We start from the raw sequence: 57,671 nt of genomic DNA, 5'->3' as shown, positions 1-57,671 counted from the left end.
ACAGCTACTGGTACGAATGTACCTCGCGCCACTTCACCCTGGCGCTCACGCCGCTGACCGTTGCTGATAAATTTAAAGAGGTGATGGCGCAAAAGCCCGGCACCTGGGTCTTTACCTCGGCCACGCTGTCGGTCAATGACGATCTGCACCACTTTACCGAGCGCCTCGGCATTGAGCAGGCGGAATCCCTGCTTCTGCCGAGCCCGTTCGACTATGAGAGACAGGCGCTGCTGTGCGTGCCGCGCAATCTGCCGCTGCCTAACCAGCCGGGCGCGGCGCGACATCTGGCGGCCATGCTGAAGCCGATGATCGAGGCCAACAACGGGCGCTGCTTTATGCTCTGCACCTCACACGCCATGATGCGCGATCTGGCCGAGCAGTTCCGCGCCACCATGACGCTACCGGTGCTGTTGCAGGGGGAGACCAGTAAAGGCCAGCTGCTCCAGCAGTTTGTCAGCGCCGGTAATGCCCTGCTGGTGGCGACCAGTAGTTTCTGGGAAGGGGTAGACGTGCGCGGCGACACGCTCTCGCTGGTGATTATCGATAAGCTGCCGTTCACATCGCCGGACGATCCGCTTCTGAAAGCGCGCATGGAGGACTGCCGTCTGCGCGGGGGCGATCCGTTCGACGACGTCCAGCTGCCGGACGCGGTCATCACGCTTAAACAGGGGGTAGGGCGACTGATCCGCGACGTCACCGATCGCGGGGTGCTGGTGATCTGCGACAACCGCCTGGTGATGCGTCCCTACGGCGCGACCTTCCTCGCCAGCCTGCCGCCCGCGCCGCGCACGCGGGATATTAAACGCGCGGTCCGCTTCCTGGCGAACCCGACGGCGGAGTAATTCTTCCCGGAGTGTGTTAAGATGCGCGCCATTTTGTGACTGACCATTGCGAGAGCGCGACGACTGATGCGAATTCTGGCTATTGATACCGCGACAGAGGCCTGTTCCGTTGCCCTGTGGAACGACGGTACGATTTTTGCTCATTTCGAAGAGTGCCCACGGGAACACACCCAACGTATTCTGCCCCTGGTAAAAACCATTTTAACCGAGGGCAACACCGCCCTGACTGACCTCGACGCGCTGGCCTACGGCCGTGGTCCGGGCAGCTTTACGGGCGTACGTATCGGGATTGGCATTGCGCAGGGGCTGGCGCTGGGCGCTGACCTGCCGATGATCGGCGTCTCCACGCTTGCGACCATGGCCCAGGGAGCATGGCGCATGACCGGCGCCACCCGCGTGCTGGCTGCGATTGATGCCCGCATGGGGGAAGTCTACTGGGCGGAGTACACCCGTGACGAAAACGGCGTCTGGCACGGCGAAGAGACGGAAGCGGTGCTTAAACCTGAAGCCGTCACCGGGCGCCTGAAACAGCTCTCCGGTGAGTGGGCGACGGTCGGAACCGGCTGGGCGGCGTGGCCGGAGATGGCGAAGGACACCGGCCTTACGCTGGTGGACGGTAACATGCTCCTGCCCGCCGCCGAAGATATGCTGCCGATTGCCTGTCAGCTGTTTGCCGCAGGAAAAACCGTGGCGGTTGAACACGCTGAACCGGTTTATTTACGAAACACCGTCGCGTGGAAGAAACTTCCTGGCCGCGAGTGAATCTCAGTAACAGGAACTGAGAAAAAGGAGTCGCATCATGGCGGTTCAGACTAAAGTTGTACGCTTTTTTATGGCAGGCGCGGTTGCCATAGCACTGAGCGGGTGCGTCACCGTTCCTGATGCGATCAAGGGCACCAGCCCGACGCCACAGCAGGATCTGGTACGCGTGATGAATGCCCCGGAGCTGTATGTCGGGCAGGAAGCGCGGTTTGGCGGCAAGGTGGTTGAAGTGCTAAACCAGCAGGGGAAAACCCGGCTGGAGATTGCCACCGTTCCACTGGACGACGGTGCGCGGCCTGTTCTGGGTGAAGCCTCGCGCGGGCGGATCTACGCTGACGTCAGCGGCTTCCTCGATCCGGTAGATTTCCGCGGGCAGCTGGTGACCGTCGTCGGGCCGATTACCGGTTCGGTGGCGGGGAAAATCGGCAATACGCCATACAAATTTATGACCATGCAGGTGAACGGCTACAAACGCTGGCGTATCGCCCAGCAGGTGGTGATGCCGCCACAGCCAATCGATCCGTGGATGTGGGGACCGCATCCGTATCGTTACGGCTACGGTGGCTGGGGGTGGTACAATCCAGGCCCTGCACAGGTTCAAACAATAGTAACTGAGTAAGTTACTGTTATTGCTAGGAAAGAGACAGCGGCTCAGCCGCTGTCTCTGTTTTTTGACGGATAAAACGAAAAAAAAGAGTGACGCGCTTCGCAACCTGCAATCTGAACAATTAATAAACTGGTACGCTGAGTTAATATAATGTTAACAAACTGTTTATTATCGGGGCTGTGATGACGACGAACACTCATTTCAGAGGTGATGCATTGAAAAAGGTTTGGCTTAACCGTTATCCCGCGGATGTCCCTGCGGAGATCAATCCTGACCGTTATCAATCCCTGATTGAACTATTTGAACACTCGGTACGGCGCTACGCTGACCAGCCCGCGTTTGTGAATATGGGCGAAGTGATGACCTTCCGTAAGCTGGAAGAACGCAGCCGGGCGTTTGCGGCCTATTTACAGGAAGGGTTGGGCTTGCAGAAAGGGGATCGCGTCGCGCTGATGATGCCAAACCTTCTGCAATACCCGGTGGCGCTGTTCGGCATCCTCAGGGCAGGGATGATCGTGGTTAACGTTAACCCGCTCTATACCCCGCGCGAGCTGGAACATCAGTTGAATGACAGCGGCGCGGCGGCGATTGTGATTGTCTCCAACTTTGCCCACACGCTGGAAAAAGTCGTTGAAAAAACTCAGGTTAAGCACGTCATCCTGACGCGCATGGGTGACCAGCTCTCTACCGCGAAAGGTACGCTGGTCAACTTTGTCGTTAAATACGTTAAGCGGCTGGTGCCGAAATACCACCTGCCGGATGCCATCTCCTTCCGCCGCGCCCTGCATGCGGGCTACCGGATGCAATACGTAAAGCCGGAGATCGTGTCCGAGGATCTGGCCTTCCTGCAATACACGGGCGGCACCACCGGCGTGGCGAAAGGGGCGATGCTGACCCACCATAACATGCTGGCGAACCTTGAGCAGGTTAACGCCACCTACGGGCCGCTGCTGCACCCGGGCAAGGAGCTGGTGATCACCGCGCTTCCGCTGTATCACATTTTTGCGCTGACCATGAACTGCCTGCTGTTTATCGAGCTTGGCGGTCAAAACGTATTGATCACCAACCCGCGCGATATCCCGGGGCTGGTCAAAGAGCTGGCGAAATACCCGTTCACCGCCATGACCGGCGTGAACACCCTGTTTAACGCGCTGCTTAACAATAAAGAGTTCCAGCAGCTCGATTTCTCCACGCTGCACCTCTCCGCGGGCGGCGGGATGCCGGTTCAGCAGGCTGTTGCCGAGCGCTGGGTGAAACTCACCGGGCAGTACCTGCTGGAAGGCTATGGCCTGACGGAGTGCGCCCCGCTGGTCAGCGTTAACCCGCATGACATCGACTACCACAGCGGCAGTATCGGTCTGCCGGTCCCGTCGACGGAAGCAAAACTGGTGGATGATGAGGATAACGAAGTGCCTCACGGTGAGCCAGGGGAGCTGTGTGTCAGAGGGCCGCAGGTGATGCTGGGCTACTGGCAACGTCCGGATGCCACGGATGAGATCATCAAAGACGGCTGGCTGCACACGGGCGACATCGCGGTGATGGATGACGAAGGCTTCCTGCGCATCGTCGATCGCAAGAAAGACATGATCCTTGTGTCAGGGTTTAACGTCTATCCGAACGAAATCGAAGACGTGGTGATGCAGCACAGCGGCGTGCTGGAAGTGGCGGCGGTGGGCGTTCCTTCCGGCAGCAGCGGTGAAGCGGTGAAGATATTTGTGGTCAAGAAAGATCCTTCTCTGACCGAGGATGCGCTGATAACGTTCTGTCGCCGTCAGCTGACGGGCTATAAAGTGCCGAAGCTGGTGGAATTCCGGGATGAGCTGCCGAAATCCAACGTCGGGAAGATATTACGACGAGAATTACGTGACGAAGCCCGTGCCAAAGTGGACAATAAGGCCTGAGCTTCACGTTAATCGCCCAGACGCCGGTTAAGCCGGCGTTTTTTATGGGCGCAAACAAAAGAGAGTCCGATTTGAATTACCAGATGATCACTACCAACGACGAGCTGGCTTCGCTGTGCGAGGTGACGCGTGAATTTCCCGCTATCGCCCTGGATACGGAATTTGTCCGCACCCGAACGTACTATCCGCAGCTGGGTCTGATTCAGATGTATGACGGCAAACACGTGTCATTGATTGACCCCCTCGGCATTACCGACTGGGCGCCAATGCGCGAGCTGTTGCTGGATACCGCCGTGACCAAATATCTGCACGCGGGCAGTGAAGATCTGGAAGTCTTTCTCAACACTTTTGGCATCATGCCGCAGCCGCTGATTGATACCCAGATCCTCGCGGCGTTCAGCGGTCGTCCGCTCTCCTGGGGCTTCGCCGCGATGGTGGAAGAGTACACCGGTCTGACGCTGGATAAGAGCGAATCGCGTACCGACTGGCTCGCGCGTCCCCTAACGGCGCGTCAGCTTGAATACGCCGCGGCAGACGTCTTTTACCTTCTTCCAATTGCCGGCCAGCTTATGAAAGAGGCTGAGGCGTCCGGCTGGCTGTCTGCCGCACTGGACGAGTGCCGCATGACGCAGCAGCGTCGTCAGGAAGTGGTTGATCCGAAAGAGGCCTGGCGTGACATCACCAACGCCTGGCAGCTGCGCACCCGCCAGCTGGCCTGTCTGCAACTGCTGGCTGACTGGCGTCTGCGTAAAGCACGTGAGCGCGATCTGGCGGTTAACTTCGTGGTGCGTGAAGAACACCTGTGGGCGGTGGCGCGCTATATGCCGGGTAGCCTTGGCGAACTGGACAGCATTGGCCTTTCCGGGAGTGAGATCCGTTTCCACGGTAAAACGCTGCTCGCGCTGGTAGAGAAAGCTCAGCAGCTGCCGGAGGACGCACTGCCAGAACCACTGCTTAACCTGATGGATATGCCGGGCTACCGCAAGGCATTCAAAGATATCAAAGCGCTGGTGCAGACGGTGGCGGGGGAAAGCAAACTCAGTGCCGAACTGCTGGCTTCACGTCGTCAGATTAACCAGCTGCTGAACTGGCACTGGAAGTTGAAACCGCAAAATGGTTTACCGGAGCTGGTCGCCGGATGGCGGGGGGAACTGATGGCCGAACGCCTGAATACCCTGCTGGAAGGGTATCCGCGCTAAAGAATTGTAGCCCCGGTAAGCGCAGCGCCACCGGGGAAATTGCCGGGTGGCGCGTTGCTTGCCCGGCCTACAAAACCACAACCGGATTAACGCGACTCTTCCGCTTCCGGAAGCGTGACGTTCAGCTCCAGAATCGAAATATCCCCGTCTTTTTGCTCCAGCTGAACGGTGACCATTTCCGGGTCAATCTGCACGTATTTGCAGATCACTTCCAGAATGTCTTTGCGCAGCTGCGGCAGGTAGTGCGGTTCGGCGTCGCTACGACGACGTTCCGCCACAATGATTTGCAGACGTTCTTTTGCGATGTTGGCGGTGCTTTTTTTCCGCGAGAGAAAAAAGTCCAGTAATGCCATAACTTATCCTCCGAACAGGCGTTTGAGGAAACCTTTCTTCTCTTCTTCAATGAAGCGGAAAGGACGTTCTTCTCCCAGCAGACGGTCAACGGTATCCGCATACGCTTTACCCGCGTCTGCCTGTGTATCCAGGATCACGGGCTCGCCCTGGTTAGAGGCGCGCAACACGGACTGATCTTCCGGGATCACGCCAACCAGTTTGATGCGCAGGATCTCCAGCACGTCTTCCATGCTCAGCATGTCACCTTTGTTCACCCGGCCCGGGTTGTAGCGGGTCAGCAGCAGGTGCTCTTTGATTGGCTCCTGGCCATTTTCCGCGCGACGGGATTTCGAGGCCAGAATGCCGAGAATACGGTCGGAATCACGTACTGACGAGACCTCCGGGTTGGTGGTGATGATGGCTTCATCCGCGAAGTAGAGCGCCATCAGCGCGCCGGTTTCGATACCGGCCGGGGAGTCGCAGACCACAAAGTCGAACTCCATCTTTTTCAGATCGTCGAGCACCTTTTCCACGCCTTCGCGGGTCAGGGCGTCTTTATCACGGGTCTGGGACGCCGGAAGAATGTAGAGGTTCTCGGTACGCTTATCTTTAATCAGCGCCTGGTTAAGGGTGGCATCGCCCTGAATGACGTTCACGAAGTCATACACCACGCGACGCTCGCAACCCATGATCAGGTCCAGGTTACGCAGACCGATATCGAAGTCGATTACGACGGTTTTCTTTCCCTTCTGGGCCAAACCAGTAGCGATGGCCGCGCTGGAGGTGGTCTTGCCAACGCCTCCTTTACCCGAAGTCACAACAATAATGCGTGCCATAGAAATTCCTTGTTAAAAGGGATCAATTTAACGGTTGAACGGTCAAAGCGTTATCTGCCAGTTGCAGACGGGCCGCTTTGCCATAAAATTCGGCTGGGATTTTATCGCTCAGCCAATATTCACCTGCGATAGACACCAGTTCTGCCGTCAGGTGAGTACAAAAAATTTGTGCTTCTCGATCGCCGCTGGCGCCCGCAAGCGCACGTCCACGCATCATACCGTAAACGTGAATATTGCCATCTGCAATCAGTTCAGCGCCCGCACTGACGTGGCTTGTAACAATCAGATCACAGTTTGGCGCATAAATGCGCTGACCGGAACGAACCGGCAGATCAATCAATCGCGTTTTTGTGACTGGGGCTACATTTTGCGCCGGAGGCGGGGGAGCGGGAACGGTTGCAGGCGTTGCACGTGGGGCTTTTTCTTTGCCCTCGTTTAACAAGGGCAAACCCGCGCGTTCAATTTCGGCTTTTAACTCTGCGTCTTTGCAGCCGCTAATGCCCACGATGCGCAACCCCGTGGAGGCGACGGCCTGCTGGAGCCGCTTCCAGTTAACCGGCCCCTCAAGGTCGCTTACATTGACGACGACAGGAGCATGCTTAAGAAAAGCGGGAGCCTGCGCGATTTTGTCTTCTAACGCCTGACGAATAACCTCGGGTTTTGCATCATGCAAATGAACCACTGATAAGGTGAAGCTACTGCCTTTAAGCTCGATGGGCGTATTTGACATCCTGGCCTTACTCAATTTGCTATTAACCGCAACACATCGCCGCGATATTCCGAAGAGTATCAGGCATGTTATAGTCAGGAGTATATTGAGGCAAGCAACCACCCGTTAATTCAGAGTAAAAACATGTTTTGTGTGATCTACAGAAGTACCAGCCGCGACCAGACCTACCTTTATGTCGAAAAGAAAGACGATTTTTCCCGCGTGCCTGAAGAATTAATGAAAAGCTTTGGCCGACCGCAGCTGGCGATGCTGCTGCCGCTGGACGGCCATAAGAAGCTGGTGAACGCCGATCTGGAGAAAGTCAAAAAGGCGTTAACCGAGCAGGGCTATTATTTACAGCTTCCGCCGCCACCGGAGAATTTATTAAAACAGCATCTTGAGGTGAGCGGAAAGAAATAAGCCCGGGTCCTTCCGGGAACAACTCATCAACCGATTAGGGGTCGACCATGTATCAACATCATAACTGGCAAGGTGCATTACTGGATTATCCCGTCAGCAAAGTGGTCTGCGTGGGCAGCAACTATGCAAAACATATTCAGGAGATGGGCAGCGCCGTGCCGGAAGAGCCGGTTCTGTTTATTAAGCCAGAAACCGCACTGTGCGATATTCGCCAGCCGCTGGTTCTGCCGCAGGGACTGGGCTCGGTGCATCATGAAGTGGAGCTGGCGGTGCTGATCGGCGCGACGCTGCGCCAGGCGACCGAAGAGCATGTAGAGAAAGCGATTGCGGGTTACGGTGTCGCGCTTGACCTGACGCTGCGTGATGTTCAGGGCAAAATGAAGAAAGCGGGGCAGCCGTGGGAAAAAGCGAAGGGTTTTGATAATTCATGCCCGATTTCCGGTTTCATTCCGGTGAGTGAATTTACCGACGATCCGCAGAACACGCCGCTCAGCCTGAAGGTCAACGGCGAGATCCGCCAGCAGGGAACGACCGCTGACATGATCCATAAGATCGTTCCGCTGATTGCCTACATGAGCCGCTTCTTCACCCTGAAACCTGGCGACGTGATCCTCACCGGCACTCCGGAAGGTGTGGGGCCGCTGCTTAGCGGCGACGAACTGGATGTCAGTTTTAACGGCCTGTCGCTGAAAACCCGCGTGCTGTAAAAGCACCTTGCCGCCTGAAAAGGGCGGCAAAACTTGCATCAACGTGCCAGACTCGTTATAAGGTGCGCTCTATTTTGACGTGTGGACATCCCGATGAACGACATTCCTTTCTGGCAAAGCAAAACTCTCGACGACATGACCGACGCGGAGTGGGAATCGTTGTGTGACGGCTGCGGGCAGTGCTGCCTGCATAAGCTGATGGATGAAGATTCGGACGAGATCTATTTCACCAACGTAGCCTGCAAGCAGTTAAACATCAAAACCTGTCAGTGCCGCAACTATGAGCGCCGTTTCGAATATGAGCCGGACTGCATCAAGTTAACCCGTGAAAATCTACCGACCTTTGAGTGGCTGCCGCATACCTGCGCGTATCGCCTGCTGGCGGAAGGGAAAGATCTGCCCACATGGCATCCGCTGTTGACGGGGTCGAAAGCGGCGATGCACGGCGAACGTATTTCCGTGCGCCACATTGCGGTGAAAGAGTCCGAGGTGCGGGACTGGGAAGACCACATTATGAATCACCCTAATCGGTGATAATAAAAAACCCGCCGAGGCGGGTTTTTTATTGTTCACAATTGTGTCGAGTGGCGCTGCGCTTACCCGACCTGCAAAACTGACGTTGCCGTTCTGCTTTTACCTTCCAAAAAGATCGCGTTTCTTTGGTTTGAACGGCTGGGCAATCAGCACCAGCAGCGCCACCACAAAGTAGGCGACAAAAATGCCCACCAGCCACTGCGGCATCTCGAGCGTCAGGAATTCCCACTGGCGTACAGAGCAGTCACCGGAGGCCACAAACACCTGCGGCAGCCATTTATCCAGCGGCAGCCAGCTCGGGAAGCGGGCGGCAAAATCGCAGGTCATAAACGGCGACGGGTGAAGCTGCATTTGGGTGTGCTCCCAGGCAAGCGCAATGCCTTTCCCGGCGCTGTACAGCCAGATGGCAATTGCCGCATAGCGTAACGGTGATTTGGGTGCAATCGCACCTACCAGACCCGCGCCCATAATGCCGAACAGCGCACAACGCTCATAAATACACAGTACGCAAGGTTTCAGCCCCATCACATGCTGAAACCACAGCGCGACCATTTCCAGCGCAAAGGCGGTCAGGGCCATCAACAACCACGCTCCGCGACCGCGTGAGCACTGGTTCAAAAATCGCAACATAATCATTTCCCTGGAACATGCTTAGACAGCGCAGTGTAAACGAATTTTAATGCGCCGCAAGTATACCTGCTTGCAATAACCATTGCGTACAGGGAACGAGAGTAATTTTGATGCACAGTAAACCAACCAGGGTAAGCACCAGCGTATACGGCAGCGCCATCCAGACCATTCTTCCATAAGAAAGTCGTATGAGTGGCGCCAGTGCCGAGGTCAGAAGGAAGAGGAATGCCGCCTGACCGTTCGGGGTTGCCACGGAGGGGAGGTTGGTTCCGGTGTTGATCGCCACCGCCAGCAGCTCGAACTGTTCACTGCTGACAATCCCTTGCTCCATCGCGGCTTTGGCCTCATTGATGTATACCGTCCCGACAAAGACGTTATCGGATATAGAGGACAACAGACCGTTAAACAAATAGAACAGCGTTAGCTGCGAATCTGGCGTAGCCTGAAGCACAAACGCGATGATCGGCGCGAACAGATGTTGGTCAATAATCACCGCCACGACGGCAAAAAACACCGCCAGCAGGGCGGTAAACGGCAGCGCTTCGGTAAAGGCTTTTCCGATAGCATGTTCGTCCGTAACGCCGCCCAGGCTGGTTGCAAGGATAATTACCGACAGGCCAATCAGCCCCACCTCGGCAAGGTGGAAGGCCAGCGCAGCGATAAGCCACACGCCGATGAAGCCCTGTGCAATCAGGCGCAGCGTCTCCTGGCGCGTGCGTTGTTTGCGGCTCTGCTCGTCAAACTTATGCAGCTCCTGGCGGACCTGATCGGGCAACGTCGCGCCATACCCAAAGAGGTTGAATTTTTCGACCAGCACACAGGTGGCTAACCCGCAGACCAGCACGGGTACGCTGACCGGCGCCATGCGCAGGAAAAATTCGCCAAAATGCCACTCAGCTGCTTTGGCGATAATCAGGTTTTGCGGCTCCCCGACCATGGTCATCACGCCGCCCAGCGCCGTCCCCACGCCCGCATGCATCATCAGGCTGCGCAGAAATGCGCGGAACTGTTCCAGCACATCGCGGTTGTGCGCCTCAACGTGGCTGTCGTCCTGCAAGTTATCGCCAGGACGAGACGAGGCCACCCGGTGGTAAATCCCGTAAAAGCCGACGGCGACGCTGATCACTACCGCCACGACCGTCAGCGCATCCAGGAAGGCAGAGAGGAAGGCTGCGGCAAGGCAAAACGCCAGCGAGAGCAGCGTTTTCGACGGAATGCTCAGCAGCAAACGGGTGAAGATAAACAGCAGAAGCTGCTTCATAAAGTAGATCCCCGCCACCATGAAGATCAGCAGCAGCAGGACTTCAAGATTCGACGCTATCTCGTTTTTAACATGCTCCGCGCTGGTCATTCCAATGACCACAGCTTCCAGCGCCAGCAGCCCGCCGGGCAACAGCGGATAGCACTTCAGCGCCATCGCCAGGGTAAAGATAAACTCGGCGACCAACATCCACCCGGCAACGAAGGGATCCAGCAAAAAGATAACGGGATTAACGACCAGGAATACCAGTAAAGTGAGTTTGTACCAGTCAGGTGACTGACCTAAAAAGTTGCGCCACAGCGCGCGCCCAAATGAAATTTCCACGACAGACGTCCTTTCCCCGTCAAATAAGACAAGACATCAGTATACGCAAAAATGGCGGCAGAGCGGGGGATTAAGCCATTTGTAAATTTCATAAAAATGAAACGGCGATCCCTCTTTTCTGTCTCTGCTGCGCTATCTGCCTCTGCACGCCTCTGGTATGATGAGTGTAATTTGCTAAAGCTGTGTAATGGAAATCTCACTATGGTCATTAAGGCGCAGAGCCCGGCGGGTTTCGCGGAAGAGTACATCATTGAAAGCATCTGGAATAATCGTTTCCCTGCGGGATCAATTCTACCTGCTGAACGCGAACTCTCTGAACTGATTGGCGTCACCCGTACCACGCTGCGAGAAGTGCTCCAGCGTCTGGCGCGCGATGGCTGGTTGACGATACAGCATGGCAAACCCACTAAAGTGAATAACTTCTGGGAAACGTCCGGGCTGAACATTCTTGAAACGCTGGCGCGTCTCGATCACGAAAGTGTACCGCAGCTGATTGATAATCTGCTTTCCGTGCGCACCAACATCGCCACCATTTTCATCCGCACCGCGTTTCGCCAGCACCCTGAAGATGCGCTGAAGGTACTTGCTACCGCCAATGAGGTGGAAGACCACGCGGATGCCTTTGCGACCCTGGATTACAACGTGTTCCGTGGTCTGGCGTTTGCTTCCGGCAATCCGGTTTACGGTCTGATCCTTAATGGGATGAAAGGGTTATATACGCGCATTGGTCGTCACTACTTTGCTAACCCTGAAGCCCGCAGTCTGGCGCTCGGCTTCTATCATAAACTGAGCAAACTCTGCACCGAAGGGCTGCACGATCAGGTCTATGAAACCGTGCGTCGTTACGGCCACGACTCCGGTGAAATCTGGCACCGGATGCAGAAAACGCTGCCGGGTGATTTAGCGATTCAGGGCCGGTAAAAGAAAAAACCTCTCGATTGAGAGGTTTTTTTTCGCCGGGTGGCGGCTTCGCCTGACCCGGCCTACAGGTCCCGTAGGCCCGGTAAGCGTAGCGCCACCGGGCAAAAAATCCCACTACAGCGTATTCAACCGCACCGGACACCGCTCCAGCAGCTCCACGCTGCCATCTTCGTTCTGCTGCTCCAGCAAGACGTCAAATCCCCACAGGCGATGCACATGCTTCAGCACTTCCTTACGCCCCTTATCCAGCGGCGCGCGGTTGTGCGGAATATAGCGCAACGTCAGAGAGCGATCGCCGCGCAGATCCACGTTCCAGACCTGAATGTTCGGCTCAAGATTACTCAGATTGTACTGGGACGACAGGCGCGAGCGGATCTCGCGATAGCCCTCTTCGTTGTGGATCGCGGAGATCTCCAGGAAGTTGTTGCGGTCATCATCCAGTACGGTGAAGAAGCGGAAATCACGCATGATCTTCGGCGACATGAACTGGCTGATAAAGCTCTCATCCTTAAAATCACGCATCGCGAAGTGCAGCGTTTCCAGCCAGTCGGAACCGGCAATATCCGGGAACCAGTATTTGTCCTCTTCGGTGGGCGACTGACAAATACGCTTGATATCCTGGAACATGGCAAAGCCGAGCGCGTACGGGTTAATACCGCTGTACCACGGGCTGTTATATGCCGGCTGGAACACCACGTTGGTGTGGCTGTGCAGGAACTCCATCATAAACCGTTCAGAGACTTTTCCCTCGTCATACAGGTGGTTCAGAATGGTGTAGTGCCAGAAGGTCGCCCAGCCTTCGTTCATGACCTGGGTCTGCTTCTGCGGATAGAAATACTGGCTCACCTTGCGCACGATGCGCAGGATCTCACGCTGCCAGGGCTCCAGCAGTGGGGCGTTTTTCTCCATAAAGTAGAGCAGGTTTTCCTGCGGCTCGGAAGGGTAGCGACGCGCCTCGGCGACGGTTTTCTCCTCTTCACGTTTTGGCAGGGTGCGCCACAGCATATTCACCTGGCTTTGCAGATACTCCTCGCGGCTTTTCTGCCGGGCTTTCTCCTCCTGCAAGGAGATCTTCTGCGGACGCTTATAGCGGTCAACGCCGTAGTTCATCAGCGCGTGGCAGGAGTCCAGCAGTTTCTCCACTTCGTCCACGCCGTAGCGCTCTTCGCAGTCGGTAATGTAGTTACGGGCGAAGATGAGGTAATCAACGATGGAGCTGGCGTCCGTCCAGCTGCGGAACAGATAGTTATTTTTGAAGAACGAGTTATGTCCATAGCAGGCGTGCGCCATCACCAGCGCCTGCATGGTAATGGTGTTCTCCTCCATCAGATAGGCAATACACGGGTTAGAGTTAATGACGATTTCATACGCCAATCCCTGCTGCCCGTGCTTATACAGCCGCTCTGTCTCAATGAATTTTTTACCAAACGACCAGTGCGGATAGTTAATCGGCATCCCGACGCTGGAGTAAGCGTCCATCATCTGTTCCGAGGTGATGACTTCAATCTGATGGGGGTAGGTATCCAGACGATAGAGTTTGGCCACCCGGTCGATCTCCGCCAGGTAGACATCCAGCAACTCGAAGGTCCAGTCGGGTCCATCGCTCAGACGGGTGCTGTCCCTGGACATGGAATCTAGTGTAGCCATTAGCGCGCCCTCGTTGTTGGTCGCTCTCTCTGACTGGAGAGCCTCCTTTCAAGCATAGATCACCCCATTCAAATACGCGGGGCGCAGAAATTTTTTCTTTGCGATTTCACGTTTTCGATACGGCAAAAAAAGCGGTGCTCACAGAATTTTCTACTGGTTAAAAATAACGCGCAGCAGGAGATCCCAAATAAGCGCTATCCCCTGATACAGCGGGATATGTGAGTTGAGTCACCATAAAAAAGTCATATGTTGAATAATATTTTCAACTAGGTTATCAATCTGTAATTAGATGATTGTTCTTTTGCTCATAATGGAGTGGCTATGCGTGTTGTCATACTGGGAAGTGGTGTCGTTGGCGTAACCAGCGCCTGGTATTTAAGTCAGGCGGGACATGAGGTTACCGTTATCGATCGCGAATCCGGTCCGGCGCTGGAAACCAGTGCGGCGAATGCGGGGCAAATCTCCCCGGGCTACGCTGCGCCGTGGGCGGCCCCGGGCGTTCCGCTGAAGGCGATCAAATGGATGTTTCAGCGACATGCGCCGCTGGCGATCAGCCTCGACGGCACGCAGTTCCAGCTTAAGTGGATGTGGCAGATGCTGCGCAACTGCGACACCCGCCACTATATGGAAAACAAAGGGCGCATGGTGCGTCTGGCGGAATACAGCCGCGACTGCCTGAAGGCGCTGCGTGCCTCAACGGGCATTGAATATGAAGGACGCCAGGGCGGCACGCTTCAGCTGTTCCGTACCGCGCAACAGTACGAAAACGCGACCCGCGATATCGCCGTGCTTGAAGATGCGGGCGTACCGTATCAGCTGCTGGAAGCCAGCCAGCTGGCGCAGGTGGAGCCAGCGCTTGCCGAGGTCGCGCACAAGCTGACGGGCGGTCTGCGTTTACCGAACGATGAAACCGGCGACTGCCAGCTTTTCATCCAGCGTCTGGCGCGCATGTGTGAGCAGGCCGGGGTGAAATTCCGCTTCAATACTTCTGTCGACAAACTGCTGTCGGAAGGGGAGAAGATTTACGGCGTGAAGTGTGGGGAAGAGGTAATCAAAGCCGATGCCTACGTGATGGCGTTTGGCTCCTACTCAACCGCGATGCTGAAAGGGATCCTGGATATCCCGGTCTATCCGCTGAAAGGCTACTCCCTGACCATTCCTGTGAAAGAGGACAGCGGTGCGCCGGTCTCGACCATTCTTGATGAAACCTACAAAATCGCCATCACCCGCTTCGATAACCGGATCCGCGTCGGCGGCATGGCGGAAATCGTGGGCTTTAATACTGAGCTGCTTAAACCGCGTCGTGAAACGCTGGAGATGGTCGTGGGCGATCTCTTCCCGCGCGGCGGCTTCATTGAGCAGGCGACGTTCTGGACCGGCCTGCGCCCAATGACCCCGGACGGCACGCCGATTGTGGGCCGTACGCCATACAAAAATCTGTGGACCAACACCGGCCACGGCACGCTTGGCTGGACCATGGCCTGCGGTTCGGGCCAGCTGCTGAGCGACCTGATCTCCGGGCGGACGCCGGCAATTCCGTTTGACGATTTGAGCGCCGCACGCTATCAATCAGGGTTTACCCCATCGCGTCCACAACACCTGCACGGCGCGCATAATTAAGGAGTCGCAATGTCCCGTCCTATTCTGGCCCAGCTGGATTTGCAGGCGCTGAAGGATAACCTGCAAATTGTTCGCCGTGCTGCGTCGGGTTCTCGTGTCTGGTCGGTGGTGAAAGCCAACGCCTACGGTCATGGTATCGACCGTATCTGGAGTGCGCTCGGCGCCACCGATGGTTTTGCCCTGCTGAATCTGGAAGAGGCCATCCTGCTGCGCGAGCGCGGCTGGAAAGGACCGATCCTGCTGCTGGAAGGATTCTTCCATGCGCAGGATCTGCCTCTGCTGGATAAGTACCGCCTGACGACCAGCGTTCATAGTAACTGGCAGATCAAGGCGATTCAGGACGCGAAGCTGCATGCCCCGCTGGATATCTATCTCAAAGTGAACAGCGGGATGAACCGTCTGGGCTTTCAGCCTGAACGGGTGCACACGGTCTGGCAGCAGCTTCGTGCGCTGAAAAACGTCGGTGAGATGACGCTGATGGCGCATTTCGCCGATGCGGAAAAGCCGGACGGAATTGCCGATGCCATAGTCCGCATTGAGCAGGCGGCAGAAGGGCTGGACTGTCCGCGCTCGCTGTCGAACTCAGCGGCAACGCTCTGGCATCCTGAAGCGCACTACAACTGGGTGCGTCCGGGGATCGTTCTGTACGGCGCGTCACCCTCAGGTCAGTGGCAGGATATCGCCAACAGCGGCCTGAAGCCGGTGATGACGTTACGAAGCGAGATTATCGGCGTGCAGACGTTAAAAGCGGGCGATACGGTGGGCTATGGCAGCCGTTATCGGGCAGCGGGCGAACAGCGTATCGGTATCGTGGCGGGGGGCTATGCAGATGGTTATCCGCGCATCGCCCCGAGCGGCACGCCGGTGTGGGTCGATGGCGTGCGCACCGGCACGGTAGGCACCGTCTCAATGGACATGCTGGCCATTGATTTAACGCCGTGTCCCCAGGCGGGGATCGGGTCACCGGTTGAGCTGTGGGGCAACGAAGTTAAAATTGATGATGTGGCCGCTGCGGCGGGCACCGTTGGGTATGAGCTGATGTGCGCGCTGGCACCCAGAGTGCCTGTTGTGACGGTGTAACTTGTGTATGTGCCGGGTGGCGGCTTCGCCTTACCCGGCCTACAAAAGCCCGAAAGTAGGTCGGGTAAGCGTTAGCGCCACCCGGCAAAAAAGCAGCTACTCCGCCTCTTCCTCCATCGGCCTTACGCCGACTTTGCGCACCGCATTATCTTCTTTCTCGGCTACCGTCCAGATCATCCCGGCAAACTCCACCTGGTCACCGACGACCGGCGCAGCCCCTAATAATTGCTGAATAATTTCACCCAGTGTTTGCTGGTTATCGCGATTCTCCAGTCCACCTTCCAGGCCATAAATCAGCGCCACATCCGCAAAGCGGGCGCTGGCTTCGAGGATAAAATCGCCGAAGAAACGCTGATCCAGCGCCACCGGGGGCGACTGGCTGAACAGCTTGCCGAGGGCAGGCAGGTCGCGCTCGCGGCCAATCACGCAGAGAATATCGTTCTCACGCAGCCGCGTGCTGCCGGTCGGGTGAAGCAGGGCGTTATCCCGGAACAGGGCGGCAATGCGCGTTTCAGCGGGCATATGCAGATCGCGCAGGGACGCGCCCACGCACCACTTATCGGCGCTTAGCTGGTAGACAAACTGTTCCCAGGGATTCTCAGGGTGAATATCCAGCCCCACGCGGGAGACCGGCCAGCCAATGGGCGGTACCACCACTTTGGCTTTTTTCGCCGCCCAGCCCAGCGACGTCCCCTGGAACAGCAGCGACACCAGCACCACGAAGAAGGCGACGTTAAAGAACAGGCGGGCGTTGTCCAGCCCGGCCATCATCGGGAACACTGCCAGAATAATCGGCACCGCGCCGCGCAAACCCACCCAACTGATAAATATCCGCTCACGCAGGTTAAATCCGCGGAACGGTAGCAGCCCGGCAAACACCGACAGCGGACGGGCGAAGAAGATCATCCAGGCCGACAAAAGCAGCGCCGGTACGGCGATAGGCAGCAGGTCCGACGGCGTCACCAGCAGGCCCAGCACCAGGAACATGGCAATCTGCGCCAGCCAGGCCAGACCGTCGAAGTTCTGCAAAATGGCGTGACGGTTGCGAATCGGTCGGTTGCCCAACAGGAAACCGCAAAGGTAAACCGCCAGAATACCGCTGCCGTCCAGCGCGGTGGTGACGGCAAATATCAGGATCCCGCCGCTCAGGGCCAGCAGCGGGTAAAGGCCGGAAGGCAGCGTAATACGGTTGATCGTCTGCTGTAACAGGTAACCGCCGCCGAGACCAATGATAATCCCCAGGCCAAACTGCTGGAGGATGTGCCAGGCGAACATCCAGCTCAGGCCGGTTTCGTGCTGCTGGATCATCTCAATCAGAGTGATGGTCAGGAACACCGCCATCGGATCGTTACTGCCGGATTCAATCTCCAGCGTGGAGCCAACACGTTCGTTCAGCCCCTTGCCGCCGAGCAGCGAGAAAACCGCTGCCGCATCGGTCGAGCCGACAATCGCGCCAATCAGCAGGCCTTCCATAATATCGAGGTTAAACAGCCAGGCCGCCATCATACCGGTCAGGCCAGAGGTGATCAGCACCCCGACGGTCGCCAGAGACAGCGCCGGGCCTAAGGCCACGCGGAACGAACTTGCCTGGGTGCGCATACCGCCGTCCAGCAGGATGACCGCCAGCGCGAGGTTACTCACCATATAGGCGAAAGGGTAATTATCGAAGGGGATACCGCCGATTCCGTCGACTCCCGCCAGCATGCCGATAGCTAGGAAAATGACAAGAATAGGTATGCCAAGGCGCGATGAAAATGAACTTAATAAAATGCTGAAGGTTACCAGGATGGAACCCAGAATGAAAAGACTGATTATCGCTGTGGCACCCAATGTCGTCTTACTCCCACCTCAATGTGAACGCTGTTATTAAAACCCTAACATATTAACAACGGTAACTGCGTATTATTGAGGGGGAATAACGGCTTTTTTATGCCTTTAAGACCGGATGACCGCTGATGGTTAACCGACTGCCTGAATTATCGTGTACAAGGTGCGCCCGGGCGCCCAGCGGCAGCGTAACGGTTTGCTGCTCATGGCCGAAATCCAGTCCGGCGATCATCGGGATATCCAGGCGGGAACGAATGAAATCAATCATCGTCTCCAGGGAATAGCCCGCATCGTAATCGTTGGGGGCTGAACCGCTAAAACTGCCCAGCACAATGGCCGACTGCCGATCCAGGATCCCGGCGTGATACAGCTGCAACAGCATGCGTTCGACACGGAACGGGTGTTCATTGATATCTTCCAGCACCAGTACGCCATCCGTGATCTGCGGCAACCACGGCGTACCAATTAGCGACACCATCATCGCGAGGTTGCCGCCCCACAGCTGTCCTTCACATTCCCAGTGCGGTCCATTGCCTTGCCACTCGATGGTGAACGTCGGGTTTTGCAGGGCGCGCCAGAAATGGTCCTGCGTAAACGCATCCAGCTCCGGCGCTCCAAAGTTACCGGCCAGCATCGGGCCGCTAAAGGTAATGACGTTATGCAACGCCAGCAGGCCGAGCTGGATCGCCGTGAAATCGCTGTGTCCGCAGATTAACAGCGGATCCTGCTGCTGGCGCGCGGCCAGCCCGGCCCAGTCGATGCTCTCCAGCAGCCGGCTTGCGCCATAGCCGCCGCGCACGGCCAGCACAATGGTGTTTTCACCTTCCAGCGTCGCCAGGCTGTTGATATCGCTCAGTCTCTGCGCCTCCGTACCGGCAAAACGCTGCATGCGGCGGGGGATAATTGTCTGATTTTCTACCTGATGGCCCATTTCCAGCAGGCGTTGAACGCCCCGCTGTGCCGCCTCCTGATTGATGCAGTAGCCTGACGGTGCGATGAGATGAAACTGAGGCATGGCAATTCCTTGCTGAATGAGAATCTAATTGTCTATATCATGCCGCTTATACGCCGCCTGCTTCAAGGGGCGACGTACCGCGATGACCGGCTATAAGGATAGATGACGTGAAATTGAGATGGTTTGCTTTTTTGATTGTGCTGCTCGCTGGCTGTAGTTCAAAACATGATTATCAAAATCCCCCCTGGAACCCTGAAGTGCCGGTAAAGCGGGCCATGCAGTGGATGCCGATCAGCGAACAAGCCGGAAAGGCCTGGGGCGTGAGCCCGCGTCTGATCACGGCGATCATTGCCGTGGAGTCCGGCGGCAACCCGACGCTGGTGAGTAAATCGAATGCGGTGGGGCTGATGCAGTTAAAAGCCTCGACGGCGGGAAGAGAGGTCTATCGCTACATGGGCTGGAAGGGACAGCCATCCACCAGCGAGCTGAAAAACCCGGAGCGTAATATCTCTATGGGAACCGCTTACCTGAGCATTCTCGAGCATGGCATTCTGAAGGGGATTGACGATCCGGAAGTGATGCAATATGCACTGGTGGTGTCGTACGTTAACGGAGCCGGCGCGCTGCTCCGAACCTTCTCATCCGATCGCAAAGAGGCGATAGAAGAGATTAACGATATGGATAAAGATGAATTCTTCGAGCACGTTGTGAAGAATCATCCGTCAGCACAGGCTCCACGTTATATCTGGAAAGTCCAGAAAGCGATGGACGCCATGTAACGCCTTTGTCGGGCGGCAGCACGCTGCCCGACGCCTTTCAGCGCACTTTATTCGCGCGTTCCCGCGCTTCACGCTCCAGTGAGAAGATGATGCGCTGTAGTTCGCGTTCGGCGCCTGGCCCGACATTCAGAAAGCGAAAGCTCAGTCGCGGCGTGGTAATGGTTTCGTTTTTGCTGTCCACCACCTTGCGCTCGCTGATGGCAATCAGCTGGGCGTCAAACCAGAAGCGTCCCCATCCGCCCATATCCAGCTCAATCTGACTAAAACGCATACCTTCCACCAGCCCTTCCGGCTTCGGCGTATCCATTAACGCGCCCATCCCGCCCAGTGACAGGTCGAAGAGACGAAAGCGGATCTCTTTTTTGTCCGGCATTTTTGCCTTACAGAAATAGGCCGGGTGAAGCGGAGCGCTGATGCGAAAAAACTCCCGGCGTTGCACGAACCAGAGGTTAGCGGGCAGGGGAGCGATAAACGCAGGCAAATCCTGGTACGCGATCGCGGTCAGACGAGGCAGCACAAACTCGACTTTCGCCCCCTGCGTTTCGGCCATCACCGAGAGATTCTCTGCCTGTAGCGCGGCACGGTTTTCATCGCTCTGGCTACCCAGATCGACGATCAGGTGCTCTGCCGTCACGTCCAGGATCTTGCTGATAAACTGGCTGGTTGACCAGTTGATGCGCAGCGGCACCTCGCCTTTTTTCAGGTCGCGTAACACCCCTAATACAGCCAGCGGATTTTGTTTCAGGAACTGCTCACTGTAGCTACTCACGCCAGATGGCTCCTCGATAGATGACAGACTGTCTCTGGGTTATCGGCACGCGGGCATGAAACTTAATACAAACGATCTGTTTTTCTCCGCCGATATTGATTTGCTAATGGAAATGATAATAATTGCCGTTCCCAATACCATCTAATAACAAGACGACACTATGAGCACTTCACGTTTTGCGTTATGCGCGTTGGCAGGCGCCGTCACGCTGGCATTGCAAACACAGGCTTTCGCAGAAGAATCCACCATCGTGGTGACAGGCACAGAGCAGGGCAGCGCGCTTCCTGCCTGGACCAACAGCGCCACGAAATCAGCCGTCGCGGAAAGTAAAACGCCGCAGGTGATCAACACCATTGCCGCTAAAGAGATTGAGCAGCGGCACGCCAGTTCGGTAAACGAGATCCTGCGCTATGCGCCGGGCGTTTCCACGGAGGTGCGCGGGAGCACCTCTTACATGAGCGAGTACAAAATCCGCGGGTTCAACGTCGATCAGGAGTTCTACAACGGCCTGCAACTTCCCTATAACGTCACCGGGAACACCAAAGCGCGAATCGATCCGCTGCTGATTGAGAGCGTCGATATCCTGAAGGGGCCGTCATCCGTGCTGTATGGCGGCGGCTCACCGGGCGGGCTGGTCAATATTCAGAGTAAAAAGCCGCAGAAAGAGGCGAAAACGGAACTGGGCTTTAATACCGGAAACCGCAATCTGAAAGAGGGATACCTGGACTCTACGGGGCAGATCGCGAACAGCGACTGGAACTATCGCCTGCTGGGCAAAGCGACGGAAAGTGACGAACAGGCGCACACCACGCGCTATGAAAACTATCTGGTGGCCCCCTCCGTGACCTGGCAGCCTGATGACAAAACGCGCCTGACCATTGACGCGCTGGCGCAAAATACGCCGAGCCTGACGCCGTCTGATCCGATGCCGCTAAGCTATCTGCGGTCTAAATACGCCGATCGTCGTGACTATGCCGGGGATGAGTGGAGCGGCTTTAAGCAGCGCCAGTGGATGCTGGGATACAGCTTTGAGCATGAGTTTGACAGTGGCTGGGGCTTTAACCAGAAAGCGCGCTACTTTGACGTGGACACCCACCAGCGCAGCGCCTATTCCACCGGGACGGGCAGCGAGGTCTACCAGCTTAACCGCTTCGCCTATACCACGGATGAAGATTTGCAGAGCTTCAATATTGATAACCAGGTCACCCGAACCGTCGCGCTGGGGGACTGGAAACATCATCTGCTGGCGGGCTTTGACTACCAGAAGCTGAACTCTCACTTCCATTATCGTTACGCCTCATCCACACCGGGTATCGATATGCGTCATCCGGATCACTCGCAGATCGATAACGATGCGCTGGGGCTTGAAACCGCGCAGAAAAACCGTCTCAGCTATCAGCAGAATGGCTATTACCTCCAGGATCAGATTGCGTTTGGCGGGCTGAACATGCTGGCCAGCCTGCGCTATGACGACTACCGTTCCGTCACCACTAACTATCTGCAAAACGGTGACAAAGCCTGGGTATCGCAGGATCGCCTCACCAAACGACTGGGCGCGCTTTATGCCTTCGACAATGGACTCTCGCCGTTTATCAGTTATTCAGAAGGGTTCGCCCCAGTATCACCGCAGGGCACGCTGACCGCGAAAGACGTTAAGCCCACCACCAGCAAGCAGGAGGAGGGGGGGGTGAAATACCTGCTGGCGGAATACGCAACCACCTTCACCGCCTCGGTGTTTAACATTCGTCAGAAAAATGTGGTGACCAGCGATCCGGGCTTCCTCAACTATCGCCAGACCGGGGAAGTGGAATCGAAAGGCGCGGAGCTTTCCGCTATGAGTCGTCCAACGGATAACCTGACGCTGATTGCCAACTATGCCTACACCCACGCCATCAATACCGAAGATGACAAGTACCAGGGCAAACGACCGACGCAGGTCCCTGAGAACGCCTTTAATCTGTGGGGCGATTACACCTTCGACAGCACGCCGCTGAGAGGGGTAACGCTGGGGGGAGGCGCACGCTACACCGGGCCGATGGAGATCTCGCCAGCCAACGACGCAGGCAAGCTGGGCGGTACGACGCAGTACGATCTGGCGGCATCTTACCGCATGGGTGAACTGGCGCCATCGCTGGAGGGGCTGACGCTGAAAGCGAGCGCGCAGAACGTCACCAACAAAGAGACGCTCACCTGCTATGACGCGACCAACTGCTGGATAGGCCGCGACCGCACCTTCCAGGTCGGGGCGAGTTACAGCTTCTGAAAAAAGCCCGGTGGCGCTAGCGGGTCACTTTATTGCACGGAACCTGACCCTCGCCCCTTTGGGGAGAGGGTCAGGGTGAGGGGCGCTACTGCGCCGCCTGTTTCGCAGGTGCAACATCATCGTTTGCCGCAGGCTGATTCTCCGGTACGGTGTCGCATGGCTTCTCTTTCGGGCAGACCATGTCCAGCATCCTGAGCGTCACGCCGTTACTCCAGCCGAAACCGTCCTGCAACGGATACTCACCGCCGCCACCGCCGGTACCGGTCGAAGAGACATCGTATTTCTCAACCAGTTTCTTCTCGCGATCGTAGGTATGCTGAACGTTTTTCAGGAAACGCCAGGTCACGTCCATCGCCACTTTCTGCTGACCATAGTTCTGCAACCCTTCCACCGCTACCCACTGCAACGGCGCCCAGCCGTTCGGCGCATCCCACTGCTGCCCGCTGTTGATGGTGGTGGTAGAAATACCGCCCGGTTTCAGCAGGCGCGACGATGCGGCTGCGGCCACTTTATCGGCGCGATCCTGTGATGCGGCCTTCACATACAGCGGGAAGAGGGCCGCGGCAGTCAGCTGATTACGCACCTTCCTGGTTTTCAGATCGTAATCCGCATACCAGCCCTCTTTATCGTTCCACAGGTGGCTCTCCATGGCTTTCTGACGTGCGGAGGCCAGCGCGTCATATTTACTTGCGCTGGCGGTATCCCCGTCTTCCTGGCTGGCACGGGCCAGCAGTTTTTCCATCTTAAACATCAGCGCATTCAGATCCACCGGCACGATGCTGGTGGTGCGGATGGTATCCAGCTTCTGAGGATCGTCCATCCAGCGGGAGCTGAAATCCCAGCCCGAGGCCGCGGCAGAGCGCAGATCGCGATAGATCTCGGTGGCCGGACGGTTAGGGTTATTTTTGGCGGTGATGACGTCATCCAGCCACGACTCAGGGCGCGGCGTGTCCCGATCGTCCCAGTAGCGGTTGAGGATCGCGCCATCATCCAGCTTCACCACGCGTTTGTTCGCCTGACCAGGCTGGAGCCCATCAGCCCCCTCCATCCAGTAGGCATACTCTTTTTCCATCTGCGGACGGTATTTCTTTAACGCGTCGCTGTCATGCGTGGCCAGCAATTCCACCATCAGCGAGAAGAACGGCGGCTGAGAGCGGCTCAGGTAGTAGGTGCGGTTACCGTTAGGGATATGGCCCCAGGTATCAAGCTCGTAAGCGAAGTTGTCCACCATGTCGCCGATCTTATCCCAGTGGCCGCTCTCGGCCAGCCCCAGCATGGTGAAATAGCTGTCCCAGTAATAGACTTCGCGGAAGCGTCCTCCCGGCACGACATAGGGTTTTGGCAGAGGCAGGAGGGAGTCCCATTTGTTCGCTTTGTCGGTGGTGCGTGTCAGAACAGGCCACAGATCGTCTATGTGTTCGCGCAGGCTCTGGCCCTCAGGGGGAACATATTTCTCACCCTCCTTCGGCAGGATAAAGTTCATCTCCACGAAATGGCGCAGGTCAAAACCGGACTGGGTATGCTGCATCCGGTAATCCGCCAGGATCATTAGCGGGTCGCTTTTGGGAACGGCATCCGCGAAGGTTTTCTGATCCGGGAACAGTTTGGCGCTCTGTACGTCATTAAAGAGGGGGCCAAGAAGAATATCAGGTGAGCTTTGCTGGCTCGTTGGCTGGTCTTCAGCATAACCAAATGCGGTAACACCGAGTAGTGCGCCTGCCAACGCAAGGGGTAAAAAAGCGGGGCGTCGTGCGCGAGGTCTTATCATCGGTTCGTCTCCTGTCTTCACTGAGCAGCGTGACCGCTGTTGTCAATTACCTGAAAACCTTAGACGAATATCGTTAACTTCGCGTGTTGAATATCCCATTTTTCACATAACCAGATAATTCGGGTGCGCTTTCACAACACCGGGGGTGGATTACTTAATTTTTAACCACATCACGGAATGGCCGGGTAAGCTTCAAGCCACCCGGCTTAAGCCCTACAACCCTTTTTTATCCATAAGCACCGCCAGATCCACCAGACGGTTCGAGAAGCCCCATTCGTTGTCATACCACGACAGGATCTTCACCATATTCCCGCCAATCACCAGCGTTGAAAGCCCGTCGATGATGGATGAGCGCGGGTCGCCCTGATAATCACGGGAGACCAGCGGTTCATCGCTGTAGCCCAGGATGCCTTTCAGCGGCCCGCTGATGGCGGCCTGACGGAACGCGTCATTCACCTCTTCGGCGGTCACGTTGCGGCTCAGCGTCACCGTCAGATCGACAATCGACACCACCGGAACCGGTACGCGCAGGGAATATCAGGTGAGTTTACCGTCAAGTTCGGGGATCACTTTCCCGAGCGCTTTTGCCGCGCCGCTGGAATAAGGCACAATCGATAATGCTGCCGCGCGCGCGCCGCGCAGATCTTTTTCCGGCTGGTCATGCAGCGCCTGGCTGTTGGTGTAGGCATGCGTGGTGTTCATCAGCCCGTGTTCAATGCCAAACTGCTGGTGCAGCACCTGCGCCGCTGGCGCCAGACCATTAGTGGTGCAACTCCCGTTGCTGACCACAAAATGCTGGGCCGGATCGTACAGCGTGTGGTTCACGCCCATTACCACCGTCAGATCATCATTTTTAGCCGGGGCGGAAATAATGACGCGTTTTGCGCCGCCGCTCGTGATATGCACCGCTGCTTTTTCACGTTCGGTGAAGAAGCCGGTGGCTTCGATTACCACCTCAACGCCAGCGTCTTTCCACGCAATGTTTCCCGGGTCGCGTTCACTGAACACGGTGATGCGTTGCCCGTCAACCTGTAGCGCGCCGTCCGCCGCTTCAACGGGCACCGGCAGCGTGCCGAGCAGAGAGTCATATTTCAGCAGATGGGCGAGGGTTCTACTGTCCGTCAGATCGTTAATGGCCACAATCTGGAGATCCGGGTTGCCCAGCGCCGCGCGAAGAACATTACGTCCGATACGGCCGAAACCGTTAATACCGACCTTAACCATGATGCACTCCTTATCTGTGTTGTCTGGAGTGACTTTAGGCGTCAGGTCGGATGGCGTAAATGACAAAAAAGGATCAGATTACGCCATTCTGCGGCAGTGGAAGCGCTGGCGATATTCGCCCGGCGTGAGATGAAGCTGCTTTTCAAAAACGCGGCGAAGGTTGATGCTGGTCCCAAACCCGCTTTTTTCGGCAATGACCTCAAGCGGATACGAGGTCTGCTCCAGAAGCTGTCGTGCGGCGGCCAGGCGCGCTTCGGTGACATAACGGGCCGGAGGTACACCGACGTCACGCGTGAACACGCGGGTGAAATTGCGCGGACTCATGGCGACCCGTTCGGCCAGCCTTTCGACGCACAAATCTGCGGTGAGGTTTTGCAGGATCCAGCTTTGCAGTTCGCTAACCGGTCCGGTCGCGCCGGACTGCTCCAGTTTATAGCGGCTGAACTGTAGCTGGCCGCCAGGCCGACGCAGGTACATCACCATATCCTGCGCCACGTTGCGGGCGAGGGTGAAGCCGTAATCATCCTCCACCAGCGCCAGCGTCAGATCAAACCCGGAACTGACGCCGCCGGACGTCCAGACGGGGCCATCCTGAACATAGAGCGGGCCGCCCTCAACGTTGACCGCAGGATAGCGGGTTTTCAGGGTTTCCAGCAGCCGCCAGTGGGTCGTCGCCCGGCGCCCATCGAGCAGTCCTGCCTGTGCCAGCAGCAGGGCCCCGCCGCAGACAGAGGCGACGCGGCGCGCATGCGGCGCGGCCAGGTGCAGCCAGTCCACCACCGCGGTGCTTTCCTGTTCATTCATGCCACGACCGGTAATGATGATCGTATCCAGCGGCTCGCGCGGATCCAGCTCCGGCAGGCGATAGTCCGCCAGCAGGTTTAAGCCGGACTGGCCGTTGATCACCAGGTGAGGCTGGGTGGTGGCGATAATGATGCAGTAGCGGGGCTGCGCCAGGCCGTCCGGGTGCAGCCGGTTGGCCTGCATCAGAATGTCGGCGATACCGGCAGCCTCAAACAACATGCCACCGTCAGGTACGATAATCAGGATCTTCTTCATGTCCTGAAAAGTACCTTTATCACAAAATAAGTCAAGCGGCAGACAAACACCGTCGCAGAGACAAATGAGGCGTGCCGGGTGAAAGCCTGGAACGGCAGATGTTGGAAAGAAGTAAAAGAAATATGTAGTAACGGTAAAACTTTTTGCGTTAGGTTTACTGTTACTGCCGCTGAAACCCCCAGTTTATGGGCTGCAATGAAGTGTTCTGAACAATAAGAGAACAAAAAGATGTAGCCATGCTTAATTATTAAGGCTCAAAAAATAACCTCGGAGGATAATTTCGAGTAGGTTATTTCGGATCGCAAAATTAAATCCCTGCCATTTTCTTCACCGTCATTTGTTAATGCGGGACGCACGCACCCAATAAAAGTTATCTTCCAGATGCAACAATGAAAATATCCCAGATATATCCCACAGCGCACAGAAAAAATGAAATTCTAGTAATTATGGTAGTGGCGATAATAAGGGGTTACGTTAATGATAGTGGTTCTCTTTTGCCTTTTTAGCCATTAATTTTCATACAGTTACGCTAGAAATTCGTCTAAGAAAAAGACGATTTCAGCTAAGTGCGCATTTTTTATGAGATTAATCCTATAATGCATTGGGCGTATCATTAAACGCCATTAAGCAGGCAAGAAATATTGAATTGATGACAAGCTCATGTAAACTTGTCTACCGTTTGTCAAAATATGTCAGGAGCATGCTGGGCCCATTTCTGTTGGGTTCGTGCGGTAGCTATGCCCTAAAATAGTTACCTGCTGAAAATATCCCGACTATTTTAACAATAGCACCTAAGTCAAATTTTATCCCCCTCTCTTCATCCTCTAAATATCGCTACGGAAAAGCATATGAAACTGCGTGTATTGTTATCACTTCTGTTTGTTATGGCGGTGGCGGGCTGTAAGGCGCCGCAAAAACCAGCGATCACCGATGATACGATTGTGACCAGCCAGGTGAATGGCATCACGCTGACGCACCGTCACGCTGTTACCCCTCCGGCGGAGTTCACTCAAGTGAATGAACCGTATCGTGCCATGTACCCGGCATCCCTGATGAGCCGTCCTGACTACGGTGGAAAAGTGATCCGTACGCTTGAGACCGGCAAAACTTACGTCGTGCTGGGGCAGGTTGAACATTTCTGGATGGCGCTGGCCGATGAAGGGAGTGAACAGCTGATTGGTTATGTGCCGATGCGTGCCGTGATCAAGGCTGACCAGTACGAAGCCACCGTGCGTAAACAGGCACTGCGCCCGAAAGCGCGTAAGAAAACCACCTGTGTTGATGTCGATGGCAACAGCAAAGCCTGCAAAGACAGCGCGAACGGTACCTGGATCCTGAACTAAACGGGTTTCACGAGCATATTTTTATGAATAATAAAAATTTTCATCGGATGTGGTTCCCTTTTTTTGCGTTGATTTTCGCGCTGATCGGTGGTTGTACGTCGTCTTCACACAGCGACCCCTCCCGCTACAATCTTCAGTTTCAGGCTCATCCTCAAATCAATGATTCTGCGCCGCTTAAGGTCAGAGTGTTGCTGCTGAAATCCGATGCGGATTTCATGTCCAGTGACTTCTACTCCTTACAGAACAACGCGTCAGCCACGCTTGGCGCGAATCTGCTGAACAGCGATGTGTTCTTCCTGATGCCGGGCCAGCTTTCGAAAACCCTGAGCGGGCAAAGCTCACCGGAAGCGCGTTATATCGGCGTGATGGCGGAATACCAGTCGCTGGACGGCAAAAAATGGCGCGTCTCACTTCCTTTGCCTGTTCCCGGCGAAAACGCGATTTACCAGTTCTGGAAATGGTCCGCAGATGAACTCCAGGCCAGCGTCTTCCTTGACGTAAATGGTATCCGGGTCATCAGCCAGTAACGCCCTTCATAACAGGAAAGAGATCATCATGACGAAAGCAGAAAAGGTCGTCTGGACCGAGGGCATGTTCCTGCGTCCCCACCATTTTCAGCGGACAGAAAGTTACCTCCTCAACCACGTTCGTGAGTGGGGGGCCTTGCAGCGTTCGTATCTCTGGGGCTTTCTCGACCTTGAGCTGGATGAAGCGATGCTTCGCCAGGGCTGTATTGCCCTCAGCTACTGTAGCGGTTTGCTGCCTGACGGCACCTTTTTCCAGGTGCGCAGCGACCGCAACGGTCCGGCTCCGCTAAAAATCCCCGATAATCTCACCAATGAAAAGGTGGTGCTTGCGCTGCCGGTTCGTCGCGGTGGCCGTGAAGAGGTGATTTTCAGCGAGGAGCAGTCTTCTCTGGCGCGTTTTATTACCTTTGAACAAGAGGTGGAAGACGACAACGCGATGTCGGTCGGGGAGGCGACGGTTCAGTTTGGCCGCCTGCGTCTGACCCTGATGCTGGAGAAAGATCTGACGGCAGAATGGACCGCCATCGGCGTGGCGTACGTCGCTGAAAAGCGCAACGACAACCACGTGCGGCTGGATAACAGCTACATCCCGCCAATGCTGAACGCCAATAACAGCCCGCAGCTGTACGGCATGATCAATGACCTGCACGGCTTGCTGGTGCAGCGTAGCCAGCAGATCGGCGGCCGCCTGCGCCAGCCGGGGCGTTTCAATACGTCTGAGATGGTTGAGTTCACGCTTCTCTCGCTGATCAACCGCCACCTTGGCGATGTCTCACATTTAAAAACGCTGCCGCTGCTTCATCCGGAAGCGCTCTGGCGCAGCTGGCTGCCGTTTGCCACGGAGCTCGCCACCTGGACGCCGCAGCGTACCGCAGAGAGCATACTGCCGGTATACGACCATGACGATCTCGCCGTTTGCTTCAGCAAACTGATGCTGATGCTGCGTCAGGGACTGTCGCTGGTGATGGAAGATCATGCCATCCAGCTGCCGCTGCACGAACGCTCCCACGGTCTGAACATCGCCACCGTGCCGGAGACCAGCATGGTCCGCGAATTTGGCTTCGTGCTGGCGGTAAAAGCCAATGTCCCCGGCGAACACCTGCAAACCCATTTTCCTGCCCAGATGAAGGTTGCGCCAGTCTCGAAAATCCGCGATCTGGTTCAGCTTCAGCTGCCGGGCATCATGCTTCGGGCAATGCCCGTCGCGCCGCCGCAGATCCCGTGGCATGCAGGCTACAGCTATTTCGAACTCGAGAGGGGCAGCGAACTGTGGCACGAGATGGACAAGTCCGGGGCATTCGCGCTGCATCTCGCAGGGGAATTCCCGGGTCTCGATATGGAGTTCTGGGCCATCCGTAGCCCGACAGAATAATAAAGCGAGCGCTTAATATGCAGGAACGACAGGATACCGGCAGTGATGCCGTGTTTACCGGAGCCAGTGGGAACAATCAGCTGGTGGCGGCCGCCAATCCGCTGCTCAATGCGATTCCGCAAATCCGTCATTCGGTTTCCCACGACGATCAGGTCGGGCTGCGCCAGCGCCTGATTGACGAAATTCGCCGTTTCGAGGTGCGATGCCAGCAGGCGGGCTTACCGTATGAAGTGATTGTCGGCGCGCGCTACTGCCTCTGCACGGCGCTGGATGAAGCCGCCGCGCTGACTCCCTGGGGAAGCAGCGGCGTCTGGTCAAGCAATGGTCTGCTGGTGACGTTTCATAACGAAACCTGGGGCGGCGAGAAGTTTTTCCAGCTGCTGGCGCGTCTGTCGCAGAATCCGCGCGAACACATTCTGCTGCTGGAGATGATCAACTACTGTCTGCTGCTCGGCTTTGAAGGCCGCTACCGCGTGCTGGACAATGGCCGGACCCAGCTTGAAACCATCAAACAGCGCCTGTGGCAGATGATCCGTGGCGTGCGCGGCAGCTACCCGCCGCCGCTCTCGCCGCACCCGGAAGATCGCCCGGTTCTGCGCAAGCTCTGGCGGCCGATGATCCCACTCTGGGCGTGCGTGGCGCTGGTCGGCTTTATCGCCTGCCTGTTCTATATCGTGCTGAACTGGCGTCTGGGTGATAACACCAGCCCGGTACTGGCGAAAATTTACCAGTCCCAACTGCCGGAAACCACGATCCAGCAGCCTGCGCGTCAGCTGCCGGCAGTGCTGAACCTGCGCGGCTTCCTGAAACCGGAAATTGATGCCGGTCTGGTGGCCGTTAAGGATGAGGCGGATCGCAGCGTGGTGATCCTGAAAGGGGACGGACTCTTTGCCTCGGCCTCAACGGTGGTGCGCGATTGCTATGAGCCGGTCATCGACCGCATCGCCCAGGCGATGAATAACGTCAGCGGCAAAATTCTGGTGGTGGGGTACAGCGACAACGTGCCGATCCGCAGCGCACGCTTCGCCTCCAACTATGAACTCTCGCTTGAGCGCGCCCGTTCGGTGCAAAAACAGCTCCAGGGTAGCCTCTCGCAGCCTGAGCGCGTCAAAGCCGAAGGGCGGGGCGAGATCAACCCGGTAGCGCCTAACACGACGCCTGAAAATCGCGCCCGTAACCGCCGCGTGGAGATTACGCTGCTGGTGTCGCCTGACAATACCCAGGCCGAGCTGAACGGATTGCCGCAAGGAAACTAAGGATGCTGACTACTCTACTTTCTATACTGACCAATCGCATTCTGTGGAGCTTCCTGGGCGTAACGGCGCTCGCGGCGGTCATCTGGATGATTGGCCCGCTGTTGTCTATCGTGGATACCCGCCCGCTTGAATCAGAGCAGAACCGCGTCATCAGCATTGCGGTGGTCTACCTGATTTGGGCCCAGAGCCACATTCTGCCGCGGCTGTATAACGCCTGGCTGAACCGTAAGCTGATGGACAAGCTCAACGAAAATACCACCAGCCCGGAGGCGGCCGATCCGCAGAAACGTCTGAACAGCGAGGAGCAGATCCTTGCCGGGCGTTTCGATGAAGCCGCCCAGATGCTGAAAAAAGCCCACTTCAGCAAAGCGGGACATGGCGCACAGTGGACGCAGCGCTTCAGCACGCAATACCTCTATCAGCTGCCGTGGTACGTCATTATTGGCGCGCCAGGTTCCGGTAAAACCACCGCGCTGGCCAACTCCGGGCTGCAATTCCCGCTGGCGGATCGCTTCGGTAAAACCGCGCTGCGCGGCATTGGCGGCACGCGCAACTGTGACTGGTGGTTTACCAACGAGGCGGTTCTGCTGGATACCGCGGGGCGCTACACCACTCAGGAGAGCGAGCAGGTTCAGGACGCCGGGGAGTGGCTGGAATTTATCAACCTGCTGCGTAAATACCGTCGTCGCCAGCCCATCAACGGCGTGATTATTACTATCAGTATTTCCGACCTACTGTCGCAGTCCGCTGAGGCCTCCCGGCAGCAGGCGGTCAACCTGCGCCAGCGTCTCTCCGAGCTGCATGAACAGCTGGGTATTCGCTTCCCGGTTTATGTGATGGTGACCAAAGCGGACCTGCTTAAAGGCTTCCGCGCCTGGTTTGCGGATTACGACAAAGCCCAGCGCGACCAGATCTGGGGCTTTACGCTGCCGTGGGAGCAGACCAAACACGCCGATTACGATCTTATGGGCAACTTCCAGCAGGAATTTTCCCTGCTGCAACAGCGTCTGGATGCGGGCCTTCCGGAAACCATGCTCAAAGAGCATGACGCCAAAACCCGTGCGGAAGCCTATCTCTTCCCGCAGGAGTTCGCCGCGCTGCGTCCGCTGCTGGCAGACTACCTGAGCACGGTCTTTGCCCGCTCAAACTTCGAAACCGAATTTTCGCCGCGCGGCATCTACTTCGCCAGCGGCACCCAGGAAGGGATGCCGTTTGACCGCGTGATGGGCGAGCTGAACCGCGCGCTCTCCTTACCTGAAGGGGAGGAAAGCACGCGCTGGGATTCGGTGAGCAAAGAGGCGCCGATACCGGGCGCGAAGGGTCAAAGCTTCTTCATTAAGAACCTGCTGCAAAACGTGATTTTCCAGGAAGCGGGTATCGCCGGGGAAAACCGCTGGTGGGAGCTTCGCAACCGCGCCGTGATGTGGTCCGGCTACGCGGCGCTGCTGGCTCTGCTGGTGATCCTGGGTGGCCTGTGGCTGACCAGCTACGCTAAAAATAAAGCCTATCTGGAAGAAGTGGACGCAAAAGTGCCGATGCTGGAGCAGCAGAGCAAGGCGCTGCAAAACCAGCCCCAGCGCGATCTGTTTGCGCTTCTGCCGCTGCTTAACAGCCTGGTGGATCTGCCGAAAAGCGATGCCTTCGACGTTAACGACCCGCCGGTTTCCCGCCGCATGGGGCTTTATCGCGGGGATGACGTCAGCGATGCCTCGCAGTCTCTGTATCAGAAGGCGCTGGATCAGATGCTGCTGCCTGCCGTGGCGATGCACATTACCACCTGGCTGCGCAACGACAACGGCAGCGACGTGGAATACAGCTATGAGGCGCTGAAAGCCTATCAGATGCTCTACCAGCCGAAGCACTATGACGGCAAATTCCTGCACTCGTGGGTGATGCTCAACCTGCAACGCAACCTGCCGCAGAACGTGACGCAGGCGCAGCTTCAGGAGCTGGAATGGCACCTGACCCAGCTGCTGGAGCCAAAAATTCAGGCTTCACCGTATGCGCAGGATGAGGATCTGGTGGCCCGTGAAAGGGCGCTCATCAACCAGCAGCCGCTCTCCACCCGCGTATATGGCCGCCTGAAACGTCTGCTGGAGCATGATGAGAACCTGAAGCCGGTTTCGCTTTCAGATCTCGGCGGCCCGCAGAGCGAGCTGGTGTTTTCCCGTAAGAGCGGCAAGCCGGTGAGTGAAGGCGTACCGGGTCTGTATACACCGGACGGCTACTGGAAGAGCTTCAACGACCAGATCGACAGCGTGACCACCGCCCTGCACGAAGATGATGCCTGGGTGCTGGGAGCAACCGCTGCCCAGGAAGATAAACAGCAGATCGATAACGCCGTGCGCCAGCTCTACATGCGCGACTTTATCGTCAACTGGGATCGCTTTCTCGCGGACATACAGCTCAACAACAGCGCCGATCTTTCCCAGCGCATCAACACCGCGCGCCTGCTTTCAGGCACCAACTCGCCGCTGCGCCGTCTGGTACTTAACCTGAGCAAGGTGCTGACCCTGTCGCGCACTGCGCCTGCCCCGGAAGATGCGCAGAAAGCGGAAGACCAAAGCAACCGCGCCACTCGCACGCTGGAAGCGCTGTTCAGCAACGGTGACAATGCCCCGACGCAGGGCGCGGTTGTGACGCAGGCGCCTGAGCAACTGGTGACCGACCACTATGCGCCGATGATTGAGCTGGCGCAGCCGCTGGAGAAGGGCGGTAAGACCATCGTCTTTGATGATTTTCTCAAGCAGGTTGACGAGCTTTATCGCTACCTGACAGCCGTTCAGGATGCAGCAAACAGCGGTATGCCCGCGCCGGGCGGCGATGCCATCAGCCGCCTGCAAGCCAGCGCGGGCCGTCTGCCGGGCGGGCTGCAAACCATGTTCAGTAATATGGCCGTGGGCGCCAGCAGCGATACCCAGCGTCGCGATCTGGAGAACGTGCGTAAGCGCATCAACGTGGAAGTGGGCGGGTTCTGCCGTCAGGCGATTGCCGGGCGTTACCCGCTGGTGCGCAGCGCCAGCACCGAGGTGACGCCGGACGATCTCGCCCGCATGTTCGCGCCGGGCACCGGACTGATGGACACCTTTTTCCGCGACAACCTGACCAACAAGGTGGACACCACCCAGGCGAACTGGCGCTTTATGCCGGGCATTGACGGTAAAACGCTGCCGGGCAGTGAAGGGCTGCTGCGTCCGTTCCAGCAGGCGCAGTCTGTCCGCGATGCCTTTTTCGCCAACGGCGCGACCACGCCATCCTTTAAGGTGACGGTGCGCACCGTGCGGATGGACAACACCATTCTGAACCTGACGCTGGACGTGGACGGCCAGCTGCTGCGCTACAGCCACGGTCCGCAGGCGGTGCAGATCATGACCTGGCCGGGGCCGGGCGGGACGAACCAGGTGCGTATGCAGCTCGGTCTGGCCAATGGCAGCACCGCAACGCTGGTAACTAACGGTTCCTGGGCGCTCAACCGCTTTTTCGACAAGGCGCGCACCAGCCCTGGCGCGGGTAGCCTGAGCCGTTAGGCCACGTTCAACGTCGACGGACATCAGGTCACGCTGGAGTTTGCCCCGAACAGCATCCGCAATCCGTTCCAGCTTCCCCGTTTCTCATGCCCATAACCGCAAGGACAGCCGTATGACGAATACCCCTGCGATGAACCGATATAGCTGGTATGGCAAATTACCCAGCGCCGGAGATTTTTTGCAGCGTCGCTTTCCGGATACCCTGCAACGCCAGTGGTCGCACTGGTTCCAGGTCGGCCTGCTGGCCTGGCAACAGGAAGAGCAGCGCAGCGGCGAGCGCCCGTTTTCTAAAGCCCCGGTGTGGAACTTTGTCGTCCCGCCGATGCTCGGTAGCCAGATGATTCAGATGGGCTGCCTGCTGCCGGGCCGTGACAGCGTAGGCCGCCACTATCCGGTATGCCTGCAACTGAGTTTCACTCCCGCCGAGTGGTCATCCCGCCTGCTCGGGCAGGCTGAGAGCTGGTACCAGCAGCTTGGTCGTCTGGGGCTGCACGCGGTGCGTAACAGCTATTCTGCCTCCCAGCTGGATGAAATGCTGATGACCATCCCGGCGCCCCAGCCGGTTGAGCCGCAAAAGCGCTCCGACATTCTCGACGTGATTGGCTATGACGACGAGGGTCAGAGCACGCTGGGCTGGCCGCAGGCGGCGGAGTGTTTTGATCCGCTGCGCCAGACCAGCTACTGGTGGACAAACCGCTGCGACGGCTATCCGCTGTACACCCACGTCCACAGCGGAAACTTCACCGGGCAGCTCTTTACGCTGCTGTTCGATCCGGCAGGCGGCGCCCGTCCGGGCCGCCACGGTCTTTACCCGCCTATGTTTGAATAAGCAGGGATCTTATGAATATCGATGAATTTCTCGCGCCGATAAGCCCCGACAACCCCTGCGGTGAAAACCTGGAGTACGACGCTGATTTCCAGGCCATGGGGCAGGCCAGTCAGGGCAAAGCCGAGCAGCAGTTTGGCGACACCATCATTCCGGCAGAGCCTGCCGACTGGAACACGGTGGAAAAACTCGCCACCAGCCTACTGGGACGCACCAAAGATCTTCGCGTCATGCTGGCGTTAACCCATGCCTGGACACGTCGTCGCGGGCTGGCAGGTTACGCCGACGGGCTACTGCTGGTGCAGGAAGCCCTGTCCCGTTACTGGGAGCAGCTTTACCCGCTGCTGGAAGAGTATGGCGAAACCGATCCGTTCTACCGCATCAACGCCCTCGCCGGGCTGAGTGATAAATCTGACCTGACGGTCGCGGTACGTAACGCCTCACTGCTCCGCTCAAACGGCGATGAGATTTCGCTCCGTGACGCCCAGGCACTGCTTGACGGCAGTAAAACCGAGTGTCCGGACTATCCCGGCGGGCGCCCACGGCTGATCGATGAGCTGGCCCGGGGCGATCAGCCCGGCACCGAAGCGGTAATCGTGATCAACGAACGCCTGCTGGCCATCCGCGAACTGCTTACCGGCTATCTCGGGGAAAGTGGCGTACCGGAGATGGAACAGCTGCTGAAAACCGTCGGGCTGGTCGCCAGCGCGTGTCAGGTGACCGACATCAGTAAGCTGCTGCCGAACCGTGACGCGCAGGCTGAACAGCACGCTGAGCCGCAGCCTGCGGCAGCGCAGCCCGTTCAGCCGGTCACCGACTGGCGCAGCGTGCAGGTGACCAGCCGCGCCGACGCGCAGCTAATGCTGGAAAAAGCGAAACAGTACTTTGCGCAGTACGAACCCAGCCATCCCGCACCGCTGATGATTGAACGGGTGCAGCGGCTGTCTGAACTCAACTTTATGGACATTATTCGCGACCTGGCGCCAGACGGCGTTAACCAACTGGAAAACATCTTTGGACGCCGCGAATGACGCGTCCTGGCATTATGACGACAGGCATGGAGTCTGCCGTTTCACCTTCACCGCGCATCTTTGATGGAGAACATCATGGCAATGAGTAACAGTGGACAGAAATTCATCGCACGCAACCGTGCTCCCCGCGTGCAGATCGAATACGACGTAGAGATCTACGGTGCAGAACGCAAAATTCAGCTGCCGTTTGTGATGGGCGTTATGGCCGATCTGGTTGGCAAGCCGGTGGAAAACCTGCCAGCCGTCGACGAGCGTAAATTCCTGGAAATCGACATCGACAACTTCGACGAACGCATGAAGGCGCTGAAGCCGCGCGTGGCGTTCCAGGTGGATAACACCCTGACCGGCGAAGGTAAGCTCAACGTCGATCTGACCTTTGACAGCATGGACGACTTCCTGCCGGACGCGGTGGCCCGTAAAGTAGAGCCGCTGAACAAGCTGCTGGAAGCCCGCACCCAGCTCTCTAACCTGCTGACCTACATGGACGGCAAAAACGGCGCGGAAGAGCTGATTGCAAAAATCCTTCAGGATCCGACGCTGCTCAAATCCCTGAGCCAGATGCCAAAAAATGACGAAAGTGCGAAAGGTAGCGAGGAATAATCGATGAGCAACCAGACTCAACAACACGATCAGCAGGCGGGCCAGGCATTCAGCCAGGACGAGTTCAGCGCGCTGCTGAATAAAGAGTTCCGTCCTAAAACCGATCAGGCGCGCTCTGCCGTAGAAAGCGCGGTTAAAACCCTGGCGCAGCAGGCGCTGGAAAACACCGTGACCTTCTCAAACGATACCTACCGCACCATTCAGAACCTGATTGCCGGTATTGACGAGCAGCTTTCGCAGCAGGTGAACCAGATCATTCACCACGAGGAGTTCCAGAAGCTGGAAAGCGCCTGGCGCGGCCTGAGCTACCTGGTGAACAATACCGAAACCGACGAGATGCTGAAGATCCGCTTTATGAGCATCTCCAAGCAGGAGCTGGGCCGCACCCTGAAGCGCTACAAGGGCGTGGGCTGGGACCAGAGCCCGATCTTCAAGAAAATCTACGAGCAGGAGTACGGCCAGTTCGGTGGCGAGCCGTTTGGCTGCATCGTGGGCGACTACTACTTCGACCACAGCCCGCAGGACGTTGAGCTGCTGGGCGAGATGGCACGCATCGGCTCTGCGGCTCACTGTCCGTTCATCACCGGTACCGCACCGGGCGTGATGCAGATGGAGTCCTGGCAGGAACTGGCTAACCCGCGCGATCTGACCAAAATCTTCCAGAACACCGAATACGCCGCCTGGCGTTCACTGCGTGAATCGGAAGATGCCCGCTATCTGGGCCTGGTGATGCCGCGCTTCCTGTCGCGCCTGCCGTACGGCATTCGCACCAACCCGGTCGACAGCTTTGATTTTGAAGAGCAGACCGACGGCGCGAACCACAACAGCTACTCCTGGGCGAACGCGGCCTATGCGATGGCGGCCAACATCAACCGCTCCTTTAAAGAGTACGGCTGGTGCACCTCGATTCGCGGCGTCGAATCCGGCGGGGCGGTGGAAAACCTGCCGTGCCACACCTTCCCGAGCGATGACGGCGGCGTGGACATGAAGTGCCCGACCGAGATCGCCATCAGCGATCGCCGTGAAGCGGAACTGGCGAAAAACGGCTTTATGCCGCTGGTTCACCGCAAAAACTCCGACTTCGCCGCCTTCATCGGCGCGCAGTCCCTGCAAAAACCGGCCGAGTATCATGACCCGGACGCCACCGCGAACGCGCGCCTGGCCTCCCGTCTGCCTTACCTGTTCGCCTGCTGTCGTTTTGCTCACTACCTGAAGTGCATCGTGCGCGACAAAATCGGCTCCTTCCGCGAGCGCGAAGAGATGGAACGCTGGCTGAACGACTGGGTGATGAACTACGTCGACGGTGACCCGGCGAACTCCTCCCAGGAAACCAAGTCCCGTAAACCGCTGGCGGCGGCGGAAGTGCAGGTGCAGGAAATTGAAGACAACCCTGGCTACTACGCCGCGAAGTTCTTCCTGCGTCCGCACTACCAGCTGGAAGGTCTGACCGTTTCCCTGCGTCTGGTATCTAAACTGCCGTCGCTGAAGACGAAGGACGCGTAAGAGCGTCAGACTGCTGACTACGTGCGTTTTGTGAGTTTCGCCCGGCGGCGCTACGCTTGCACGGGCCTACAATCAAACGTGCAATCAATTGATATCGTTGCTCAATGTAGGCCGGGTAAGCACAGCGCCACCCGGCAAGAAAGACGGCTAAATTGCTAATGCTGTCCTTAACTGGTTCCACAATAAAGCACAGTAATAAAGACTTCACATTCATTCCGTTATTTCGGGGGAATGTAAGACTGTCAAATGACACGGGTCGTTTGATATGAGGCAGAGGTAAAATATGGACGGTTTTATTCAGCCCCATGCTTTCCTGTTTGCCATATAAGGGCTTTTTCGAAAGCAATATTGTTCATCCACGAAGAGTAGATATTATGGCTATTGATATGTTTCTGAAGGTCGAGGGTGTTACGGGCGAATCTAAAGATTCTAACCACACCGGCTGGACTGATATTACCTCCTTCTCCTGGGGCGCGTCCCAGCCAGGTAATATGAGCGTTGGCGGTGGCGGCGGTGCCGGTAAAGTTAACTTTAACGACCTGCACGTTAACGCTCTGATCGACAAATCCACTACAGCAATCCTGAAACACTGCGCAAGCGGTAAACACCTGACCAAAGTTGAACTGTCCGTCTGCAAAGCGGGTGGTCAGCAGGTTGAATACACCCGCATCACCCTGGAAGACGTTCTCGTGACTTCCGTTCAGTACACGGGTGCAGACAACGGCGATACCGTTGGCGTGACCTATGCATTCCAGGCTGCGAAAGTGAAACAGCAGTACTGGGAGCAGACCACTGCCGGTGGTAAAGGTGCTGAAAGCAGCGCTGGCTGGAACATCAAAGAAAACAAAGAAGCGTAACAGGAGTGGGCCCGAAAGGGCTTACTTTATCCTGTACTTTCTAAAAGGGAAAATATTTATGCGTCCTGCTTTTGGTGCCGCCTGGAACAGATTTAGAGAAGTTAATGTCAATGTCGAAACGGTGGGCAAATTATTGGGTGGAAAAGTCCAGCACAATATTGAAGCCGGAATTTTCCAAAATGCATGCCCCATTCGTATGAGCTACGTTTTAAATTATTGTGGCGTTCCAATTCCCTCCAACAGCAGATATGCGACGGTTACGGGGAGTGATAAAAAACGTTACATGTATCGCGTAAAGGATATGATTGCTTTTCTGCCAACTGTACTGGGTAATGCAGATATGACGGTGACGTCTCCAATACCAAGCCAATTTGCAGGTAAACAAGGTATTATTATCTTTAGCGGTCACGGCTGGAGCGATGCCACTGGACATGTCACGCTCTGGAATGGGAATATTTGCTCCGATGATTGCCATTTCTTGGGTTCTCCCGGTAATGGTTCGTTTATTCCTGGCAGCGCTACGCTCTGGAGCCTGAAATGAGACGTTTACTCGCTTTCGTACTCGCGTTAAATACCTCATATACCATCGCCCATACTCTCCCGGACGTTAACACCTTTTCTCAACAACAGATTTTTGAAAACTGGGTGCAGAATCGCTGTATCGGCAAGATTGCGGACAGTGCGACGCTGAAAAATGATGCAAAGGCAAGCGCCGCAGCATGGCTGGAAGTCAGTAACCTGCCTGCCGAGAATTTCGAAAAAGCCGACGAGGTTATTAACTCCTTACTGAAACAAAAGCTAGGTGGTACGGCACCGGCAAACTATGAGGTATTAAAGTGCAGCTTAATATCCCATAGCGATGCGATTCGCCAACTCAATGTCCAAAAATAAACTTTCTGCAAAAGCTACACATTAAAAATACAAGGAGTTTACATGGCAAGTCCGTCAAACGTTGCTCCAGGTTACTGTGTCGTTCAGCAACCCGGCACTCTGGATTTTCAGGCAAGACAGCTATTTGGCACTGCGCGCAATGAAAAATCCGAGTATTTTATGCAATTGAATAAAGACACTGCGTGGCTCAAACCCGGACAAATATTAATTGTTGCTGACCCGCTTGGCGATAATCAAACTCAACAGATCAATAGCTTAGCCATTGCAAAAAAGAAGGTGACCAACGCGCTTGCGACTTTGGATGGAGCCACCGCTGAGTTTTTGAAAAATAATTATGATAATATAAAAGCCATAACAGGCTGGGGCGATACAATCGTCGGGGGCGTGAGCGGTACAGGTGAGTCATATTTTAAGCAAATTGAAAATATTTTAATTAAAGTTGAAGCCACCTATCAAAATCAGTACAGGACACAAGGTGCGCTTTTTGGCCAACAATTTTATGCTGAGCGCAATGCGCTTTTCGCGCAATTGAAACCCTTGTTAAATAAAATAACTAAAAAACAGCTTAAGTTTAAAGATTATGCGGATCTTAAGAGAGCATTAGGACTGTCCACGAAATCAATAGTCCATGAATGGAGTACAGTTGGTATTGGTGCAATCCCTGGCTACTCAACATATATTGACAGAGCAGCCAGAATATCCTCTTACCTGAAAGCAGGTGGATGGGTTGCTTTAGGTTTTTCTTTTATGAATACGTCTAACGAAGTTTATCATGCCTGCACTACTGGAAGAGAACATGAGTGCAGCAGAGTTGCAGTGACAGAATATAGCAAATTTGGAGGCGGTGTCGCTGGTGCTGCATTAGGCTCCTCCCTTGCGGCTCCTGTTTGTCTTGCATTAGGTGTGCCCACAGCGGGGACAGGTACACTCATCTGTGGTTTAGTGGTTGGTGCAGTCGGGGCAGCGGGCGGAACACAAATCGGTGGGTTTGCAGGAGAACAGCTAAACAATTTAATTTTTAGCGGAGAATAAAGTGATTTTTAATAATATTTACTCTGCTGTTATTATCTGTCTCTTTATTGCTTTTATAGGCATAGTTATTTCATTTTATATAGACTATCAGAAAAATTATCGCCAGGTTAATCAAATATATGCGATATTAACAAATCAACAGTTGCTCAAAAAAGAAGATTATCAAACCTGGCAAAATCTTGGGTTCTGGGGATTTGGTTTCCTCACCACAATTTTATCACGGGTCTTACAGGGTAAGCGTGTGAGATTAACTGAGTGTCGTTGGCTTGAGCCACAGTCGTGCAATAAAATTTTTTCTGATTTTGATTTGTCATGGGTTAAGTCGTATAGAAGAAAAATACTTATTGCCACTTTTATATTTTTACTGCTGTTAATTCTTTCGAGCATTAATAGTGTCTAATTTTATGTTGAAAATTTTAACGATGCCTTTCTGAATTAACCCCCAAACCCCGCCGTTTTCACCCCCGAGAGCGGCAGCGTTTGAGCGCTAATCATACCAGCAGGAATACGCCATGCGATTCACGATTATTTCTACGAAACCCGGTCATCAGCCGCCGCAAAGCAGCTGTGATTTTTATGCCCCGGGCGGCACCATTGGGCGCGGTACGGATAACAATCTGGTGCTGCCGGACAATGACCGCACTATCTCGCGTTTGCAGGCCATCGTTCACGTCGACGCCAGTGGCGAATGCCGCGTCACGAACCGCGGCAGCGTTACCCGCGTGGTACTGAATGATATCCCGCTGGAGCGTGGGCGTCAGGTTGAGCTTCAGGACGGGGATATTCTCGGTATTGATGATTATCGCATTGAAGTCAGCGAACTCATTCATGACACCCAGCCCGTAAGCCGCATGGCGGCCAGCATGCAGCAGGCGCGCCCAGCGGCGACACCTGCTCCGGCGCCACAACCGAAACCGGCCAGCGCCGCGCCTCGCGGAAAAGCTGAACCTACGGCCGTGCCGTCGGAAATCTGGGACAGCCTGATGCAGGAGTTTTCCATCTCCGACAGCATCTCCAGCAACCGGGCAAAACCACAGCCCGCGGCATCCCACGATCCGTTCTCTCAGCCTGCGGCCCCGGAGCGGAATGCCGAAGATCCGCTGTCAATGTTTAACGACGCCGAACCGTCGCTTGAACGTAAAAACGTTGACCCGGACACGCTGTTCAGCGATGAAGCGTTGTTTAAAAAAGAGAGCATCTTTGACGATGTCACCCCTTCAACGCTGGTACAGCCGGACGAAAGCAAACCTGCCCAGCCAAAGGAAGAGGCGTCGGACGAACTTGATCCGTTAGCCCTGTTTGGCGGGTCGGCGAGCGCACCTGCCGCGCGTCACGATGACCCCCTCGGCCTGATGGGTGGCGCGCCGTTAACCCATCCGGATGAAATCGTGGCCGATAAGCCGGAGCCAAAGCCTGAACCGCAAGCCGCACAGGAAGAGGATGCGCTGGCCAGCTCACCGCTGTTCGATCCGGAACCGACTGAACCACAGGATGCGCCGCGCGCGGAAGAAGAGCCCGCGCGTCCCGATTACGCTGGCTTCACCATGCCAACGCCGCAGGCCGTGGCGCGCAGCAACGCGCAGGCGCCTAAAGGCCGCCTGCGTATCGACCCGGTTAAAAACGCTGCTTCGCCTGCTGCCTCCGCGCAGACCGGCGAGCGGGGCGAGGTGCTTCAGGGCGAACTGCTGGAGGCGCTGCTGGAGGGCATGGGCCTGAGCGAAATGCAGCCGGTACCGCAATTCGACCGGGAAAATATGCGTCAGCTGGGGCAGATCCTGGGCATGTTCTCGCAGGGGACCGTGGCGCTGCTCTCCTCGCGCTCCATCCTCAAGCGTGGGGTGAAAGCCGATATGACCATGGTGCTCGACGATGCGAACAACCCGTTCAAACTGTTGCCGACCGGGAAAACGGTGCTGATCCAGATGTTCGGCACGCCGATGCCGGGCTTTATGCCGCCGACCAAATCGGTGCGTGATGCGCTAATCGATCTCCAGGCGCACCAGCTGGGGATGATCTCCGGTATCCGCGCCATTATCGCCGCCATGCTGCAATCCTTTAATCCGGAACAGCTGGAAGAGCAGGCGAAGCAGAACGGGATGACGTCACGCCTGGCGCTGCCGGGCAGCCGTAAAGCCGCGCTGTGGGATTATTTCGTTCGCAGCTATGGCGAGACGGCGGGCGAGATCGAGGACGACTTCCATACCCTGTTTGGCGAAGCCTTCCTCCATGCCTATGACATGGAGGTCAATCAGTACAAAGACTCACAAAGCGGATCGGAAGAAAAATGAATATCGCAACGGCTTCTCTCTCCCGCCAGGGGACGCGCGCCAGCAACCAGGATCAGACGGGAGAAACCATCGGGGAACGTTCAGCCTGCTTTGTCGTCTGTGACGGCATCGCGGGCCTGCCGGGCGGCGAGGTGGCAGCTGAGCTGGCCCGCAACAGCATTATTTCCCGCTTTGACGGCGACAAGCACCTGAATGCGCAGCATATTCGTGACTACGTCCAAACGGCGAACCGCACCATCCTCAGCGAACAACAGGCCGTGCAGGACTATCGCCGCATGGGCACCACGCTGGTCAGCCTGTTTATCGACAGGGATTACCGTCTGGCTTACTGGGCGCACGCCGGAGACAGCCGCCTGTACCTGTTTCGCCGCGGCTGGCTGTGGCATGTCACCACCGATCACAGCCTCGTCCAGCAGATGAAAGATGCCGGGCATCAGACCGACGATCTCAACAGCAACCTGCTGTATCTGGCGCTGGGTATTGAGAATGGCGGACCGGAAGCGAGCTACAGCGATGTCGTGCAGGTTGAGGACGGTGATGCCTTCCTGCTCTGCACCGACGGTTTCTGGCACGGCGTCAGCGAAGAGCAGATGAAGCAGTCGCTGCACATGGTCAATACGCCACAGGAGTGGCTGACCTTAATGAACCAAATCATTCAAAAGAATGCCGAACAGGAGGGCAATGCTCAGGATAACTATACCGCCGTGGCGGTGTGGATGGGCAACCCTCAGGACACCACTTTGCTGCATACGCTCTCTGACGCAGCACAATTTCTTCCCTGCGGAACTGATTAGACACACAAGGATTGATATGAAACTTTGGCTATCGGGTTTGGCTCTTCTGACGGTGGCGACCACCGCACAGGCTGAAAACTTCCGCATCGTGCAGTCTCCTGCGCAGAAGCTGGATATCTGGATCGACAACATTAAAGACAATACGCCGCAAAGCTGGTGTAAGGCGGACGTGGCGCTGCGTATCGTGGCGAACGGCAAGAAAGAGGTTTCGGTGCTGGAAAACTTCGTGCCGCGCCTTGGCTCGCTGCTGGAGCACCAGTGCAGCAAGCTGAATACCCTGAACTGGACGCTTAACGATCCGGAAGGCACGACGCTTGCCCGGGGCACAGCGGCTAAAGCGCAGGACTGGGCGCTGGTGGTGAAACAGCAGGAAACGGCGGCGGCAACGACCACCACCTCAGGCGCGCTGCTGCCGCCTGACCAGAATCCGGAGACGCACACCGTGGCGGCAGATCGTACGCCATGGCAGGAGTTCACCCTTCAGGACGGTTGCCACCTGCGCACCTTCTGGGAGGGCGGTTCCTCCGCGCCGGCGCTGTTTATTCCGGATTCCGACACCACCCGCTGCGGCAACGGTAGCTGGCTCAGCGGCCACACCGTGGTGACGCAAAATCGTAACGGGACGCAGAAAGCGATTCCGGTCACCTACATTCACGGCTTCCCGGTGATGGGACTGAACAACGCGGTCGATCCTGAAAAGGCGCTGATCACCTCCGTCAACAAAGAGCGCATGGTCTTCAGCACCCCGAACAGCGACCAGAGCTGGATGATCCTGCCGTACGACAGCACTCTGAACGGCTGGAAGAGCAACGGCACGGTGGCGGTGGAAATCACCCGTGAGATCGCCAGCGACGACGCCAGACTCCAGGCGCGTATCGCAGAGGTGAAGAAGATCTGGAGCGCATGGGTTGCACCGGGCGCGGAGCTGAACGTTGTTCTGATTGACACGCTGCGCCCGCAGTTGCGCGATCCGGCAGTGGGCGCCTGGCGCGCGGCGAATTAAGGAGGGGCTATGAATACGCTTTATCAACGTCTGGCGGGCGAGTCGATTAGCGACGCGCTGCTTCGCCTGGAAGCCGATATCAAAGCCCGTCCGGCGGATGCCGATCTGCGCGCCGCGTTTGTGCAGTTTCTGATCCTCAGCGGCAACTGGGCGCGCGCCCTGACCCAGCTGAAAAGCTGGCTGGCGCTGAAGCCGCAGGCAAAACCGACCGTAACGCTGCTGGAGCAGGCCATTCAGGGTGAACAGCAGCGTGCGCGCGTGTTCGCGGGAGAGGTACGACCGGCAATGCCCGAGGCGCAGTGGCCGTGGCTGACGACGTTAGCCCAGGCGCTGACCGAACGCGCCGGGCAAGCGCAAACGCTGCGCCTGGCGGCACTCGAACAGGCCCCGGCAAGCCGCGGGCAGGTCACGCTGGAGAATGAAGAGAGCCACACCTTTGAATGGCTGATGGACGGCGATGCCCGTCTGGGGCCGGTGTGTGAAACCCTGGTCAATGGCCGCTATTTCTGGGTGCCGTTCTGCGCCATCGATGCGATCCGTTTTCAGGCTCCGGCCAGCGTGACCGATCTGGTGTGGCGTCATGCGCTGGTCCGCCTAACGGACGGCACCGAGCAGGTGTGTCAGATCCCGGCGCGTTATCCGTTTGCTGACGGCGCTTCCGATAGCGTTAGACTGGGGCGCACCACCGAGTGGCTCCCGCTCGACGACGACGGTGTCCTGTATGAAGGCATGGGGCAGAAAGCCTGGCTGAGCGAGCAAAGCGAAAGCCCGCTGCTTACCCTGAGCCTGGTGACATTTACCTCGGATGGTGCGGATGAGTAATACCGCTGGCGAAGGCGATCTGCTGCGCAGCGGCTGGCAGGCCCGCAGCTGGCAGGAGAAAGTGGGGGCGCGGGACAAAATGCAGCCCTCACTGCTGGATCGCCTGACGGATAACGATACGGAAAAAAAACGCGAGTCCGCCAACAGCAATCTGATTACCCACGCCGCGCTGCGTCGTAACGTCCTGCGGGATTTACAGTGGTTGTTTAATACCATCAACCACGATGCCTCCAGCGATCTGAGCGGGCTGACGCAGGTGAGCCGTTCCGTCGTTAACTTCGGCGTCGCGCCGCTGGCGGGGAAAAGAATGTCTGATATCGAATGGCACGACATTCAGCGCAAGCTCACCGAAGCGATTATTAACTTTGAACCGCGGATCCTGCCGCAGGGGCTTCAGGTTCGCTGCGTGTCCGATACCTCCTCGTTAGATCTGCACAACGTTCTGTCTATCGAAATCAAAGGCCGCCTGTGGTGCGTGCCGTATCCGCTGGAGTTTCTCTTTCGCACCGACGTCGATCTGGAAAACGGCCATTTTGAACTGAAAGATGCGGGGTAATGATGGAAAGCAAACTGCTCGAATATTACAACCGTGAACTGGCCTATCTGCGCGAGATGGGCGCGGAGTTTGCCGAACGCTACCCGAAAGTGGCGGGGCGGCTCGGCATGCGCGGCATCGAAGTGGCGGACCCGTACATTGAGCGCCTGATGGAAGGTTTCGCTTTCCTGACCTCCCGCGTGCAGATGAAAATGGACGCCGAATTCCCGCGCTTTTCACAGCGTATGCTGGAGATGATTGCGCCAAATTATCTGGCGCCTACGCCGTCGATGGCGATCGCTGAAATTCAGCCCGACAGCAGCCGGGGCGACCTGAGCAAAGGCTTTATTGTGCCGCGCGGCACCATGATGGACAGCCTGGCGCTGAAAAAAACCGGCGTTACGTGCAGCTATACCACGGCGCACGAGGTGAACCTGCTGCCGTTAAAAATTGAGCGGATCGAGCTGGGCGGCGTTCCCGCCGATCTGCCGCTGGCCCAGCTCGGCCTGAGTCAGCGGGGGATCAGCAGCGCCTTACGGGTCCGCATTGCCTGCGATGGCCCGCAGCATCTCGGGCACCTGAATTTTGACCGCCTGGAGTTCTTCTTAAGCGGCCCGGACATCGAGGCGCTGAAGCTGCTGGAGCTGGTGATGGAGCACCACGCGGGCATCGTCTGCCAGACGGTCAGCAAGCAGCCCCAGCGCCAGCTGCTGTCGTCTGACGCCCTGCGTCAGGAAGGCTTTGATGCGGACCAGGCCCTTCTCCCGGACGATCTGCGTAACTTTGACGGCTATCGCCTGTTGCAGGAGTACTTCGCGTTCCCGGCGCGTTTTCGTTTCATCAGCCTGAGCGGGCTGGGCAAGCTGATCCAGCGCTGCGAAGACGAAAAAGCGTTTGATATCTTCATTCTGCTCGACAAGAGCGACGATCAGCTGGAGCGCGTGGTGGATGCCAGCCACCTGGCGCTGCACTGCACGCCGGTGATCAACCTGTTCCCGAAAGTGGCGGCCCGGCAGAAGCTGAGCGAAAGCCAGCATGAATACCACCTGGTGGTGGATAACATCCGCCCGCTGGATTATGAAATTTATGCCGTGAAAAAAATCTATGCCAGCGCGGATGGTCAGCGGGACGACCAGACGTTTCGTCCGTTCTGGAGTACCTGGAGCGGAGACGCGGGCAACTACGGCGCCTATTTTTCCCTGCGCCGTGAGCAGCGCGTTCTCTCCGAACACGCGCTGCGCTATGGCACCCGCACGGGCTATATCGGCTCGGAGGTCTTCGTCTCGCTGGTGGATGCGCAGCACGCGCCGTGGCAGGAAAACCTGCGCTATATCTCCGCCGAGGTGCTGTGCACCAGCCGTGACCTGCCGCTGATGCTCCAGCAGGAGCTTGGGCAGTTTATTATGGCCGACTCCATGCCGGTGAAGGCGTTAACCCTGCGTAAAGGCCCGACGCCGCCGCGTCCGGCACTGGCCGAAGGGTTCAGCACCTGGCGGCTCATCAGCCAGCTGCAAATGAACTACCTTAGCCTGATGGACAGCGAAAACGAAGAGGGCGCTGCCGCGCTGCGTCAGCTGTTAGGGCTGTACGCCAACCTCGCCGAGACGCCGGTTGCCCGTCAGGTGGATGGCGTTCGTCACTGCGTGCTGGAGCCGGTGCACCGCCGCGTGCCGGAACCCGGCCCGGTGGTGTTCGCCCGCGGGATCGGCATCACCCTGACGGTGGACGAACGTGCCTTTTCCGGCGCCAGCCCGTGGCTTTTCGGCAGCGTGCTGGAACGCCTTTTTGCCCGCCTGGTCTCCATCAACAGCTTTACGGAGTTCACGCTCAAGAGCCAGCAGCGCGGCGAAATCGGCTACTGGGCGCCTCGTATGGGTAAAAGGGCGCTGGTATGAGTGAAGTTGCCCCTGCAACGCTGCGCGTGCATCGCCTGACGCCGCTGCCCGATGCGTTCTGGCGCGGGGTGCGCGAGACGCCGTGGCGCTACGATCTGTTCCAGCTGTTAAGACGCATTGATGCCCAGGGCGGTGAACGTTACCCGCTGGGGCGCGCGCCGCTGCCGAAATTTGAGCCGCTGCGTATTGGTCAGCAGCCTTCAATGGGCTTTGCGCCGTCAACGGTTGCTGAGGTCCGGCAGCGGGAAGAGAACGGACTGCATGAGGTTTCCATTCTGAGCTTCGGCCTGTTTGGTCCTAACGGCCCACTGCCGGTGCACATGACTGAGTATGCCCGCGAGCGTATTCATCATCATCAGGATCACAGCCTCAGCGCGTTTGCCGACCTCTTTCACCACCGCCTGACGCTGCTGTTCTACCGCGCCTGGGCGGACGCGCAGCCTGCCGTTTCACTGGATCGCGACGACAACAGGCGCTTCGAAGGGTATCTGGCATCGCTGATTGGCATGGGGCAGCCTGCCCAGATGTCGAAAGGCAGCCTGAGCGCGCATGCCCGCTTTACTCACGCCGGGCACCTGACCCGCCACGGGCGGGACCCGGAAGGGCTGGAGAAAATCCTGCGCAACTATTTCAACGTGCCGGTCAGGCTGGTGGCCAACGTCCCGCAGTGGATGCCGCTCTCAACGAGGGAGCAGGCACAGCTGGGTGAGGGGCGTCGCCTGCCGCGCATGGGAGAGTCCGCTTTTCTCGGCATTGCGGTACGCGACGTGCAGCATAAATTCCGGCTTGAGATTGGCCCGTTGAGCGCAGACGACTACAACCGTTTTCTGCCGGGCGAAGGATGGGTCACCGAGCTGCGCGACTGGGTGCGACAGTACGCCGGGGTGGAATTTGAATGGGAAACACGGGTGATCCTGCGCGCCGATGCGGTGCAGGGCGCCACGCTCGGTAGCGCCGGGCGATTAGGGTACAACACCTGGCTCGGCCTTCAGCCTCAGCCTGTTCCGCGTGGCGATCTGGTGTATCGCGCAGAGCGATAATCCTTCCGTATACCGAATCATTGTTAATGGAAACTAACATGTCAGAAATTAGCCGTGCCGTGCTTTTCGGCAAACTGGATACGCTGTTATTTACCTCTCTGGAAAGCGCGACTGCCTTCTGTAAGCTGCGCGGCAACCCGTACGTTGAGCTGGTGCACTGGCTGCATCAGCTGATGCAGCAGCAGGATGGCGATCTGCAACAGGTCATCCGTCACTTCGCCCTTGATGAACAGCAGCTGACGCGCGATATCGTGGCGGCGCTGGATGCCCTGCCGCGTGGCGCGAGTTCCGTGTCTGATCTTTCCGAGCATATCGACAGCGCCGTCGAGCGCGCCTGGGTCTACGGCTCGCTGAAGTTTGGCGTCAGCCGCATCCGCGGCGGCCATTTGCTGATCGGCATACTGAAAACGTGGAATCTGGCTAACGTGCTGAAAAGTATTTCGGCGCAGTTCACACGTCTTAACGTTGAGGTGCTGGTCGAGCAGTTCGACGCCATTTGCGCCAGCAGCAAAGAGAGCCAGCAGGCCGCCGCCGCTGCGGACGCGCCTGCCGGGGCAGTACCGGCTGCGCAGGGCACGCTGGCGCAGTATGGTCAGGATCTGACGGCGCACGCCCAGGAAGGCAAGATTGACCCGGTGGTGGGGCGCGATGAAGAGATCCGCCAGATGGTCGATATCCTGATGCGTCGTCGCCAGAACAACCCCTTGCTGACCGGGGAAGCCGGCGTCGGGAAAACCGCAGTGGTGGAAGGGCTGGCGCTGCGTATCGCCGACGGCGACGTGCCGGAGCCGCTGCAAAACGTTCAGCTGTGGCTGCTGGATATCGGCATGCTTCAGGCCGGAGCGGGCATGAAAGGGGAATTTGAGGCGCGCCTCCAGGCGCTGATTAACGAGGTGCAGTCCAGCGCCACGCCAATTATTCTGTTTATCGATGAGATCCACACCCTGATTGGCGCAGGCGGACAGCAGGGCACCGGCGATGCCGCTAACCTGCTCAAGCCAGCCCTGGCGCGCGGGCAACTGCGCACCATCGGCGCGACCACCTGGGCGGAATACAAAAAATACATTGAGAAAGATCCTGCGCTGACCCGCCGCTTCCAGACCGTACAGGTTCACGAGCCGGATGAAGCGAAAGCCGTACTGATGCTGCGTAGCACCGTGTCGCCGCTGGAAACCCATCATCAGGTTTTACTCCTCGACGAAGCGGTCAGCGCGGCGGTGAAACTGTCGCATCGCTATATCCCTGCGCGTCAGCTACCGGATAAAGCGGTGGCGCTGCTGGATACCGCCTGCGCGCGCGTGGCCGTCAGCCAGAGCGCGCCGCCTGCTCAGCTGGAAGACTGTCTGCGTCACCTGGCGGCCCTGGACGTGGAGCTGGAGATTGCTGAACGCGAAGCGCGCGTGGGGGCGGGCGATCCGGCGCGTGTGGCGACCTTAACCGCCGAACGTGACGCATTCGAAACCCAACGCGAAGCTCTGGCCCGTCGCTGGGAAGAAGAGCGCACGCGGGTGCAGGAGATTATCCGTCTGCGTGCCGCGCTGTTTGCGGCGGGAAATGAGGATACGGCTGAACTGCGCGGCCAGCTGGCAGAACAGCAGCAGGCGCTGAAGATCTTACAGGGTGACGAACCGCTGCTGTTTGCCGCGGTGGATGAGAACGTGGTGGCTGCGGTGGTCTCAGACTGGACCGGGATCCCGCTGGGCCGGATGGTGAAAAATGAGATTGACGCGGTTCTGAACCTTGCCGACACGCTGAACCAGCGTGTTATTGGCCAGCGTCACGGTCTGGATCTGATTGCCCGCCGCGTGAAAACCTCGCGGGCGAAGCTTGACGATCCGAACAAACCGGTGGGCGTCTTTATGCTGTGCGGTCCGTCCGGCGTCGGTAAAACCGAAACCGCGCTGGCGCTCGCCGAATCCCTGTACGGCGGCGAGCAGAACGTCATCACCATCAACATGAGCGAGTTCCAGGAAGCGCACACCGTTTCGACGTTAAAAGGTGCGCCTCCGGGCTATGTGGGCTATGGTGAAGGCGGCGTCTTAACCGAGGCCGTGCGCCGCCGTCCCTACAGCGTGGTGCTGCTGGATGAAATTGAAAAAGCGCACCCGGACGTGCACGAGATCTTCTTCCAGGTCTTCGACAAGGGCTGGATGGAGGACGGCGAAGGGCGTCACATTGATTTCCGTAACACCATTATTATTCTGACCTCTAACGTCGGCACCGACCTGATCGCAGCCATGTGCGCCGACCCGGAACTGATGCCGGAGCCTGACGCGTTAAGCGGCGCCCTGCGCCAGCCGCTGCTGGAGGTGTTCCCGCCTGCGCTGCTGGGCCGCCTGCTGGTGGTGCCGTATTACCCGCTGAGCGACGAGATGCTGGGGCAGATTGTGCGTCTTCAGCTCAGGCGCATTCAGCGTCGTCTGGAAGAGAATCACAACATTATTTCTGAATTTGACGACAGCGTGGTCGAACAGATTGTTCAGCGCTGTACCGAGGTTGAGTCGGGCGGGCGTATGGTGGATGCGATTCTGACCAATACGTTGCTGCCTCAGATGAGCCAGATTTTACTTACCGCCAGCCGCAGCGACCAGCAGTACCGACGTCTGCATGTCACCTGCGAGCAGGGCGAGTTCCACTGTCAGTTTGCCGCGTAATAATCATCAAGAGAACTGTAAAAGATGACGGATAATGATAACAATCGGACTGTCCCAAACGCGCTCCCGGTCGGGTACCGTTTCAATGAGTTTGAGATAAAAGAGGTGATTGGCGGCGGCGGATTCGGCATCGTCTATCGCGCCTGGGATCACCAGCTCGAACGCACTATCGCTATCAAAGAATTTATGCCTTCCTCCCTCGCCGTGCGCGGCGAGGATATGACGCTGGTGCTGCGCAGCGAGCGCTTCGGCAAAGCGTTTTCTGCCGGTCTGAACAGCTTCATCCAGGAAGCCCGCCTGCTGGCGCGCTTTAACCACCCGAACCTGCTGCACGTACTGCGTTTCTGGGTGCAAAACGACACGGCCTATATGGGGACGCTGTTTTACAGCGGTACCACGCTGTCGCGTCTGCGCGAAGAGAAACCGGAGCTGATTAACGAGGCGTGGATCCGCCGCATGCTGCCAATGCTCTTCGGCGCCATCAAAACGATCCACGACGAGGGTTATCTACACCGCGACATCTCGCTGGATAACATTCAGATTCAGGATAACGGCCTGCCGGTGCTGCTCGATTTCGGATCGGCGCGCCGCACCATCGGTAATCTCTCGGATGAGACGGAAACCATGCTGCGTCCGGGCTTCGCGCCTATCGAGCAGTATACCGACGACAATGAAAGCGAGCAGGGGCCGTGGACGGATATCTACGCGCTCGGCGCCGTATTGCGCACCCTCATCGTGGGCTCTCCGCCACCGGTCAGCGTGGTGCGCTCGATTCAGGACACCTGCAAACCGCTGGTGGAGCTGATGCCGCAGGGCTATTCCATTCCGCTGCTTCAGGCCATCGACAAGGCGCTGGCGCTGCATATGGAAGACCGTCCGCAATCCATTGAGGAGTTCGCGGCGCTGATCGAGATGCCCGTCGCCGGTATCGACGAGGTGCTGACCGCGAAGAAGACCGGCACGATGCTGGTGCCGGTGGAAGAGGAGGCATCTGCTTCCGCGCTGGACTGGCGACGTTACAAGCTTCCGGGGCTGGTGGCCGCGGGCGTGCTGGTTGGGGTGGTTGCCGGTGCGATGCTGTTCGGCGGCGGCAGTCAGGAAACGCCAGAGCAGACGGCGCAAACCCCTGCCGTGAGCCCTCCGGCTGAGACCTCATCCCAATCGGAAACCAGACCGGCAACGGCAGACGTGAGCGAGCCGGTAGCGCCACCTGCTACGGCGCAGCAGAGTGCGCCGCCTGTCGACGCCAGCCCGGTCGCGCTGGTCTACATCCGCATGCTTGATGGCGAGACGCTGAAGGTGAACGGCGAGTCTAAAGCGCTGCGTCCGGGGAATAACGGTTACGCATCGCTGAAATTGCCTGCGGGCGAGACCCGCATTGAACTGGAAGGCAATGGAAGAACGCGTACCCAGACGCTGGATATTGCGAAGCCAGGCACCTGGCTGGTGAATCCGTAAGCCTGCGGGTAACAGGACGGAGCGAATGTATAACATCAAGTTTGTCTATCTGTTCCACGAGAACGTCTCGCCAGCGCTGTTTGCGAAAATAATCCGCCCGTCCGTTGCCGGACAGTGGATTATGTCGGTTCCCGACCATTCGCTGCGCTCACTCTTCACGCGCTACGATCTGCTGCGCACGATCACCGGTGCGAATCCTTATCAGTCCGGGCGCGATACCCGTACGCTGATCGCGCAGGATTTAGAGATGGGCAGAGTGGTTGCCATTGACGAAAGTTTTCGTGACTGGTCATCAGTAACGGAAATTTTTTATATCAACGCCAAAGGGCAACTCCAGGCTGCCTCGCTGGTCGGCCTGGGCTGGTATCCGGTGAGTACAATTGTTGACCGCTACGAAACTATGGTGAGAACGTACGGATCTCGCCCTGCGCCAACGGTTCTGCCAAAACAGGTGGTGAAATCTAAAACGGCACAGGTGCCGGATGAACCTACTCCGGGCAAGGACGGTAAAACCTATGCCGGGCAGCTTCAGAAGATGACCAAAGCAGAACGCTGGCAGGCGCGTAAAGATCTGATCGCGAAGGGGAGCAATAGCCTTTATCCGGATGCCCAGATCGCCGCGAAACGTCTGGCGGCGAATAATATCGCGGTGGAAAAAGCGAAGCTTGCGGAAAATATTTATAAGACCGTGAACCCGCTGGAAACCACACCGGGCGTGCCGGAGGGATGGACGGATATCAGTAATGACGATGCGCTGTTAGGAAAGTTCGGGCTGAACAAATCCATGCTCTTTGACGATGATACGTCCCCCAATTTTCTGGCGCGCGTCTATCAACCGAAGCCGGAAGTGTTTGGTGCAGATATGAACCCCACGCTGGTATTCAGGGGATCGCGCGAGCCTGGCTTCGCCTCTCTGTCTGAGAATGTCTCCTCTCTACTGACCAAAGGGGAACTGGCGCCGGTGGTAAACGGGGCTGACTGGTCGAACAACTTCTCACAGGGCATGGGTATGGCTTCAGATTATTATAAAAAGGCCGTGAGTATCGGTAAGGAGCTGGCAAGGTCAGGCCAGAATATTGATATTGCCGGTCATTCCCTTGGCGGTGGTCTCGCCTCTGCAACCTCTATGGGCAGCGGGAAAGCGGGGTGGACGTTTAACGCCGCCGGCCTCAATGCCGGAACCGTAGAAAAATACGGCGGTAAGATATTAGGCAGTACGGATAATATCCAGGCGTATCGGGTTGAAGGTGAACTGCTGACGAAGATTCAGGAAGTTAACCCCTGGGAAGATCTGAAAACGATGAAAGGGCATGTCCCTTCGTGGATCCTCAAAGAGGAAATCTCTGCGCTGAGCCCTAATGCTGCCGGAATACCCCATGACCTTCCCGGTGGAACCGGAAGTGCGCTGGACCGCCACGGGATTAATCAGGCGATTGATTGCATAGAGCAACAGAAGGATGAGGATATTTCGATAATCGGGAGTCGATTGTGAAAAAAGGGTTGATGGCTTTTGTCGCGTTATGTTTTTTATTCATGATTCAGGGGTGTAAGCAGGATATGGACCTTAATCCACAGGACTACTTCAGCGGTCAGCAGCTTGAACTGGCGAAAGCGATTGAAGAAGGCGATGTCGACGCGGTGAAGACGCTTGCACCAGACAGCGATCTTAATAAACCGGGAAAGCAGGATATGACCCTGCTTTTTTGGGCCATCGGCAACGCGATTAATGATAAAAAGACATCGCCCCATTTAAAGGTGATTACGTTGCTTGTTAAGGCTGGCGCAGATCCGCTCCAGCCTCGACCGCAGGGAAAAAGCAGTCCTGCCGAATTTGCCCTAAAGGGAGACAGTGCGGACTGGATCGACGCGATGCTGGACGGTGGCCTCTCACCCAACGTGAAAGATAAGGTTTTCCACGAACCCATCATCTTCCAGTCGCTAAAAGCGAAAAATACAGAGACGCTGGAAGCCATGCTCGATCGCGGTGCTGACGTCAACTCAACCAACTCACTGGGTAAAACGCTGGTGTTTGATGCGCTGGATAACCAGGCTTACGATCATGTCTTGTTGCTGCTCGATCGTGGAGCGGATCCGTCAATTAAGGCCAAAAATGGCTGGTCGATGAGCAATGCGCTCGCGGACGCGCTTAATGGACTCGAGCGAGGCAGTGAGCAATACGAGAAATTAAACGAAATAAAAGAGAAGCTCATCCAGAAGGGGGGCGAATGGCCACCCGCGCCGGTTGAGTGATTGCTCAACTGTCATGAACGCCAGAGATAAGGTTTTCGTTTTCTGGGGATGCATGGATGCCCTGGCCGTTGTCTTCTATTGTGCCCAGTCCGTGCGGCATGACAAGATCCCTTTTATTTCTGATATACACGCCTTCAGTACGGTTGTGAACACGCTGTCTGCTGGTGGGTATAGCGCTCTGGTTATTCTTTTCTTTATTCTCGATTTCTTGTTGTTGCTCTCTTTTATTGCCTCAGCATGGTGCTTCTTCGCCCGGAATTTATACGCGAGCAGACTGGCACTCTACCAGGAAATACTGCGTCTGGTTGGGTTTCGCTACTCAGTTTCCCTTTTTCCCCTGGTGTTAAGTTTCACGGGCGTGATGAATGTCTGGCTAAATGGATTTTTATTCATTTTGTCAGAGTTTCTGAAAATCTATTCCCTGTGGATTTATAAATATGAAGGGGAAAGGCCCCCGGTTAAAGAGTAAGACGGCCAATAACCAGAACATTCACGTTTAAAAAGCCTTGCGTTAAAAATATTCTCAGCATAAACCATTACGGAATAAAGATTATGCTCAACCGAATTACCGTCCAGCTCCCGGTTGAGGGGCTGCTCTTCTGGAAACTCTCCGGCCGCGAGGCGATGTCCGAGTCGTTCGCGCTGACGCTGACCGTGCTCGGCACAGACGCGCGCATCGACCGCAGCAGGCTGCTCGGTCAGCCGGTCACGGTGACCATCCCCACGCAGAGCCTGCTTACTCCCCGCTTTATCAACGGCAAGGTGACGCGCGTGGCGGTGAGCGCCGTTGAGCTGACGGGCACCCGCTACGCGGTGTACCAGCTGACGGTGGAGCCGGACCTGTGGCCAATGAAGCGCGACCGCAACCTGCGTATCTTCCAGGGCCAGACGGTACCGCAGATTGTCAAAACCCTGCTGGGTGAGCATCAGGTTAACCTCGAAGACAAACTCACCGGCAGCTACCGGGTGTGGGACTACTGCGTGCAGTATCAGGAGTCGAGCCTGGACTTCATCAGCCGCCTGATGGAGCTGGAGGGGATTGCGTACTACTTCCGCCATGAGGCGGACAAGCACACCCTGGTGCTCACCGACGCCGCCACCCAGCACCAGCCGTTCAGCGGCTATGAGGTCATTCCTTACCATCAGACGCCGTCCGGCGGCAGTACGGACGAAGAGGGTATCAGCCAGTG

Annotated in this window: 49 protein-coding genes and 4 pseudogenes (1 of these 53 running past the window's edge); 41 read left to right on the top strand and 12 right to left on the bottom strand. The window is 57.0% G+C overall.

What is annotated here, in order from left to right; translation table 11 throughout:
- From ACOTYB_RS11040 to rnd, 5 genes are all read left to right on the top strand, one after another.
- Positions 1 to 842, top strand: partial view of an ATP-dependent DNA helicase gene (locus ACOTYB_RS11040; protein ID WP_003859928.1) — the 3' end only. The gene continues 1,069 nt to the left of window position 1, outside the view; the window shows 842 of its 1,911 coding nt (coding positions 1,070-1,911); the start codon falls outside the window, past its left edge; the stop codon is at positions 840 to 842.
- A 66-nt stretch (positions 843 to 908) separates the two neighbouring features.
- Positions 909 to 1,604 carry a tRNA (adenosine(37)-N6)-threonylcarbamoyltransferase complex dimerization subunit type 1 TsaB gene (tsaB, locus tag ACOTYB_RS11035; protein ID WP_032658967.1) on the top strand — a complete coding sequence of 232 codons (696 nt, stop codon included), beginning with the start codon at positions 909 to 911 and terminating at the stop codon, positions 1,602 to 1,604.
- Between the two features lie 37 nt (positions 1,605 to 1,641).
- Positions 1,642 to 2,223 (top strand): Slp family lipoprotein, encoded by a 582-nt coding sequence (locus ACOTYB_RS11030; protein ID WP_003859931.1) that lies wholly within the window; start codon positions 1,642 to 1,644, stop codon positions 2,221 to 2,223.
- A 203-nt stretch (positions 2,224 to 2,426) separates the two neighbouring features.
- Positions 2,427 to 4,112, top strand: a complete 1,686-nt coding sequence (gene fadD / locus ACOTYB_RS11025) for a long-chain-fatty-acid--CoA ligase FadD (RefSeq protein ID WP_072206304.1) — start codon at positions 2,427 to 2,429, stop codon at positions 4,110 to 4,112.
- Positions 4,113 to 4,195: 83 nt separating this feature from the next.
- A complete protein-coding gene (rnd, locus tag ACOTYB_RS11020; protein WP_122959317.1) occupies positions 4,196 to 5,311 on the top strand; it encodes a ribonuclease D in 1,116 nt (371 codons plus the stop codon).
- Positions 5,312 to 5,397: 86 nt separating this feature from the next.
- Here the strand turns inward: rnd and minE are convergent, their stop codons facing one another.
- The 3 genes from minE to minC are packed head-to-tail and all read right to left on the bottom strand — an operon-like array spanning position 5,398 to position 7,210.
- On the bottom strand, positions 5,398 to 5,664 hold the full coding sequence (gene minE / locus ACOTYB_RS11015) for a cell division topological specificity factor MinE (RefSeq protein ID WP_003859937.1): 267 nt from the start codon (positions 5,662 to 5,664) through the stop codon (positions 5,398 to 5,400).
- 3 nt (positions 5,665 to 5,667) lie between these two features.
- The gene (minD, locus tag ACOTYB_RS11010; protein WP_003859938.1) at positions 5,668 to 6,480 is read right to left on the bottom strand and encodes a septum site-determining protein MinD; all 813 of its coding nucleotides are present in this window, start codon (positions 6,478 to 6,480) and stop codon (positions 5,668 to 5,670) included.
- Positions 6,481 to 6,502: 22 nt separating this feature from the next.
- Positions 6,503 to 7,210, bottom strand: coding sequence for a septum site-determining protein MinC (minC, locus tag ACOTYB_RS11005; RefSeq protein ID WP_017384318.1), 708 nt, complete (start codon positions 7,208 to 7,210; stop codon positions 6,503 to 6,505).
- Between the two features lie 123 nt (positions 7,211 to 7,333).
- Between minC and ACOTYB_RS11000 the strand changes: the two genes are divergently transcribed.
- From ACOTYB_RS11000 to ACOTYB_RS10990, 3 genes are all read left to right on the top strand, one after another.
- Positions 7,334 to 7,609: a YcgL domain-containing protein gene (locus ACOTYB_RS11000; RefSeq protein WP_063401624.1), complete on the top strand. Its 276-nt coding sequence runs from the start codon at positions 7,334 to 7,336 to the stop codon at positions 7,607 to 7,609.
- A gap of 47 nt (positions 7,610 to 7,656) precedes the next feature.
- On the top strand, positions 7,657 to 8,316 hold the full coding sequence (locus ACOTYB_RS10995; RefSeq protein ID WP_003859945.1) for a fumarylacetoacetate hydrolase family protein: 660 nt from the start codon (positions 7,657 to 7,659) through the stop codon (positions 8,314 to 8,316).
- Between the two features lie 93 nt (positions 8,317 to 8,409).
- Complete coding sequence (locus ACOTYB_RS10990) at positions 8,410 to 8,850, top strand: YcgN family cysteine cluster protein (RefSeq protein WP_015570314.1); 441 nt, start codon at positions 8,410 to 8,412, stop codon at positions 8,848 to 8,850.
- A 99-nt stretch (positions 8,851 to 8,949) separates the two neighbouring features.
- Here the strand turns inward: ACOTYB_RS10990 and dsbB are convergent, their stop codons facing one another.
- Positions 8,950 to 9,480 (bottom strand): disulfide bond formation protein DsbB, encoded by a 531-nt coding sequence (dsbB, locus tag ACOTYB_RS10985; RefSeq protein WP_017693268.1) that lies wholly within the window; start codon positions 9,478 to 9,480, stop codon positions 8,950 to 8,952.
- 46 nt (positions 9,481 to 9,526) lie between these two features.
- A complete protein-coding gene (gene nhaB, locus ACOTYB_RS10980; RefSeq protein WP_023314322.1) occupies positions 9,527 to 11,065 on the bottom strand; it encodes a Na(+)/H(+) antiporter NhaB in 1,539 nt (512 codons plus the stop codon).
- A 201-nt stretch (positions 11,066 to 11,266) separates the two neighbouring features.
- Between nhaB and fadR the strand changes: the two genes are divergently transcribed.
- Positions 11,267 to 11,986 (top strand): fatty acid metabolism transcriptional regulator FadR, encoded by a 720-nt coding sequence (gene fadR, locus ACOTYB_RS10975; protein ID WP_003859951.1) that lies wholly within the window; start codon positions 11,267 to 11,269, stop codon positions 11,984 to 11,986.
- A 114-nt stretch (positions 11,987 to 12,100) separates the two neighbouring features.
- Here the strand turns inward: fadR and ACOTYB_RS10970 are convergent, their stop codons facing one another.
- Positions 12,101 to 13,633, bottom strand: a complete 1,533-nt coding sequence (locus ACOTYB_RS10970) for a SpoVR family protein (RefSeq protein ID WP_220153141.1) — start codon at positions 13,631 to 13,633, stop codon at positions 12,101 to 12,103.
- A 321-nt stretch (positions 13,634 to 13,954) separates the two neighbouring features.
- On the opposite strand from ACOTYB_RS10970, the gene ACOTYB_RS10965 reads away from it, so the two are divergent.
- From ACOTYB_RS10965 to ACOTYB_RS10955, 3 genes and pseudogenes are all read left to right on the top strand, one after another.
- Positions 13,955 to 15,253, top strand: coding sequence for a D-amino acid dehydrogenase (locus ACOTYB_RS10965; protein ID WP_220153140.1), 1,299 nt, complete (start codon positions 13,955 to 13,957; stop codon positions 15,251 to 15,253).
- Positions 15,254 to 15,262: 9 nt separating this feature from the next.
- Positions 15,263 to 16,333: a catabolic alanine racemase DadX gene (dadX, locus tag ACOTYB_RS10960; RefSeq protein WP_220153139.1), complete on the top strand. Its 1,071-nt coding sequence runs from the start codon at positions 15,263 to 15,265 to the stop codon at positions 16,331 to 16,333.
- A gap of 105 nt (positions 16,334 to 16,438) precedes the next feature.
- Positions 16,439 to 16,543: pseudogene (locus ACOTYB_RS10955) on the top strand (hypothetical protein); the annotation flags it as partial.
- On the opposite strand, the pseudogene ACOTYB_RS10950 reads toward ACOTYB_RS10955, so the two are convergent.
- Positions 16,496 to 18,163, bottom strand: a pseudogene (locus ACOTYB_RS10950) (potassium/proton antiporter); the annotation flags it as partial. The pseudogenes ACOTYB_RS10955 and ACOTYB_RS10950 overlap by 48 nt on opposite strands.
- A 97-nt stretch (positions 18,164 to 18,260) precedes the next feature.
- Positions 18,261 to 19,175, bottom strand: coding sequence for a muramoyltetrapeptide carboxypeptidase (gene ldcA, locus ACOTYB_RS10945; protein ID WP_409248894.1), 915 nt, complete (start codon positions 19,173 to 19,175; stop codon positions 18,261 to 18,263).
- Positions 19,176 to 19,282: 107 nt separating this feature from the next.
- On the opposite strand from ldcA, the gene emtA reads away from it, so the two are divergent.
- The gene (gene emtA / locus ACOTYB_RS10940) at positions 19,283 to 19,894 is read left to right on the top strand and encodes a membrane-bound lytic murein transglycosylase EmtA (RefSeq protein WP_017384310.1); all 612 of its coding nucleotides are present in this window, start codon (positions 19,283 to 19,285) and stop codon (positions 19,892 to 19,894) included.
- Positions 19,895 to 19,931: 37 nt separating this feature from the next.
- Here emtA and ycgR read toward each other — a convergent pair whose 3' ends face one another.
- Positions 19,932 to 20,663, bottom strand: a complete 732-nt coding sequence (ycgR, locus tag ACOTYB_RS10935; RefSeq protein WP_058652332.1) for a flagellar brake protein YcgR — start codon at positions 20,661 to 20,663, stop codon at positions 19,932 to 19,934.
- 160 nt (positions 20,664 to 20,823) lie between these two features.
- Between ycgR and ACOTYB_RS10930 the strand changes: the two genes are divergently transcribed.
- Positions 20,824 to 22,926, top strand: coding sequence for a TonB-dependent siderophore receptor (locus tag ACOTYB_RS10930; protein ID WP_220153137.1), 2,103 nt, complete (start codon positions 20,824 to 20,826; stop codon positions 22,924 to 22,926).
- 85 nt (positions 22,927 to 23,011) lie between these two features.
- On the opposite strand, the gene ACOTYB_RS10925 is transcribed toward ACOTYB_RS10930, so the two are convergent.
- From ACOTYB_RS10925 to ACOTYB_RS10915, 3 genes and pseudogenes are all read right to left on the bottom strand, one after another.
- A complete protein-coding gene (locus ACOTYB_RS10925; protein WP_217202391.1) occupies positions 23,012 to 24,694 on the bottom strand; it encodes an alpha,alpha-trehalase in 1,683 nt (560 codons plus the stop codon).
- A gap of 213 nt (positions 24,695 to 24,907) precedes the next feature.
- A pseudogene (gene gap / locus ACOTYB_RS10920) lies at positions 24,908 to 25,918 on the bottom strand (type I glyceraldehyde-3-phosphate dehydrogenase).
- A 78-nt stretch (positions 25,919 to 25,996) separates the two neighbouring features.
- The gene (locus ACOTYB_RS10915; RefSeq protein ID WP_220153135.1) at positions 25,997 to 26,977 is read right to left on the bottom strand and encodes a GlxA family transcriptional regulator; all 981 of its coding nucleotides are present in this window, start codon (positions 26,975 to 26,977) and stop codon (positions 25,997 to 25,999) included.
- Positions 26,978 to 27,825: 848 nt separating this feature from the next.
- Between ACOTYB_RS10915 and ACOTYB_RS10910 the strand changes: the two genes are divergently transcribed.
- The 27 genes and pseudogenes from ACOTYB_RS10910 to ACOTYB_RS10780 form a co-directional block, all read left to right on the top strand.
- Positions 27,826 to 28,320, top strand: a complete 495-nt coding sequence (locus tag ACOTYB_RS10910; protein WP_006810964.1) for a hypothetical protein — start codon at positions 27,826 to 27,828, stop codon at positions 28,318 to 28,320.
- 23 nt (positions 28,321 to 28,343) lie between these two features.
- Positions 28,344 to 28,847 (top strand): type VI secretion system lipoprotein TssJ, encoded by a 504-nt coding sequence (tssJ, locus tag ACOTYB_RS10905; protein WP_220153134.1) that lies wholly within the window; start codon positions 28,344 to 28,346, stop codon positions 28,845 to 28,847.
- A 28-nt stretch (positions 28,848 to 28,875) separates the two neighbouring features.
- On the top strand, positions 28,876 to 30,219 hold the full coding sequence (tssK, locus tag ACOTYB_RS10900) for a type VI secretion system baseplate subunit TssK (RefSeq protein WP_022651416.1): 1,344 nt from the start codon (positions 28,876 to 28,878) through the stop codon (positions 30,217 to 30,219).
- A 17-nt stretch (positions 30,220 to 30,236) separates the two neighbouring features.
- Positions 30,237 to 31,475 (top strand): DotU family type VI secretion system protein, encoded by a 1,239-nt coding sequence (locus ACOTYB_RS10895; RefSeq protein ID WP_421765810.1) that lies wholly within the window; start codon positions 30,237 to 30,239, stop codon positions 31,473 to 31,475.
- Between the two features lie 2 nt (positions 31,476 to 31,477).
- Positions 31,478 to 35,098 (top strand): annotated as a pseudogene (gene tssM / locus ACOTYB_RS10890) (type VI secretion system membrane subunit TssM).
- 16 nt (positions 35,099 to 35,114) lie between these two features.
- The gene (gene tagF, locus ACOTYB_RS10885; protein WP_006810959.1) at positions 35,115 to 35,831 is read left to right on the top strand and encodes a type VI secretion system-associated protein TagF; all 717 of its coding nucleotides are present in this window, start codon (positions 35,115 to 35,117) and stop codon (positions 35,829 to 35,831) included.
- A gap of 11 nt (positions 35,832 to 35,842) precedes the next feature.
- Complete coding sequence (gene tssA / locus ACOTYB_RS10880; RefSeq protein ID WP_003859964.1) at positions 35,843 to 36,859, top strand: type VI secretion system protein TssA; 1,017 nt, start codon at positions 35,843 to 35,845, stop codon at positions 36,857 to 36,859.
- 75 nt (positions 36,860 to 36,934) lie between these two features.
- A complete protein-coding gene (tssB, locus tag ACOTYB_RS10875; RefSeq protein WP_022648413.1) occupies positions 36,935 to 37,459 on the top strand; it encodes a type VI secretion system contractile sheath small subunit in 525 nt (174 codons plus the stop codon).
- A gap of 3 nt (positions 37,460 to 37,462) precedes the next feature.
- On the top strand, positions 37,463 to 38,962 hold the full coding sequence (tssC, locus tag ACOTYB_RS10870) for a type VI secretion system contractile sheath large subunit (protein ID WP_006810956.1): 1,500 nt from the start codon (positions 37,463 to 37,465) through the stop codon (positions 38,960 to 38,962).
- 374 nt (positions 38,963 to 39,336) lie between these two features.
- Positions 39,337 to 39,819, top strand: coding sequence for an Hcp family type VI secretion system effector (locus ACOTYB_RS10865; RefSeq protein ID WP_014884229.1), 483 nt, complete (start codon positions 39,337 to 39,339; stop codon positions 39,817 to 39,819).
- 58 nt (positions 39,820 to 39,877) lie between these two features.
- Positions 39,878 to 40,360 carry a type VI secretion system amidase effector protein Tae4 gene (locus ACOTYB_RS10860; RefSeq protein ID WP_047054901.1) on the top strand — a complete coding sequence of 161 codons (483 nt, stop codon included), beginning with the start codon at positions 39,878 to 39,880 and terminating at the stop codon, positions 40,358 to 40,360.
- Complete coding sequence (locus tag ACOTYB_RS10855; RefSeq protein ID WP_032658941.1) at positions 40,357 to 40,710, top strand: T6SS amidase immunity protein Tai4 family protein; 354 nt, start codon at positions 40,357 to 40,359, stop codon at positions 40,708 to 40,710. Before ACOTYB_RS10860 ends, ACOTYB_RS10855 begins: the two co-directional genes overlap by 4 nt.
- 42 nt (positions 40,711 to 40,752) lie before the next feature.
- Positions 40,753 to 41,742 (top strand): hypothetical protein, encoded by a 990-nt coding sequence (locus tag ACOTYB_RS10850; RefSeq protein ID WP_409248892.1) that lies wholly within the window; start codon positions 40,753 to 40,755, stop codon positions 41,740 to 41,742.
- A gap of 1 nt (position 41,743) precedes the next feature.
- Entirely contained in the window at positions 41,744 to 42,142 is a 399-nt protein-coding gene (locus ACOTYB_RS10845) for a hypothetical protein (protein WP_421765809.1), read from the top strand.
- Between the two features lie 112 nt (positions 42,143 to 42,254).
- A complete protein-coding gene (gene tagH, locus ACOTYB_RS10840) occupies positions 42,255 to 44,030 on the top strand; it encodes a type VI secretion system-associated FHA domain protein TagH (protein WP_022651410.1) in 1,776 nt (591 codons plus the stop codon).
- Positions 44,027 to 44,824: a PP2C family protein-serine/threonine phosphatase gene (locus ACOTYB_RS10835; RefSeq protein WP_003859969.1), complete on the top strand. Its 798-nt coding sequence runs from the start codon at positions 44,027 to 44,029 to the stop codon at positions 44,822 to 44,824. Before tagH ends, ACOTYB_RS10835 begins: the two co-directional genes overlap by 4 nt.
- Positions 44,825 to 44,840: 16 nt before the next feature.
- Positions 44,841 to 45,827: a hypothetical protein gene (locus tag ACOTYB_RS10830; RefSeq protein WP_022651409.1), complete on the top strand. Its 987-nt coding sequence runs from the start codon at positions 44,841 to 44,843 to the stop codon at positions 45,825 to 45,827.
- Between the two features lie 9 nt (positions 45,828 to 45,836).
- Positions 45,837 to 46,649: a type VI secretion system accessory protein TagJ gene (locus ACOTYB_RS10825; protein ID WP_220153131.1), complete on the top strand. Its 813-nt coding sequence runs from the start codon at positions 45,837 to 45,839 to the stop codon at positions 46,647 to 46,649.
- Positions 46,642 to 47,205, top strand: a complete 564-nt coding sequence (gene tssE, locus ACOTYB_RS10820; RefSeq protein WP_220153130.1) for a type VI secretion system baseplate subunit TssE — start codon at positions 46,642 to 46,644, stop codon at positions 47,203 to 47,205. Before ACOTYB_RS10825 ends, tssE begins: the two co-directional genes overlap by 8 nt.
- Positions 47,206 to 47,207: 2 nt before the next feature.
- On the top strand, positions 47,208 to 49,079 hold the full coding sequence (gene tssF, locus ACOTYB_RS10815; RefSeq protein ID WP_045332153.1) for a type VI secretion system baseplate subunit TssF: 1,872 nt from the start codon (positions 47,208 to 47,210) through the stop codon (positions 49,077 to 49,079).
- Positions 49,076 to 50,119, top strand: a complete 1,044-nt coding sequence (tssG, locus tag ACOTYB_RS10810; RefSeq protein ID WP_022651406.1) for a type VI secretion system baseplate subunit TssG — start codon at positions 49,076 to 49,078, stop codon at positions 50,117 to 50,119. The genes tssF and tssG overlap by 4 nt, the downstream gene beginning before the upstream one ends.
- Positions 50,120 to 50,157: 38 nt before the next feature.
- Positions 50,158 to 52,773: a type VI secretion system ATPase TssH gene (tssH, locus tag ACOTYB_RS10805; protein ID WP_421765808.1), complete on the top strand. Its 2,616-nt coding sequence runs from the start codon at positions 50,158 to 50,160 to the stop codon at positions 52,771 to 52,773.
- Between the two features lie 24 nt (positions 52,774 to 52,797).
- The gene (locus ACOTYB_RS10800) at positions 52,798 to 54,231 is read left to right on the top strand and encodes a serine/threonine protein kinase (RefSeq protein ID WP_022651404.1); all 1,434 of its coding nucleotides are present in this window, start codon (positions 52,798 to 52,800) and stop codon (positions 54,229 to 54,231) included.
- Positions 54,232 to 54,256: 25 nt separating this feature from the next.
- Entirely contained in the window at positions 54,257 to 55,723 is a 1,467-nt protein-coding gene (locus ACOTYB_RS10795; RefSeq protein ID WP_003859977.1) for a hypothetical protein, read from the top strand.
- A gap of 11 nt (positions 55,724 to 55,734) precedes the next feature.
- Complete coding sequence (locus ACOTYB_RS10790) at positions 55,735 to 56,481, top strand: ankyrin repeat domain-containing protein (RefSeq protein WP_185807295.1); 747 nt, start codon at positions 55,735 to 55,737, stop codon at positions 56,479 to 56,481.
- 52 nt (positions 56,482 to 56,533) lie between these two features.
- Positions 56,534 to 56,950 carry a hypothetical protein gene (locus ACOTYB_RS10785; protein ID WP_224743066.1) on the top strand — a complete coding sequence of 139 codons (417 nt, stop codon included), beginning with the start codon at positions 56,534 to 56,536 and terminating at the stop codon, positions 56,948 to 56,950.
- A gap of 83 nt (positions 56,951 to 57,033) precedes the next feature.
- Positions 57,034 to 57,671, top strand: a 638-nt coding sequence (locus ACOTYB_RS10780) for a type VI secretion system Vgr family protein (RefSeq protein ID WP_421765807.1), incomplete at its 3' end; no start/stop codon positions are given.

The sequence above is a fragment of the Enterobacter cloacae complex sp. IR5450 genome, from assembly GCF_049238665.1.
GTDB classification, from domain to species: domain Bacteria; phylum Pseudomonadota; class Gammaproteobacteria; order Enterobacterales; family Enterobacteriaceae; genus Enterobacter; species Enterobacter hormaechei_C.
This window is presented reverse-complemented; position numbering and strand designations above follow the sequence as displayed.

Bases quoted from the DNA above. Each gene is read 5' to 3' on its own strand.
- tsaB (WP_032658967.1), top strand. From the start codon at position 909: ATGCGAATTCTGGCTATTGATACCGCGACAGAGGCCTGTTCCGTTGCC.
- ACOTYB_RS11030 (WP_003859931.1), top strand. From the start codon at position 1,642: ATGGCGGTTCAGACTAAAGTTGTACGCTTTTTTATGGCAGGCGCGGTT.
- rnd (WP_122959317.1), top strand. From the start codon at position 4,196: ATGATCACTACCAACGACGAGCTGGCTTCGCTGTGCGAGGTGACGCGT.
- minE (WP_003859937.1), bottom strand. From the start codon at position 5,664: ATGGCATTACTGGACTTTTTTCTCTCGCGGAAAAAAAGCACCGCCAAC.
- minD (WP_003859938.1), bottom strand. From the start codon at position 6,480: ATGGCACGCATTATTGTTGTGACTTCGGGTAAAGGAGGCGTTGGCAAG.
- minC (WP_017384318.1), bottom strand. From the start codon at position 7,210: ATGTCAAATACGCCCATCGAGCTTAAAGGCAGTAGCTTCACCTTATCA.
- ACOTYB_RS11000 (WP_063401624.1), top strand. From the start codon at position 7,334: ATGTTTTGTGTGATCTACAGAAGTACCAGCCGCGACCAGACCTACCTT.
- ACOTYB_RS10995 (WP_003859945.1), top strand. From the start codon at position 7,657: ATGTATCAACATCATAACTGGCAAGGTGCATTACTGGATTATCCCGTC.
- ACOTYB_RS10990 (WP_015570314.1), top strand. From the start codon at position 8,410: ATGAACGACATTCCTTTCTGGCAAAGCAAAACTCTCGACGACATGACC.
- dsbB (WP_017693268.1), bottom strand. From the start codon at position 9,480: ATGTTGCGATTTTTGAACCAGTGCTCACGCGGTCGCGGAGCGTGGTTG.
- fadR (WP_003859951.1), top strand. From the start codon at position 11,267: ATGGTCATTAAGGCGCAGAGCCCGGCGGGTTTCGCGGAAGAGTACATC.
- ACOTYB_RS10970 (WP_220153141.1), bottom strand. From the start codon at position 13,633: ATGGCTACACTAGATTCCATGTCCAGGGACAGCACCCGTCTGAGCGAT.
- ACOTYB_RS10965 (WP_220153140.1), top strand. From the start codon at position 13,955: ATGCGTGTTGTCATACTGGGAAGTGGTGTCGTTGGCGTAACCAGCGCC.
- dadX (WP_220153139.1), top strand. From the start codon at position 15,263: ATGTCCCGTCCTATTCTGGCCCAGCTGGATTTGCAGGCGCTGAAGGAT.
- ldcA (WP_409248894.1), bottom strand. From the start codon at position 19,175: ATGCCTCAGTTTCATCTCATCGCACCGTCAGGCTACTGCATCAATCAG.
- ACOTYB_RS10930 (WP_220153137.1), top strand. From the start codon at position 20,824: ATGAGCACTTCACGTTTTGCGTTATGCGCGTTGGCAGGCGCCGTCACG.
- ACOTYB_RS10925 (WP_217202391.1), bottom strand. From the start codon at position 24,694: ATGATAAGACCTCGCGCACGACGCCCCGCTTTTTTACCCCTTGCGTTG.
- ACOTYB_RS10915 (WP_220153135.1), bottom strand. From the start codon at position 26,977: ATGAAGAAGATCCTGATTATCGTACCTGACGGTGGCATGTTGTTTGAG.
- ACOTYB_RS10910 (WP_006810964.1), top strand. From the start codon at position 27,826: ATGAAACTGCGTGTATTGTTATCACTTCTGTTTGTTATGGCGGTGGCG.
- tssJ (WP_220153134.1), top strand. From the start codon at position 28,344: ATGAATAATAAAAATTTTCATCGGATGTGGTTCCCTTTTTTTGCGTTG.
- tssK (WP_022651416.1), top strand. From the start codon at position 28,876: ATGACGAAAGCAGAAAAGGTCGTCTGGACCGAGGGCATGTTCCTGCGT.
- ACOTYB_RS10895 (WP_421765810.1), top strand. From the start codon at position 30,237: ATGCAGGAACGACAGGATACCGGCAGTGATGCCGTGTTTACCGGAGCC.
- tagF (WP_006810959.1), top strand. From the start codon at position 35,115: ATGACGAATACCCCTGCGATGAACCGATATAGCTGGTATGGCAAATTA.
- tssA (WP_003859964.1), top strand. From the start codon at position 35,843: ATGAATATCGATGAATTTCTCGCGCCGATAAGCCCCGACAACCCCTGC.
- tssB (WP_022648413.1), top strand. From the start codon at position 36,935: ATGGCAATGAGTAACAGTGGACAGAAATTCATCGCACGCAACCGTGCT.
- tssC (WP_006810956.1), top strand. From the start codon at position 37,463: ATGAGCAACCAGACTCAACAACACGATCAGCAGGCGGGCCAGGCATTC.
- ACOTYB_RS10865 (WP_014884229.1), top strand. From the start codon at position 39,337: ATGGCTATTGATATGTTTCTGAAGGTCGAGGGTGTTACGGGCGAATCT.
- ACOTYB_RS10860 (WP_047054901.1), top strand. From the start codon at position 39,878: ATGCGTCCTGCTTTTGGTGCCGCCTGGAACAGATTTAGAGAAGTTAAT.
- ACOTYB_RS10855 (WP_032658941.1), top strand. From the start codon at position 40,357: ATGAGACGTTTACTCGCTTTCGTACTCGCGTTAAATACCTCATATACC.
- ACOTYB_RS10850 (WP_409248892.1), top strand. From the start codon at position 40,753: ATGGCAAGTCCGTCAAACGTTGCTCCAGGTTACTGTGTCGTTCAGCAA.
- tagH (WP_022651410.1), top strand. From the start codon at position 42,255: ATGCGATTCACGATTATTTCTACGAAACCCGGTCATCAGCCGCCGCAA.
- ACOTYB_RS10835 (WP_003859969.1), top strand. From the start codon at position 44,027: ATGAATATCGCAACGGCTTCTCTCTCCCGCCAGGGGACGCGCGCCAGC.
- ACOTYB_RS10830 (WP_022651409.1), top strand. From the start codon at position 44,841: ATGAAACTTTGGCTATCGGGTTTGGCTCTTCTGACGGTGGCGACCACC.
- ACOTYB_RS10825 (WP_220153131.1), top strand. From the start codon at position 45,837: ATGAATACGCTTTATCAACGTCTGGCGGGCGAGTCGATTAGCGACGCG.
- tssE (WP_220153130.1), top strand. From the start codon at position 46,642: ATGAGTAATACCGCTGGCGAAGGCGATCTGCTGCGCAGCGGCTGGCAG.
- tssF (WP_045332153.1), top strand. From the start codon at position 47,208: ATGGAAAGCAAACTGCTCGAATATTACAACCGTGAACTGGCCTATCTG.
- tssG (WP_022651406.1), top strand. From the start codon at position 49,076: ATGAGTGAAGTTGCCCCTGCAACGCTGCGCGTGCATCGCCTGACGCCG.
- tssH (WP_421765808.1), top strand. From the start codon at position 50,158: ATGTCAGAAATTAGCCGTGCCGTGCTTTTCGGCAAACTGGATACGCTG.
- ACOTYB_RS10800 (WP_022651404.1), top strand. From the start codon at position 52,798: ATGACGGATAATGATAACAATCGGACTGTCCCAAACGCGCTCCCGGTC.
- ACOTYB_RS10795 (WP_003859977.1), top strand. From the start codon at position 54,257: ATGTATAACATCAAGTTTGTCTATCTGTTCCACGAGAACGTCTCGCCA.
- ACOTYB_RS10790 (WP_185807295.1), top strand. From the start codon at position 55,735: ATGGCTTTTGTCGCGTTATGTTTTTTATTCATGATTCAGGGGTGTAAG.
- ACOTYB_RS10785 (WP_224743066.1), top strand. From the start codon at position 56,534: ATGGATGCCCTGGCCGTTGTCTTCTATTGTGCCCAGTCCGTGCGGCAT.